The 57,671-nt window shown below is 35.4% G+C and carries 56 protein-coding genes, 3 pseudogenes, 3 riboswitches and 2 other annotated features (1 of these 64 running past the window's edge); of the genes and pseudogenes, 20 read left to right on the forward strand and 39 right to left on the reverse strand.

What is annotated here, in order from left to right; translation table 11 throughout:
- The 10 genes from ccsA to AC1DIT_RS02855 form a co-directional block, all read right to left on the reverse strand.
- Positions 1 to 663 (reverse strand): cytochrome c biogenesis protein CcsA (gene ccsA, locus AC1DIT_RS02810; protein ID WP_476998048.1); only part of this gene is annotated, 663 nt, incomplete at its 3' end.
- A gap of 14 nt (positions 664 to 677) precedes the next feature.
- A complete protein-coding gene (locus tag AC1DIT_RS02815) occupies positions 678 to 2,303 on the reverse strand; it encodes a cytochrome c biogenesis ResB family protein (protein WP_033671058.1) in 1,626 nt (541 codons plus the stop codon).
- A gap of 149 nt (positions 2,304 to 2,452) precedes the next feature.
- Positions 2,453 to 2,974 carry a thiol-disulfide oxidoreductase ResA gene (resA, locus tag AC1DIT_RS02820; protein WP_016114061.1) on the reverse strand — a complete coding sequence of 174 codons (522 nt, stop codon included), beginning with the start codon at positions 2,972 to 2,974 and terminating at the stop codon, positions 2,453 to 2,455.
- 186 nt (positions 2,975 to 3,160) lie between these two features.
- Positions 3,161 to 3,889, reverse strand: a complete 729-nt coding sequence (rluB, locus tag AC1DIT_RS02825) for a 23S rRNA pseudouridine(2605) synthase RluB (protein WP_016114060.1) — start codon at positions 3,887 to 3,889, stop codon at positions 3,161 to 3,163.
- Between the two features lie 288 nt (positions 3,890 to 4,177).
- Positions 4,178 to 4,708 (reverse strand): spore maturation protein SpmB, encoded by a 531-nt coding sequence (gene spmB / locus AC1DIT_RS02830; RefSeq protein ID WP_476998049.1) that lies wholly within the window; start codon positions 4,706 to 4,708, stop codon positions 4,178 to 4,180.
- Positions 4,705 to 5,301, reverse strand: a complete 597-nt coding sequence (gene spmA / locus AC1DIT_RS02835; RefSeq protein ID WP_016114058.1) for a spore maturation protein SpmA — start codon at positions 5,299 to 5,301, stop codon at positions 4,705 to 4,707. The genes spmB and spmA overlap by 4 nt, the downstream gene beginning before the upstream one ends.
- Positions 5,294 to 6,415, reverse strand: coding sequence for a D-alanyl-D-alanine carboxypeptidase family protein (locus AC1DIT_RS02840; protein ID WP_016114057.1), 1,122 nt, complete (start codon positions 6,413 to 6,415; stop codon positions 5,294 to 5,296). The genes spmA and AC1DIT_RS02840 overlap by 8 nt, the downstream gene beginning before the upstream one ends.
- Before the next feature lie 109 nt (positions 6,416 to 6,524).
- Positions 6,525 to 7,439: a superoxide dismutase gene (locus AC1DIT_RS02845; protein WP_003206588.1), complete on the reverse strand. Its 915-nt coding sequence runs from the start codon at positions 7,437 to 7,439 to the stop codon at positions 6,525 to 6,527.
- A 350-nt stretch (positions 7,440 to 7,789) separates the two neighbouring features.
- A complete protein-coding gene (locus tag AC1DIT_RS02850) occupies positions 7,790 to 8,281 on the reverse strand; it encodes a DUF3907 family protein (protein ID WP_016114056.1) in 492 nt (163 codons plus the stop codon).
- Positions 8,282 to 8,304: 23 nt separating this feature from the next.
- A complete protein-coding gene (locus AC1DIT_RS02855; protein ID WP_016132640.1) occupies positions 8,305 to 8,694 on the reverse strand; it encodes a hypothetical protein in 390 nt (129 codons plus the stop codon).
- 218 nt (positions 8,695 to 8,912) lie between these two features.
- Here AC1DIT_RS02855 and mprF point away from each other — a divergent pair.
- Positions 8,913 to 11,236: pseudogene (gene mprF / locus AC1DIT_RS02860) on the forward strand (bifunctional lysylphosphatidylglycerol flippase/synthetase MprF).
- Between the two features lie 5 nt (positions 11,237 to 11,241).
- Here the strand turns inward: mprF and AC1DIT_RS02865 are convergent.
- On the reverse strand, positions 11,242 to 12,024 hold the full coding sequence (locus AC1DIT_RS02865) for a hypothetical protein (RefSeq protein ID WP_033671032.1): 783 nt from the start codon (positions 12,022 to 12,024) through the stop codon (positions 11,242 to 11,244).
- Positions 12,025 to 12,607: 583 nt separating this feature from the next.
- On the opposite strand from AC1DIT_RS02865, the gene deoD reads away from it, so the two are divergent.
- The 4 genes and pseudogenes from deoD (at position 12,608) to AC1DIT_RS02885 (ending at position 15,992) form a co-directional block, all read left to right on the forward strand.
- Positions 12,608 to 13,315, forward strand: coding sequence for a purine-nucleoside phosphorylase (gene deoD / locus AC1DIT_RS02870; RefSeq protein WP_016114052.1), 708 nt, complete (start codon positions 12,608 to 12,610; stop codon positions 13,313 to 13,315).
- 188 nt (positions 13,316 to 13,503) lie between these two features.
- On the forward strand, positions 13,504 to 15,318 hold the full coding sequence (locus AC1DIT_RS02875; protein WP_016132638.1) for a sensor histidine kinase: 1,815 nt from the start codon (positions 13,504 to 13,506) through the stop codon (positions 15,316 to 15,318).
- Between the two features lie 107 nt (positions 15,319 to 15,425).
- Positions 15,426 to 15,683 (forward strand): annotated as a pseudogene (locus AC1DIT_RS02880) (site-specific integrase); the annotation flags it as partial.
- A 114-nt stretch (positions 15,684 to 15,797) separates the two neighbouring features.
- Complete coding sequence (locus tag AC1DIT_RS02885) at positions 15,798 to 15,992, forward strand: DUF3924 family protein (RefSeq protein WP_016114049.1); 195 nt, start codon at positions 15,798 to 15,800, stop codon at positions 15,990 to 15,992.
- A 53-nt stretch (positions 15,993 to 16,045) separates the two neighbouring features.
- Here AC1DIT_RS02885 and AC1DIT_RS02890 read toward each other — a convergent pair whose 3' ends face one another.
- Positions 16,046 to 16,291 carry an oxidoreductase gene (locus AC1DIT_RS02890; protein ID WP_016114048.1) on the reverse strand — a complete coding sequence of 82 codons (246 nt, stop codon included), beginning with the start codon at positions 16,289 to 16,291 and terminating at the stop codon, positions 16,046 to 16,048.
- A 36-nt stretch (positions 16,292 to 16,327) separates the two neighbouring features.
- On the opposite strand from AC1DIT_RS02890, the pseudogene AC1DIT_RS02895 reads away from it, so the two are divergent.
- A pseudogene (locus tag AC1DIT_RS02895) lies at positions 16,328 to 16,502 on the forward strand (winged helix-turn-helix transcriptional regulator).
- Positions 16,503 to 16,883: 381 nt separating this feature from the next.
- Here the strand turns inward: AC1DIT_RS02895 and AC1DIT_RS02900 are convergent.
- A complete protein-coding gene (locus tag AC1DIT_RS02900) occupies positions 16,884 to 17,729 on the reverse strand; it encodes a DUF72 domain-containing protein (RefSeq protein ID WP_016114047.1) in 846 nt (281 codons plus the stop codon).
- A 135-nt stretch (positions 17,730 to 17,864) separates the two neighbouring features.
- On the opposite strand from AC1DIT_RS02900, the gene AC1DIT_RS02905 reads away from it, so the two are divergent.
- Together AC1DIT_RS02905 and AC1DIT_RS02910 are read left to right on the forward strand one after the other, a co-directional pair.
- Entirely contained in the window at positions 17,865 to 19,118 is a 1,254-nt protein-coding gene (locus AC1DIT_RS02905; protein ID WP_016114046.1) for an ATP-binding protein, read from the forward strand.
- A 406-nt stretch (positions 19,119 to 19,524) separates the two neighbouring features.
- Positions 19,525 to 19,962 carry a hypothetical protein gene (locus tag AC1DIT_RS02910; protein ID WP_016114045.1) on the forward strand — a complete coding sequence of 146 codons (438 nt, stop codon included), beginning with the start codon at positions 19,525 to 19,527 and terminating at the stop codon, positions 19,960 to 19,962.
- 70 nt (positions 19,963 to 20,032) lie between these two features.
- On the opposite strand, the gene AC1DIT_RS02915 is transcribed toward AC1DIT_RS02910, so the two are convergent.
- A complete protein-coding gene (locus tag AC1DIT_RS02915) occupies positions 20,033 to 22,072 on the reverse strand; it encodes a transglycosylase domain-containing protein (RefSeq protein ID WP_016114044.1) in 2,040 nt (679 codons plus the stop codon).
- A 312-nt stretch (positions 22,073 to 22,384) separates the two neighbouring features.
- Between AC1DIT_RS02915 and AC1DIT_RS02920 the strand changes: the two genes are divergently transcribed.
- From AC1DIT_RS02920 to AC1DIT_RS02930, 3 genes are all read left to right on the forward strand, one after another.
- Entirely contained in the window at positions 22,385 to 23,005 is a 621-nt protein-coding gene (locus tag AC1DIT_RS02920; RefSeq protein WP_000231447.1) for a DUF47 domain-containing protein, read from the forward strand.
- A gap of 11 nt (positions 23,006 to 23,016) precedes the next feature.
- The gene (locus AC1DIT_RS02925) at positions 23,017 to 24,015 is read left to right on the forward strand and encodes an inorganic phosphate transporter (RefSeq protein WP_003196261.1); all 999 of its coding nucleotides are present in this window, start codon (positions 23,017 to 23,019) and stop codon (positions 24,013 to 24,015) included.
- Between the two features lie 117 nt (positions 24,016 to 24,132).
- Positions 24,133 to 24,933 (forward strand): sulfite exporter TauE/SafE family protein, encoded by an 801-nt coding sequence (locus AC1DIT_RS02930; RefSeq protein WP_016114043.1) that lies wholly within the window; start codon positions 24,133 to 24,135, stop codon positions 24,931 to 24,933.
- A gap of 291 nt (positions 24,934 to 25,224) precedes the next feature.
- Here the strand turns inward: AC1DIT_RS02930 and AC1DIT_RS02935 are convergent, their stop codons facing one another.
- On the reverse strand, positions 25,225 to 25,449 hold the full coding sequence (locus tag AC1DIT_RS02935; RefSeq protein WP_003196257.1) for a hypothetical protein: 225 nt from the start codon (positions 25,447 to 25,449) through the stop codon (positions 25,225 to 25,227).
- A 374-nt stretch (positions 25,450 to 25,823) separates the two neighbouring features.
- Between AC1DIT_RS02935 and AC1DIT_RS02940 the strand changes: the two genes are divergently transcribed.
- Positions 25,824 to 26,336, forward strand: a complete 513-nt coding sequence (locus tag AC1DIT_RS02940) for a Crp/Fnr family transcriptional regulator (RefSeq protein ID WP_033671031.1) — start codon at positions 25,824 to 25,826, stop codon at positions 26,334 to 26,336.
- Between the two features lie 21 nt (positions 26,337 to 26,357).
- On the opposite strand, the gene hmpA is transcribed toward AC1DIT_RS02940, so the two are convergent.
- A complete protein-coding gene (hmpA, locus tag AC1DIT_RS02945) occupies positions 26,358 to 27,566 on the reverse strand; it encodes an NO-inducible flavohemoprotein (protein WP_016131283.1) in 1,209 nt (402 codons plus the stop codon).
- 308 nt (positions 27,567 to 27,874) lie between these two features.
- On the opposite strand from hmpA, the gene AC1DIT_RS02950 reads away from it, so the two are divergent.
- A complete protein-coding gene (locus AC1DIT_RS02950) occupies positions 27,875 to 28,072 on the forward strand; it encodes a hypothetical protein (protein WP_016131282.1) in 198 nt (65 codons plus the stop codon).
- Positions 28,073 to 28,125: 53 nt separating this feature from the next.
- Here the strand turns inward: AC1DIT_RS02950 and AC1DIT_RS02955 are convergent, their stop codons facing one another.
- Positions 28,126 to 28,977: a YhfM domain-containing protein gene (locus AC1DIT_RS02955; protein WP_016131281.1), complete on the reverse strand. Its 852-nt coding sequence runs from the start codon at positions 28,975 to 28,977 to the stop codon at positions 28,126 to 28,128.
- Between the two features lie 111 nt (positions 28,978 to 29,088).
- Between AC1DIT_RS02955 and AC1DIT_RS02960 the strand changes: the two genes are divergently transcribed.
- Positions 29,089 to 29,865, forward strand: coding sequence for a class I SAM-dependent methyltransferase (locus AC1DIT_RS02960; protein ID WP_016114038.1), 777 nt, complete (start codon positions 29,089 to 29,091; stop codon positions 29,863 to 29,865).
- Positions 29,866 to 29,900: 35 nt separating this feature from the next.
- On the opposite strand, the gene AC1DIT_RS02965 is transcribed toward AC1DIT_RS02960, so the two are convergent.
- Positions 29,901 to 30,110 carry a hypothetical protein gene (locus tag AC1DIT_RS02965; RefSeq protein ID WP_016114037.1) on the reverse strand — a complete coding sequence of 70 codons (210 nt, stop codon included), beginning with the start codon at positions 30,108 to 30,110 and terminating at the stop codon, positions 29,901 to 29,903.
- 307 nt (positions 30,111 to 30,417) lie between these two features.
- On the opposite strand from AC1DIT_RS02965, the gene AC1DIT_RS02970 reads away from it, so the two are divergent.
- Positions 30,418 to 31,956, forward strand: a complete 1,539-nt coding sequence (locus AC1DIT_RS02970) for a bifunctional metallophosphatase/5'-nucleotidase (RefSeq protein ID WP_016131280.1) — start codon at positions 30,418 to 30,420, stop codon at positions 31,954 to 31,956.
- A 43-nt stretch (positions 31,957 to 31,999) separates the two neighbouring features.
- Positions 32,000 to 32,260 (forward strand) — a binding site (T-box leader).
- A 57-nt stretch (positions 32,261 to 32,317) separates the two neighbouring features.
- Positions 32,318 to 33,673, forward strand: a complete 1,356-nt coding sequence (brnQ3, locus tag AC1DIT_RS02975; RefSeq protein WP_016132636.1) for a branched-chain amino acid transport system II carrier protein BrnQ3 — start codon at positions 32,318 to 32,320, stop codon at positions 33,671 to 33,673.
- 27 nt (positions 33,674 to 33,700) lie between these two features.
- On the opposite strand, the gene AC1DIT_RS02980 is transcribed toward brnQ3, so the two are convergent.
- From AC1DIT_RS02980 to gltP, 9 genes are all read right to left on the reverse strand, one after another.
- The gene (locus AC1DIT_RS02980; RefSeq protein WP_016114034.1) at positions 33,701 to 33,964 is read right to left on the reverse strand and encodes a DUF3992 domain-containing protein; all 264 of its coding nucleotides are present in this window, start codon (positions 33,962 to 33,964) and stop codon (positions 33,701 to 33,703) included.
- Positions 33,965 to 34,237: 273 nt separating this feature from the next.
- Entirely contained in the window at positions 34,238 to 34,870 is a 633-nt protein-coding gene (locus AC1DIT_RS02985) for a response regulator (protein WP_016114033.1), read from the reverse strand.
- A gap of 1 nt (position 34,871) precedes the next feature.
- Entirely contained in the window at positions 34,872 to 35,924 is a 1,053-nt protein-coding gene (locus AC1DIT_RS02990; RefSeq protein WP_016114032.1) for a sensor histidine kinase, read from the reverse strand.
- Positions 35,924 to 36,664 carry a cell wall-active antibiotics response protein LiaF gene (liaF, locus tag AC1DIT_RS02995; RefSeq protein WP_016114031.1) on the reverse strand — a complete coding sequence of 247 codons (741 nt, stop codon included), beginning with the start codon at positions 36,662 to 36,664 and terminating at the stop codon, positions 35,924 to 35,926. The genes AC1DIT_RS02990 and liaF overlap by 1 nt, the downstream gene beginning before the upstream one ends.
- Before the next feature lie 108 nt (positions 36,665 to 36,772).
- Complete coding sequence (locus tag AC1DIT_RS03000; protein WP_016114030.1) at positions 36,773 to 37,435, reverse strand: PspA/IM30 family protein; 663 nt, start codon at positions 37,433 to 37,435, stop codon at positions 36,773 to 36,775.
- Positions 37,436 to 37,479: 44 nt separating this feature from the next.
- Positions 37,480 to 37,836, reverse strand: coding sequence for a lmo0954 family membrane protein (locus AC1DIT_RS03005; protein WP_016114029.1), 357 nt, complete (start codon positions 37,834 to 37,836; stop codon positions 37,480 to 37,482).
- A gap of 215 nt (positions 37,837 to 38,051) precedes the next feature.
- Positions 38,052 to 39,368: a Na+/H+ antiporter NhaC family protein gene (locus tag AC1DIT_RS03010; protein ID WP_033671057.1), complete on the reverse strand. Its 1,317-nt coding sequence runs from the start codon at positions 39,366 to 39,368 to the stop codon at positions 38,052 to 38,054.
- A gap of 94 nt (positions 39,369 to 39,462) precedes the next feature.
- Positions 39,463 to 39,567, reverse strand: a riboswitch (SAM riboswitch).
- Between the two features lie 149 nt (positions 39,568 to 39,716).
- Positions 39,717 to 40,235 (reverse strand): ribonuclease FAU-1 family protein, encoded by a 519-nt coding sequence (locus AC1DIT_RS03015; RefSeq protein WP_016114027.1) that lies wholly within the window; start codon positions 40,233 to 40,235, stop codon positions 39,717 to 39,719.
- A 65-nt stretch (positions 40,236 to 40,300) separates the two neighbouring features.
- Positions 40,301 to 41,572 carry a glutamate/aspartate:proton symporter GltP gene (gene gltP, locus AC1DIT_RS03020; protein WP_016114026.1) on the reverse strand — a complete coding sequence of 424 codons (1,272 nt, stop codon included), beginning with the start codon at positions 41,570 to 41,572 and terminating at the stop codon, positions 40,301 to 40,303.
- A gap of 497 nt (positions 41,573 to 42,069) precedes the next feature.
- Here gltP and AC1DIT_RS03025 point away from each other — a divergent pair, with 497 nt between their 5' ends.
- Both AC1DIT_RS03025 and AC1DIT_RS03030 read left to right on the forward strand, forming a co-directional pair.
- Positions 42,070 to 43,311, forward strand: a complete 1,242-nt coding sequence (locus tag AC1DIT_RS03025) for a murein hydrolase activator EnvC family protein (protein WP_016114024.1) — start codon at positions 42,070 to 42,072, stop codon at positions 43,309 to 43,311.
- A 226-nt stretch (positions 43,312 to 43,537) separates the two neighbouring features.
- Positions 43,538 to 43,702: a hypothetical protein gene (locus AC1DIT_RS03030; protein WP_016114023.1), complete on the forward strand. Its 165-nt coding sequence runs from the start codon at positions 43,538 to 43,540 to the stop codon at positions 43,700 to 43,702.
- A gap of 82 nt (positions 43,703 to 43,784) precedes the next feature.
- Here the strand turns inward: AC1DIT_RS03030 and AC1DIT_RS03035 are convergent, their stop codons facing one another.
- The 12 genes from AC1DIT_RS03035 to AC1DIT_RS03090 all read right to left on the reverse strand — a co-directional run bounded on the left by AC1DIT_RS03035 (position 43,785) and on the right by AC1DIT_RS03090 (position 55,226).
- Complete coding sequence (locus AC1DIT_RS03035; RefSeq protein WP_476998050.1) at positions 43,785 to 45,143, reverse strand: sodium-dependent transporter; 1,359 nt, start codon at positions 45,141 to 45,143, stop codon at positions 43,785 to 43,787.
- A gap of 111 nt (positions 45,144 to 45,254) precedes the next feature.
- Positions 45,255 to 45,502 (reverse strand) — a binding site (T-box leader).
- 176 nt (positions 45,503 to 45,678) lie between these two features.
- Positions 45,679 to 46,296, reverse strand: coding sequence for an NAD(P)-binding protein (locus AC1DIT_RS03040; RefSeq protein WP_016114021.1), 618 nt, complete (start codon positions 46,294 to 46,296; stop codon positions 45,679 to 45,681).
- Positions 46,271 to 47,023 (reverse strand): sirohydrochlorin chelatase, encoded by a 753-nt coding sequence (locus AC1DIT_RS03045; protein ID WP_033671030.1) that lies wholly within the window; start codon positions 47,021 to 47,023, stop codon positions 46,271 to 46,273. Before AC1DIT_RS03045 ends, AC1DIT_RS03040 begins: the two co-directional genes overlap by 26 nt.
- Position 47,024: 1 nt before the next feature.
- On the reverse strand, positions 47,025 to 47,801 hold the full coding sequence (gene cobA, locus AC1DIT_RS03050) for a uroporphyrinogen-III C-methyltransferase (protein ID WP_016114019.1): 777 nt from the start codon (positions 47,799 to 47,801) through the stop codon (positions 47,025 to 47,027).
- 249 nt (positions 47,802 to 48,050) lie between these two features.
- A complete protein-coding gene (locus AC1DIT_RS03055; protein WP_016114018.1) occupies positions 48,051 to 48,263 on the reverse strand; it encodes a DUF3906 family protein in 213 nt (70 codons plus the stop codon).
- Positions 48,264 to 48,274: 11 nt separating this feature from the next.
- Positions 48,275 to 49,897: a nitrite/sulfite reductase gene (locus AC1DIT_RS03060; RefSeq protein WP_016114017.1), complete on the reverse strand. Its 1,623-nt coding sequence runs from the start codon at positions 49,895 to 49,897 to the stop codon at positions 48,275 to 48,277.
- A gap of 11 nt (positions 49,898 to 49,908) precedes the next feature.
- A complete protein-coding gene (gene cysC / locus AC1DIT_RS03065; RefSeq protein WP_016114016.1) occupies positions 49,909 to 50,502 on the reverse strand; it encodes an adenylyl-sulfate kinase in 594 nt (197 codons plus the stop codon).
- A gap of 12 nt (positions 50,503 to 50,514) precedes the next feature.
- Entirely contained in the window at positions 50,515 to 51,651 is a 1,137-nt protein-coding gene (gene sat, locus AC1DIT_RS03070) for a sulfate adenylyltransferase (protein ID WP_016114015.1), read from the reverse strand.
- A 45-nt stretch (positions 51,652 to 51,696) separates the two neighbouring features.
- Positions 51,697 to 52,401, reverse strand: coding sequence for a phosphoadenylyl-sulfate reductase (locus tag AC1DIT_RS03075; protein ID WP_016114014.1), 705 nt, complete (start codon positions 52,399 to 52,401; stop codon positions 51,697 to 51,699).
- A gap of 86 nt (positions 52,402 to 52,487) precedes the next feature.
- Positions 52,488 to 52,631 (reverse strand): YezD family protein, encoded by a 144-nt coding sequence (locus AC1DIT_RS03080; RefSeq protein ID WP_003196202.1) that lies wholly within the window; start codon positions 52,629 to 52,631, stop codon positions 52,488 to 52,490.
- Between the two features lie 69 nt (positions 52,632 to 52,700).
- Positions 52,701 to 52,809: riboswitch (SAM riboswitch) on the reverse strand.
- 105 nt (positions 52,810 to 52,914) lie between these two features.
- Complete coding sequence (gene lysA / locus AC1DIT_RS03085; RefSeq protein WP_016114013.1) at positions 52,915 to 54,231, reverse strand: diaminopimelate decarboxylase; 1,317 nt, start codon at positions 54,229 to 54,231, stop codon at positions 52,915 to 52,917.
- Positions 54,232 to 54,562: 331 nt separating this feature from the next.
- Positions 54,563 to 54,745: riboswitch (Lysine riboswitch) on the reverse strand.
- Positions 54,746 to 54,833: 88 nt separating this feature from the next.
- Positions 54,834 to 55,226, reverse strand: a complete 393-nt coding sequence (locus tag AC1DIT_RS03090; protein WP_476998051.1) for a DUF3888 domain-containing protein — start codon at positions 55,224 to 55,226, stop codon at positions 54,834 to 54,836.
- Positions 55,227 to 55,433: 207 nt separating this feature from the next.
- Between AC1DIT_RS03090 and AC1DIT_RS03095 the strand changes: the two genes are divergently transcribed.
- Entirely contained in the window at positions 55,434 to 57,320 is a 1,887-nt protein-coding gene (locus AC1DIT_RS03095) for an LTA synthase family protein (protein WP_476998052.1), read from the forward strand.
- A gap of 324 nt (positions 57,321 to 57,644) precedes the next feature.
- Positions 57,645 to 57,671, forward strand: the start of a protein-coding gene (gene pssA / locus AC1DIT_RS03100; RefSeq protein ID WP_026008425.1) for a CDP-diacylglycerol--serine O-phosphatidyltransferase. It continues 681 nt past the right edge of the window; the window shows 27 of its 708 coding nt (coding positions 1–27); its start codon is at positions 57,645 to 57,647; its stop codon lies off the right edge, out of view.

Consider the following 57,671-nt stretch of genomic DNA (forward strand, 5'->3'; position numbering starts at 1 on the left):
GGGTCCAACTAGTGCAGGCAGATTATATTTCATCTCGACTTTTTGTTCATTTTTATCCACCCATTGAAACTTTGCTTCATATTTCGTTGCCGAATAAACTGTTGTTACCGCTATGAATCCGACAGCGCAAACGAGTGTAAACACAACTGTTTCTAACCAAAATGTCCGTTTCGTCCTTTTTGACTGATCTACATTTTTAAGCAAATATATGACACCTGTAATAAAACTAATTGCTAAAATAGCTTGTCCAGCTGCCGCCGTTGTTACATGAATATGTAGCCAATTACTTTTCAACGATGGAATAAGCGGTGAAATTTCTCTCGGAAACATACTTGCATATGCAATTAATAAAAGGGCTACTGGTAAAGCGAATAGTCCGACTATACTTACACGATACATGAAATACATAACAATAAAAGCACCAACAAGCATCATGCCGAAGAATGTACCAAACTCAAAGAAATTACTTACTGGTGCATGCCCTGAAGCGATCCACCTTGTTACAAAGTATACAGTTTGAGCGACAAATCCTAAAATCGTTATAGTTATACCTACATTCGCCCACTTCCGCCCTTTTTCTTTAATTGCTCCTCCAAAGAACAGTGTTGCAATTAAATATAAGATGAAAGCCGCAAATAGAAAATTACTACTTATTTGCACCATATATTCTCCCCGCCTTAACTATTTTTTTGATCATTCACTTTGTCATATGGCTGTGGAATTGTTGTTCCTTCAAGTACTTTCTCAATATCTTTCCGCAAACCAAACCAGTTTTTATTTGTATGGCCAGCAATCCACCATTCATCTTTAACACGTTGTATCCAGATACGACGATGATTCCAATACATCCCTTGAATCACACCAACCATGAAAATAAATCCTCCGATTCCAAGAATCCACAGTGTCAAATCTTTTCTTACAATAAGCCCTGTTGCATTTCGCATTTCTACTCCTGCAAAGGTCATTTTATATTGATTGTTTCCTTCAGGTTCTATGTTTTGTTGTATACCTACAAAACTCACTTCCCCTTCTGGCGTCTCTGGTGTAAACATTTTAAAAACAAAAGCTGGGTTATTTGGAATCTTTGTTTTTGTATTCGGCTGACCATTCTCATCAAAATAAAAATCAGGAAAATAACTTAATAATTTTATAGAATACCCATCTCCTAAATCGTATGTTTCTTTTGGATTTTCCAAGTTAACTTTAATGGGGTTCCATTTTTGCTGATTGTCTTTTTTCTGTAAAGAAAAAGACATACTACCAAATTCATTTTCTTTAAAATCTAGTTGATATAGAGCAAACTGATCAAATTTTAACGGTTCATTCACCTTAATTTTAGATTCCTTTACCTTTTCTAACTTTGGTTTTTGTCCAGCTAAATTTTCGCCTACAGCTTTATACAACACAGCATTCGTTTGGTAATTTTTAGCGATCATTTTGTCGCCTACACGCTCAATCGCATCATTAAATACTTTATCATCTTTGCTCTTGTCATAAACTTCTTTTATAAATTTCTCGTTCTTCAAATAATATTTCCCATCAGTTCCTGGGATCTCTTTTGTTTCCCCATCACGTAGCCACAGCGCTTCATCCACATACATACTTGGAAGAAAACGTAGCATTGCTCCGAATAGAAAAATGATAAGACCGATATGATTCACATATGGACCCCAGCGAGAGAATCTTCCTTTTTCCGCTAAAATATTTTCGCCTTCGACTCTTACATTGTAATTTTTTTTCTTTAAATTGGCTTGAATCTGTTCTAGATCCCCCTCTTTCGGAGAGCCTGTCCCATACAATCGTTGTCTCTTTAAAAAACTTGGGTGTCTTTTTACACCCTGCTTTTTTAAAGCTTTATAAAGCGGAATTACACGATCTAAACTACATATCACAAGTGACACACCAATCGACGCAATTAAAATTATATACCACCATGAGCTATATAATTTATTAAAACCCAATTGGTAATATAGTTGTCCAAGAAAACCATATTCCTGTTCATAATATTCACTTGGTGTAACACCTGGAGGTATATACATTTCTTGCGGAAATATGGTTCCAACTGCTGATGTTAATAGAGTGATAACAATGAGCCATATCCCCACCTTTACGGAAGAAAAAAAACTCCACACTTTATCTACTATCGTTCTCGTATGAGTAAGAGAGCGCCGGGCACTCCCCTCATATCGCATATCTAATAACCTCGTATCTTCCTTGTTTTCAAAAGGTTTCCCGCAAGCTTCACAAAAAATTGTGCCTATTGGATTTACATGTCCACATTCACACTTTATCTGTTCCAATATTCTCACCGCCTCTTGTTTCTATTTATCATTGTATCTTCCAAGTGTAAGTTACCGCAATACTCAGAATTTTCAAGAGAGGTACTAAGACGAAGCAAAGCACCTTCATCTATCAAACTCTTTTACTATTCGTTATGTAAAGGCTTTCTTTACTAAGGAGTAATTTTCTTTAAATATTCCTCCATTTGTTCCTTTGTTTGTGTACCAGTAATTTTCTCGATTACATTTCCTTCTTTATCAATTAAAAATGTTGTTGGCAGTGGACCAACGCCATATGTACCAATTATTTCTTGCCCTTTATCAATTGCAACAGGGAACTTTAATCCATATTGATTCACAAAATTTTTCACCGCAATATTCGTTTCATCTGCATCTAATGCGATGATTTCAACGCCTTTTTCTTTATATTTAGGATATAATTCATTCATATAAGGCATCTCTTTTTCACATGGTTTGCACCACGTTCCCCAAAAATTTAAAAATACACCTTTTCCTTTCAGGTCATTTAGCTCGATTTTTTTTCCTTCTAAATCTGAAACAACAAAGTTAGGTGCTTTTTTCCCGATTTGCATTTTTTCCTTATCAACAAAAAAACCTTGATAAAGTGTGAATCCTACTGCCACGCTTAAAATAAGCAAAATGAGAATGCGAAATAGTAAGCGATTCTTCTTCATACTCTCTCCCCTCTCTTTGATGAATTTATATGTAAAAAATTTCTGTAACTACTAACTTGTCCTTTACTTCAAGCATTTGTTTATTTTAATATATATGCCTCCATAATCACTCACCAAAACGATCGGTTCAACTAATCATCCATAGGGGATAAAATCCCCCCACGGATGGAAGTTTCACTTTACCACTTATCTCGGTTTTGTAGAAGCAAGCGCACGTAATTGTTTTACTTCATGAGGTGATAACTCTCTTGCATCACCAGGGCGTAGACTTCCTGCTTCTAAGAAAGCATAACGTTCACGTTTTAATTTCATTACTTTACAGCCAAGCGCTTCAAACATACGACGAACTTGACGATTACGTCCTTCATGGATCGTTAATTGTACAATAGCCATCTCTTTACGCTTATCCCAAGAAAGGATTTTCACACGTGCTGGTGCTGTCTTTCCATCTTCTAATACAACACCTTTTTCTAACATGCGAATTTTCTCTCCTGTTAATGGGCCTTTTACTTTTGCAACATATGTTTTCTCAACTTTATATTTTGGATGCATCAATATGTTTGCAAAATCACCATCGTTTGTCATAAGGAGTACGCCAGACGTATCATAGTCTAAACGACCAATTGGGAATAGGCGCTGTCTGATTTCAGGGAAAAAGTCTGTAACAACTTTTCTTCCTTTGTCATCTGATACGCTCGAAATTACGCCAGTTGGTTTATATAGTAAGAAATAAATTGGTTCTTCTTTTTCAAGAGGGATATTATTTACTTCTACTTTATCTTGAGGAGTTACCTTCGTCCCTAACTCAGTCACTACTTTACCGTTAACTTTAACTTTTCCTTGCTGAATAAGTTCTTCAGCTTTTCTTCTTGATGCAATTCCTGCTTGCGCAATCACTTTTTGTAATCGTTCCATTTCCACTATTCACCTCAAATTTATCTTACCTTCATTAGAAGGAGTTGGCAACCGCCAGAACATATAGCAGCCAGCCTAACATATCGTAAACAACATAGCTATGTTTCTAAACTTATAAAGGCCGAATTCGGTTTCAATTCTTTATTATTGTTTACCCTCATATAGTTGTTCACAACAAAAGTTCATTATTTTGTCAAAAATATTCCACAAAAAAACCACTATTAAGCCTACCCTTAATAGTGGTCGTATACGTATTATAAGCGAATTGACTCAAAAAATGAATACCGATTACTGAAACAATAAAGAAACAAACACAATAGAACAAATAATCCCAATTAAATCTGCAAACAACCCTACCTTTAAAGCATCACCCATTCTACGAATACCAACAGCTCCAAAGTACACTGTTAAAATATAAAACGTTGTATCTGTACTTCCTTGCATTGTAGAAGCGAGCCTACCAATAAATGAATCTGGTCCATATGTAGCAATTAAATCTGTAGTAATACTTAATCCTGCCGAACCAGAAATGGGGCGTATGAGCGCAAGTGGTACAATTTCTGCTGGCACGTGAATCATATCCAACATTGGCTTCATTACAGAAATCATGGCATCTAAAGCCCCAKATGCCCTGAAAATAGAAATGGATACGAGCATCCCCACCATAAATGGTAAAATAGAAATAGCAATTTGGATTCCTTCTTTCCCACCTTCTACAAATGATTCGTACGTTGGAACTTTTTTTATCGTGCCATATAATAGAATAAAACCAATCACACAAGGTATCACCCATAATGAAATTGTATTAACAATACTCATTTTTTCCGCCCCTTTCTACTCCGTCTGCGGTAAAAATAGCGGTCAATCCAAATAGCCCCAATCATCGATAGTACTTGTGCAATAAACGTGACACCAACAATTTCAGTCGGATTCGCCGATTCATACGTCATTCGGATTGAAATCACAGTAGTCGGTATCAATGTAATTGCGGATGTATTCAAAGCTAAAAATGTCACCATAGAACGACTTGCTGAATCCTTTCCTCCATTCAGTTCCTTAAGTTGTTCCATCGCTTTAATACCAAGTGGCGTCGCTGCATTTCCTAACCCAAAAAAGTTTGCCATCATATTTGACAAAATAAATCCCATCGAAGGATGATCCTTTGGTACTTCTGGAAACAATCTTTTTACAACTGGCATAAAAAATGAGACTAATTTCTTTAATAAGCCCGCTTCTTCAGCAATCTTCATTAACCCTAGCCAAAAGACTAAAACACTAATCAGCCCAATACAAATGGTTACTGCATCTTTTGACCCTTCAAAGACTGCTTTATTCACTTCCTCCATCGTTCCGTTTATCATCGCATATACAATCCCAATAACCGCCATCGCCACCCATACGAGGTTAACCATCTGTTCCAACACCTAACATATGAGAGAAGATTTCTATCACATCATTCCAATATACTCCAGTTGTAGCAACCAACTTTCGCTTACTATAAAACAAATTACGTTCCCCTACTTTTTCTTCATTAATATAAACTATTGTCTTACCGACTTTCTCTCCATCTACTAATTTTGCACTCCTATCAAGTTCAACCTTTAGCATAACCTGTTTCTTCTCATCTTTCGTTAGCGGTATAGCGAAATCATTTTTTATATAAACATGATTTGTATACTTCTTTTCCTGCAGGCCAGAGAGCGCTCCTTGCCCTAGAACCTTCGTTAACTCATATTGCTTAAACCCTTGATCAAACAAATACATATGGTCGTCCCAATCATTAGACGCATTAAGTGTTACTACAATTAAATCTAATCCATCTTTCGAAGCTGTTGTAACAAGTGTACGCCCTGCTTTTTTTGTAAATCCCGTCTTGCCTCCTGTTGCAAATTCATAATAAGAAGTTACAAGTTTATGCTTGTTTTTCCATGGATAATCCCACATTTTCGATTGATATGTTTTTGTTCCGAAAATTTTTCGAAACGTTTCATTTCCCATTGCATAACGTGTTAAAAGTGCCATATCATATGCAGACGAATAGTGCGTTCCATCCCCATCTAGACCATGTGGATTTGAAAAATGTGTATCTTTCATTCCTATTTGTTTCGCCTTTTCGTTCATCAAATAAACAAACCCCTCTATGCTTCCCCCAACATTTTCAGCAATTGCTTGTGCTGCATCATTACCGGAACGAAGCATTAAACCATAAACTAAATCCTCTAGCGGTACTTTTTTTCCAGGTTGTAAATAAATTGCCGACCCCTCTACTCGAACAGCCTTATCGCTAATAGGTACAGCTTCTTTCATTTTCCCTGATTCGGCAGCGAGTAAGGCAGTCATAATTTTCGTGATGCTAGCAATTTTTTGTGATTCATGTTCTAACTTTCCATATAACACACGTCCTGAATGTTCTTCCATCAATATGGCATTATGGGCGCTTACATCATTCATTTGTGCATATGTATGAATCGGTATAACACTTGCACACATTATAATAAGKGCAATGACAATCCAAGTTCGTCTCATATTTCCCCACGTCCTTTTGGCACTTTTTGTACAAGTGTATGCTTGGCCCCTTAAAATATGAACGAAATATTCTTTTCTATACCAGCAAAAAAGACGCACAAATATGCGTCTAATACGGTGTCCACTCAAGCTGTTTCGCACTTTCAAATCGCTTTTCCACATCGGACCAATTTACAACATTCCACCAATTTTTAATGTACTCATCTTTCCGATTTTGGTATTGCAAATAATATGCATGTTCCCATACATCAAGCACAAGTAACGGTATCGTATCCCACTGTGTGAATAATTGATGAAGGGTACTTTGTAAAATTTCTAATCTTCCCGAACGAGGTACCCACACAAGAATAGCCCAGCCAGATCCTTCTACCTTCGATGCAGCTTCTGTAAAATGCTTTTGAAAACGTAAAAAACCCCCAAAATCTTTCTCGATTTCTCGAGATAATGCACCTCTTGGACTTCCCCCTCCATCTTTTTTCATGTTATTCCAAAATATCGTGTGCAAATAATGACCTGAACCGTGAAAAGCCGCTTCTCTTTCCCAATGCTTGATTAAATCAAACTTATTTGTTTTCCTTGCTTCTTCCATCATTTTTTCTGCTTTATTCAGCCCTTCCACATAACTCCGATGATGTTTATCATGATGTAGCATCATAATCTCTCGAGAAATATATGGTTCCAGCGCATTATATGGATAGGGTAACGGAGGAAGCGTGTGACCCCCAATTGGAACAGATCGCTCAGTATACGTTCTTTCATATAACTCATATTGCTCATTTTCTTGCATAAATACTTCTTGTAAATGATTCTGAATGTGTTCCACATCATCACTTATCTCATACAGGAATTCAGCATCTGTTTCATACTCATTTTCTTTCATACGGTCTAATAGCATTTGAATTTTATAAGCAAGCATATGGACGTCATAAACTTCAGTTGCACGACTATCTAATACGTGAAGAACGCTTTCACACCAATTTTCTACTTCATGAAAATAATCCGTAAATACACCTTGCTGATTCATACGACACCTCCTCTATGCTATCCACTTTAACTATATTCAGCGCCCGCATCGTATATACCGTACAAAACAGCAAAAGAAGCTAGTCTTTCTCTAGCTTCTTTGAGTATTCTCTAATACTTATATAAAACATATACTAGAGCTATTTATCCCTACAATCAAAGACAGTAATTCCCTCATCTTATTATATACATTCATTTTAATTCCCCAACATATAAGTCGCGGCTATGAAAATAAAAAGGAACCCCTACTTACTTTCTCCTTTTGTTCTCACTTCGCATGGGGCTGAAAAAGGATCTGACCACTTCTATCCATGGCCGGATCCCCTCTCACACCTAAAGAAAATGGTTTTATTAATACTTGTGTAACATCTTTGTTTGATAGTCCGTTTCGTAATATTCCAGCTCCTCACGCATTGTTTGAAACTTCCCTTCTAATTCTTGCATTACTTTTTCAATTGAGCTAGGCGGTATTTGTTGAAAAGCAATGGAATTTTTCCCTGTATATGCCGAGCGACTATTTTCATACCACTGATCACTTTTTGGCGAAAAGAATTCAGCAATTACTTGATGATAGATCTTATATAATGTTCTCTCAGCAGCCGTTTTTCGAAATGGTTGACTACTCAATAAAACAAGGCACGCATCCAAGCCTTCTTCACAAAATACAAGGAGTCGTCTTAATGATGATAATAAACCTTCATAATAATGTTTATTCCCTTCTGGTGACTCTTCTAATAAAGAAGGTAATGTATGATAATTAACAAAATCAGTCATTAAAGTAATCACTTCTTCTAAAAATTCAGAAACTTGATGCGTTTGATTTTCAACCATTGAGTTAGACATATCCTTTTCTCTCCTTTTCCATTTTACGCTATTTCTACCTTTTTATTTTTATGTAACTCAGCCATTATGTCTTGTACTTTTACCACTGTTTTATCATCAAAATATTTTTGAAAATCTTCTATCCTGTTAATATATACACGCTTTTGCCCACGAAATTCTTTATTTTTAATAAAACAAGCTAGAGCAACAATATCTCGTAAATATATGTCTTGTTCTTCTATTTTAAAAACTGGATTTCCTTCAAACGGAGTAATTTCTTGTAAAATTTCTTCAAAATAACGGACATATAATACAGAAAATGTTTTTTCTTGTTCACCCAAAATATAAGTTACTTCGGATCGATTAAAGAAATCTTCTGATGTATTAGGTTGTGCTTTTTCTAGCTCATGGCCTGCGTAACCTACTATAACCATCCGCTTTCCCTCTCTTCCTTATTTCGTTCTATTTTAACTCAGTTTTCTGAATAAATAAAATTTTAATTTATTATTAATTCTTATCAAAAAATCTATAATATTTCTATATTTATATAAAAAATAGTTTTTATATCCTGCAATTTACCTTTTTATTTTTCATGAAGTTTGTCATAATAAGAATATTGTCTCAGTTTTCTTATGCAAGGAGAGTTGTATTTATGTCGTTTTCGTGGAAACGTTTCTTACAAATTGGAAAAATTATTTTCCCATTTGTTGTCTTGACCATTGTATTCTTTCAAGCTCGGAAAGAATTGTCAGGTATTTCATTTCGAGAAGCAATTGAAACAATTAAAAACATTCCGACTGGAGGAGTCTTTTTAGCTATTACGCTCGGTGCGTTTGCTGTTTCAACAATGTTCTTTTATGACTTTGTTATGCTTCGCTATTTAAAAGCAGATGTACCTGTTCAAAAGATTTTCCGTGTTTCTTGGATTGCTAACACCTTAAATGGATTTATCGGTTTTGGTGGACTTGTTGGAGCAGGTATACGGACAATGTTATATCGGCCCCACGTAAAAGAGAATGGTAAACTTATCAAAAGCATCGCTTGGATGACAACTGCTTTTATAAATGGATTATCCCTTCTCTCATTCCTCGGTCTTATAGGAATACTAGATACAAGTTTTATTTTACATGAAAAACCTTGGCTATGGCCTGTCCTCATCTTTTTTGCTCTTTTTGTACCGCTATATATTGGATTTTCCAAAATTAAAAATCGAAAAAAGCAATACATAGAAGGACAAGAAGAAACCAAAGAGAAGAACCCAACCGTTCTATATTCACTTGTTTCATTAGTGGAATGGCTTTCTGCCGGCATCGTCATGTATGTTATTTTAATATTATTTGGAATTGACATCGATTTCCGGAAATTTTTAGGGGTTTATGTTATTGCAGCATTAGCAGGGGTTGTTAGTCTTGTACCCGGTGGTCTTGGTTCCTTTGACCTTGTCTTTTTAACTGGATTAGGACAATACGGTATCGATACAGGCGTATTATTACCTGCCATGTTATTATACCGCCTCGTATACTATATTTTACCATTTTGTCTGGGGTTAATTTTTGCCGCTTTTGAAATGACCGGAGCTGCCCTAAAAAAGATTGAAGATAAACCATTTATTGCACCTGCCTTAGAAACAACAGGTGTCATTTGGACATTACAACGTGATTTTTTAGGAAAGCTAGGTCCATGGGCATCAGCTGCTTTAACAGTCTTTACCGGCCTAATGGTCATCTTATCGACCATTTTACCGACGAGTATAAATCGTTCTCACGCATTACACATTTTAGCTCCAAAACATCTTATTCAATTTTCTTTTAGCTTATCATTAACATTTGGAATTCTGCTCCTTATTCTATCAAGAGGTATTTATTATGGAACAAAACGTTCCTACTATATGACTATTGTTTCTTTAATTGGAGCAGCCATTTTTAATACACTGAAAGGAATCGATATTGAAGAAACCTTTATTTTACTAATCGTGCTAGCCGTATTATATATGCTTCGCAAAAGATTTGTACGTGAAAAAATGGAAATTTCGCTTTCCGATGTAGTAAAAGTATTTATATTTTCACTACTAACATTATACTTGTATAAAAACTTAGGCATCCTATTCGCAGGAGCAAAAGAAGCTTTCAAGCCAGATTTTGTCGTTCGTAATATTACACAAGTAAAGAGAAGTGCACTTGCAGCTGCTTTCTTTGTTCCAACCTTTTTACTCATCGGTTCTCTTATCGCGAATCGCTATCGTAGTGTATTCCCTGAGCAATCAGCAAACGATAAACGTCTGCAAAACTTCTTAGATGAATATGGCGGAAATGTACTAAGTCATTTAGGTTTTTTAGGAGATAAACAATTCTTCTTCAGTAGTGATGGAAAAGCACTTCTTTTATTTTCAACAACAGGAAAACGACTTGTTGTACTCGGCGATCCAATTGGGGATCCGTCTTCTTTTCGTAACGTACTGCAAGAATTTTTAGCTGAAGCGGATCGATTTGGATATATTTGCGTTTTCTATCAAATTGAAAGCAAATGGATGAGTTTATACCATGATTTTGGCTATAACTTCTTTAAACTTGGTGAAGAAGCTGTTGTTGATTTAAATACATTTACTATATCAGGGAAAAAGCGTGCTGGATTACGTGCAACTTTTAACCGTTTTGAACGTGAAGGTTATACCTTTTCCATTCATCAACCACCATTTTCAGACGAGTTATATGAAGAATTTAAAAATGTTTCAGACGCTTGGCTTGGGGGAAAAAAAGAAAAAGGCTTTTCTCTTGGATACTTTGATCGTGAGTATATAAGTCGCGCCCCTATTGCAACTACGTTCGTTATACATATAGTTTTAGTGGTTTACGGCATTTTAAAGAAAAATATAAACCGGCGTGGAGTGGAAAATATTTAGCATTCCGGAAAAATCATTCCTTGCCAATTACAATGCTTGCCGTAACAAAATTAATAGGAAAACGAAAAAGCAGCTAGTATCACTAGCTGCTTTTTCGTTTCTGAACTTGGAGTATAAACTCTTTTTCATACTTTTTTCCGTTTATATAAAATGTTCCCCATATTTTATAYGTCCCTTCCTCTGGGAATGTAATACGATATTGCAATTGCTCTTCTTCATTTACAGGGACTGCATATAAAAAATGTTCTCGTTTTTCATCGATTATATAAAGCGTCGCTTGTTCTCCAGTATTGGAATTAAATTTCACACTTTCTCCTTTTTTTATTTGCAGCTGAAATGTCAATGTAGCTGCTTCATTTGGATGTAGCGCTCCAAATAAAAGCGACATTTGGTAATCACCAAGTTTTTTGGTGAGCACTGTATCTTCTATTAAATTCTTTTGTTTCTTCTCTTTTTCCTCTTCCCCAAAATTCTTCCTAGAAAAGAACTGTTCTGTTTTACCATGATCCTCATATAAGAAAATCGTATATGCTTTATCTTTCGTTTCGCCTGAGGATAGCTTATATGAACCATTTCCAGCAAATGCAGGAGTGATTCGCTGAATTCCCTTTAACTGCTCGTCCACGATAATAGCTCTAATACGATCATTAACTCCACGAATTTCGTTGTTATTTTTATTAAACAGTTGAAATGTAATATCTATTTTTTCATTTCCCTTTCTATTTTTTATATCCCATTTTACCTCTCGAATGTCCCCTGCTGTTTCTGTCGTTCCTTTATACTTCTGCATGTAAAATCCACCAGCCACAATAAATAGTAACGCAATTAGCCCAATGACAAGATTTTTCAAACAATCACCTGCCATACTTTTTTTATAAATTGTAACATAATTCTGACTATTACACCTATAAAAAGAACATCGCTACATCTTCTTTCTACATATGTCCAGTTTGATTTTCCAACATATAAGTAGTTGCTATGAAGAATAAAAGGTGACCGCTACTTATTTTCTCTCTTTGTTTTCACTTGGCATGGGGCAGGAAGAGGGTCTGACCGCTTCTATGCATGGTCGAATGCTCTCTCCTACCTAAAAAGAAAGGGTTTATATCGGTTTTTCAACTTGTTTTTATATATTTCTTTTTTACAAAAACCCGCTATGTAATAAAGTGAAACTTTAATCAGTGGGGGTTTTCTTCATCCCCCACTGATTATTAGCCTTCACCAATCGGGCTTTTACGGGCAGTTGATCCCCCACCCACCTTCCTTGTTTCTCTCTGAATCTTGAGGTGGGGGTCTTACTGCCCGTTAATGCGGGATAAATAACAAACTATTGAAAACGTTGTATTTTGTATATACTACAAATAAGAAAAAGATTTTAATTGGCAGGATTCCTAGTGTATAATGCAGATGATGTTAATTTATATCTATACATAACGAGGAGGATTTTTATGAGCGTTCATATTGAAGCAAAACAAGGTGAAATTGCTGAATCTATTTTACTACCTGGCGATCCACTACGTGCAAAATATATTGCAGAAACATTTTTAGAGGATGTAACTTGCTATAACAATGTACGTGGTATGTTAGGATTCACTGGAACTTATAAAGGAAAACGTGTCTCTGTTCAAGGGACAGGCATGGGTGTTCCTTCTATTTCTATTTATGTTAACGAATTAATCCAAAGCTATGGAGTGAAAAATTTAATTCGCGTAGGTACATGTGGAGCGATTCAAAAAGATGTAAAAGTACGTGACGTAATTATCGCAATGACGGCTTGCACAGACTCTAACATGAACCGTTTAACATTCCCTGGATTTGATTTTGCGCCAGCTGCGAACTTTGATCTTTTAAAGAAAGCATATGATGCAGGAACAGAAAAAGGACTACACATTCGTGTTGGTAATGTATTAACGGCAGATGTATTCTATCGTGAAAGCATGGACATGGTGAAAAAACTTGGTGAATACGGTGTATTAGCTGTAGAAATGGAAACAACTGCTCTTTATACATTAGCAGCGAAGTACGGTGTAAATGCATTATCTGTATTAACAGTAAGTGATCACATCTTTACTGGAGAAGAAACAACATCTGAAGAGCGTCAAACTACATTTAATGAAATGATTGAAATCGCTTTAGACGCGGCAATTCAATCATAATGTACAAAAGAACTTGTCATACGTCTGGCGAGTTCTTTTTTATTGTTTTCTAAATTAAATAATTACTTTATATGACTTTTTATAAAAAACAACTCCAGATAGAAAAAGATTTTCGGTCCCTACTTTCTTTTATCGTTTGTTATAATAAAGAAAATATTTATGCGAATATTCTTTTATGAGGTGAAGAAGTGAAAAAAAGAAGTATTGTCTTTAAACTATTTTTATTAACATCAACATTATTTACTGTTACCTTCCTCCTTTTTTTCATTGGGCAATCATTGTTTTTAGAAACATTTTATATTAATAAGAAGGTTCAAACTGTCCAAACTGCCTTTGAAAAGTTTTTATCAAGTTATGAAAAGAGTGGGGGAACATTTGAGGAAATAAGAAAGCTCAAACAAGAATTTCACGAAAAAACAAACGCTGACGTCGTTTTATTAGATCCAAATGGAATTATAAAAGATGAAAATAATTACTATATTGAGATTGTAGATAAATCAAATAAATCGTATTCCATTCCACTCAACAATATTTTAACAATCGATGAATATACGAAGTTTATGAATTTACAGTTAAAAAGTGATGATTTTATTCAGATAGAAGGAATTTTAAAAAAAGATGTAATTATACCTGTTACGATTACGACTCGTTATAATACATGGCAAAATGATAACATCATGTCTGACTTTAAATTATTCAATATTGATTGGACAAACGCTAAGAAAAATAGATATGCAAAAGACACAAGACTTGGCGACCATACATTTCAAGGGATTGTATCCAAAATACACCTTCCTTCCAAAAACGACCTTCGTCTTGCAAATAATTTAGAGACATTACGAGGAATTCAGCATTGGGAACTATCTGTAATGCTAGGTAAAACAAATTCAAATGAATTGACAACATTTACAATCGGAGAAGAGGAGAATGGAAAAAGTCAAATTTTTGTAAAGCCAGTTATCGAAAAAGGTGAAATTAAAGAATTTGCTTTTACGATGACCTCCTTACAGCCTGTTAATGAAGCAATGCTCGTTTTAAAAGATTATTACGTTTATGCCTTAATTGTCGTATTTCTCGTCATTATTTTATTATCCTTTTATTATTCAAAAATCATTGTTAAACCGCTTATTAAAATGAACCGCGTCACAAAAAAAATGGCTAATTTTGATTTCACCGAAAAGTTACCCGTTTCAGTAGATGACGAAATTGGCGGTTTATCTAGTAGTATTAATACATTATCAGTAAACTTAAAAGATCGAATAGATCGATTAAACGTTGCGAATACAAAATTACAGCAAGATATCGAACGAGAACGCCAATTAGAAAAAACTAGAAAAGAATTTATTTCTGGCGTATCTCATGAATTAAAAACACCACTGAGTGTTATTAGAAGCTTTGCAGAAGGTATTAAAGATGGCGTCAGCAAAGATAACACATACTATACGGATGTTATTTTAGAAGAAACAGAAAACATGAATCGACTCATCGTAGAAATGCTAGAATTAGCAAAACTAGAATCTGGCACGTATAAACTAGAAATGAATACTTTTTCACTTGGTGAACTTGTCCAACAAGTGTATACGAAGCTATTATTTAGTGTGGAAGAAAAACAATTACAAGTAGAAATCGATGCAAATCCCTCTATATATGTTGAAGCAAATCGCAATCGCATTGAGCAAGTTGTTGTGAATTTACTCAGCAATGCAATTCGCTATACACCTGATGGTAAAGAAATTCGTATTCGTGTCATAGAAAATGAAGAAAAAGTAAAAGTGGAAATTGAGAACACCGGTAATCCAATCCCAGAGAAAAGTTTACAAAAAATATGGGATCGCTTCTATCGTCTAGACGCTTCCCGTAGCCGCCATACTGGAGGAACTGGACTTGGTTTATCAATTGTAAAAAACATTTTGGAACTTCACCATGCCAAATATGGTGTATATAACACCAATGATAGTGTCGTCTTTTATTTTGATTTACAAAAAATAAAAGAAGTCAAATAATTTGTCTTAATTTCACGAGGAGTTCACATGAAATTCACACTCTCCCTTTATAGTAGTAAACAAGTTAATCCTTTCCTTTACACATATAAAAGAGGAGAGTGCGTGAAATGAAACAAGTAGGACAACCTATTCAAAACGAAAAACAATTAGAAAAAATCAAAAATATACTTTTACAATCTTCGAAACGCGATGGCTTATTATTCGTATTAGCTGTAAATTCCGGTCTAAAAGTAAGCGAGATTTTACAATTAAAAGTCGGTGATGTCATCGATGAAAACGAAAATGTTCGTCACTCCATTTTATTTTACAATGAAAAAGTAAAAAAACATAAATGGTTCGCTGTAAACGAAGACCTACAACAGTCTTATACATAAAAAAGGTTACCAGCTTTAAACTTGGTAACCTTTTTTATGTTTCATTTTCTCTTTTCTTGTTTCTCCTATTTTGTAGTGGTACTCTAGTAATAAGGGGGAGAAATTATGAACACACTAACAATTGAATTACCAAAAGAAACAGCAGAAAAACTCGGCTTATTAAAACAAGCGTATCAAAAGAAAACAGGTGCTACAATCTCAGAAAGCACTCTTGTTCAATCACTTATCTCAAGGGAGTTTATTCAAGAAATAACTCCATTTGATTTACAACAATATGTAAATAAAAAAGAACAGCGCTAAGCGCTGTTCTTTTTTATAAACCATACAACTTTAAGCTTTGTTTTAAATACACATTAAGCGTACCAATACTTCTTATATACACCAGGACCATCTATTTCAACTTTTAAACTTTTCGATGCGTTGACGCTCCAAAATGGATTTACTAATAAAGGCCTTCCGATCGCTATTAAGTCTGCACGTTGATTCCTTAATATTTCTTCAGCTTGTTTACCACTTTCAATTAAACCAACAGCTGTCGTCTTACTATTTACTTCATGACGAATTTTATCTACGAAAGGTACTTGATAGCCTGGATACACATTAGGTGCTTCTAACAAAGTCCCTTTGATTACACAATGTCCATTATCGGCGGGAAGTGGAAAATAAAATGTTAAGTTCTCAACTAAGTGAATTAGAATGCAGTGGTATCGTGAAAAGGAAAGAATATCCTCAATCCCTTCAAAAGTTGAATATTCTTTAACCGCAAAAGGAATGACACTAATGCCAATTTTAGCGGCAATGTGTAACTGAGGAATCGTGAATCGATAGGACGGCTCACTTTGAAACGACTGTTAGCAATCGTTTCAATATGTTTAACTTATTTATTCCACTATGTTAGCTTAATAAGAAAAGAAAAAACCTGCATATTTACCATAAAGTTTGATGCATTTTTTTAATAACAATCAAACTTTATTCAAAACCCACATCAGGCTATTTCCACATAAAAATCAAGTTTTTTATTTTATTTACGAAAAAAACGTTGACAATGATAATGATAACCATTATCATTTATTATGAAGCCAACAATTGATGAATCAACCAAACGCTCAGTAACATTGTTACCCCTCTTTTTCATATAGAAAAACACTGTACATTCCCCCTGTTTGTACAGTGTTTTTCTTTTTTTTGCGTTTATTCAAATAAATTGAGTTGTTCTGGTTTTGGTTCGCCGTATGTAATATGCATCATCTCCATGAGTTGTTTTGCATTATCAGCAGCATCCCCGCCTGAATTATTATTAAATAGTACATATATGTTTTTTGTCTTTTTCTGCAATGTATGTAATCGCTCTGTCCATTCTTCTAGCTCTTGTTTATTATAACGATATAAGCAGCGAACTGCTCGCCAATTTTCTCCTTTATCAAGCCATCCATGAATATTACGACCATGAAAGCGTATCAGTGCCATTTCAGGATGAGTTGCTTCTAATACAAGTGGAACAGAACCAATTCCAGCTTGTGGTTCATCACAAATCGTATGAATCCACTTTTCCTGTTCTAAAAATTGTAATGTCTTATCATGCATATTTGGATTAAACCATGTTTGATTTCGAAACTCTATGGCACACGGTAATCCTTCCATTTTTTCTTTTGTATAACGAAGTAAATCTACATTTTTCTTCTGACAATCAAACCAAGGTGGATATTGAAATAATATCGCCTTTAATTTATTTGCCTCTTGAAGTGGAATAATCGATTGTTTAAATATTTCAAACATCTCATCGAAATTGGAAAATGGAATCTCTCCCTGTATATGTCCCGTCATCCCTTGATACGCTTTAACAACAAATGAAAAATCTTTTGGTGTTTCTCCGGCCCATTTCATATAATTCCGAACTGGTTGCATCGCATAAAACGAACTATCTACTTCAACAATAGGAAAATACTCACTATATGTTCGCAATTTATTTCTATTTTCATAGGAATCCATATATAAAGAATCGTGATCTCCCCATCCTGTTAATCCAATAGAAATCACCCTTATCCCTCCTTATCCTATTTTTATCAATCAGTACACACCTAATTAACAAAGTTTCAATCTTCTTCAAGAGCATCCTTATAAAAATATGATATACTAGATGGAAGAATTTTTAAATTGAGGAGTTATTTATTTATGATTCAAGAGGATACTACTTTATCTCATGAAAATCAAATAAAAGAATTAGAAAAGAAAGTACAGTTTTATGAACAGTTGGTGAACCAATTACCACATCATTTTACATACGAAAATTCACAACTAGGTTTACAATTACATAAAAAAGGGACTTCTCATTACATTAATCGCATACCAAAAGAAGATATAGAATCAAACTTTGTACTAACTTGCGATTCCTTATTTCTATTTGAGCAACTTGAAAAACACTTTGTTCATATTTTTGATGCATTTTCGCATCATGTCACCTTTATTGACAATAAAGGCATCATTACATTATGCAATCAATCTGCAGCAGATGATTTGGGAATATCACGAAACGATATAATTGGTCAACCAATTCAAAAGCTATTAAACTTACCTGAAGAAAAAATTAAAGCTTTAGAAACATTAAGGAGCGGAAAAGAGATTTACAACGAAGAGGTGTTAGATACAAATTATGGTATTTCTGACAATCGAATTATCCGTGACTATAATGGAGAAATCTTCCGTGTGATTAGTGTCTTTCATTATTTAAATACCGAACGTGATGCCGAAAAACTTGCATTAGCGGGTCGAATTGCAGCTGGAATTGCACATGAAGTTCGTAATCCACTTACAACAGTACGCGGTTATTTACAATTTTTACAAGAAAGTGTTTCACCTTCTAATAAAGAGCTTTTTCAAAATTTACTCATTCCTGAATTAGATCGTGCCAATAGTATCATCACTAAATTTTTATCTATTTCAAAAGCACACGAATTTAAAAGAGAACCATTTCCCATTAATACTTTTTTACGTGAATATATCCAACAGCTACTAGCTAGTGAAGTATTTTTGCATAACATTTCTATTGAATATAATTTATCCTCCGATTTAGAAGACATATTAGTGAATATTGATCGACATGAGCTCGTTCAAGTTTTCCTAAACTTATTTCAAAATGCTGTGGATGCAAAAAGTGATAAATCTTTGTCCATTCAAATCACTAGTCATCGTTTGGATAATTTTGCTCGCATTACTTTCCAAGACAATGGAACTGGTATTCCTCCAGCGATTCAAGACTATATATTTGATCCATTCTTCTCTACAAAAGATGCAGGAACTGGACTCGGATTATCAGTAACAAGAAAAATCATTCAAAATCACAATGGAACTTTAAAAGTTTCTAGTAATGAAAATGGAACAACATTTATCATCTCAATTCCATTAGCACAAAAAGGGGCGGGCTTATAGCATATCCCTAAAAATAATCAGTGGGGATGAAGCCCCACTGATATAATTAAATAAATATATTGAAAATATACGATTTATAAACTTTCAGCACACGTCCTTAGTTCTCCGCCAATCCATTCCCCTAATCAATATGTATTATCTATTCCTTTTCCTCTTTCATGAGAAATGCCACAAAGCTTAATTCGTTCGATGTCTATTCCTGTTTCTTTTTTCACTTTTCTAACTGCTGTCTCTTCCTCCATTCCAAATCTAACACACATACACAGTAAGAAATAACTAGATGCTATTCATCTCATCTTAAATATTTGATTTCCTTCTTTACGTTTCTTTACTTCAAATTTACTCTAGCTTAACGCTTATTTTGTATGATAGATAAAGAAGACAATGATATGAAAGAGGGATGAAAATGAAAGTCTTATTGTCAATACGCTTTTGGATTTCCCTTATGTCATGTATATTTTTATGCTCAGCATTCTTTTTAACTTTAGAATATACTGCTACATCAAAAGCAGCAGAAAACAGCAATATAGCTCCATATGAGCTACTATATGCAAAACAAAATACAGTCCCTCTATCCTCTTCCTCATCTAAAGAAAAAAAAGTTATCAAAGGAATGATTATTACAGAAGCTGCTTCCCATCATGACCTGAATCAGATTGCTAAAAAAATTAAAGAACAATATAAAAATCAGAAAATCGATGAAATCACATTATCCATTCACAATAAAAATATTGGAAAATACGAAGAAGACCTACCTTATGAGCCAATTAGCAAAGGAACAATTTCCATTATTTACACTTCACAATCCCATTCCAACGTAATCATTCGCCTCAATGAACAGTAATACACTTGCTAAAAATTTTTTCACTTCATATAAAAAAGAGACGAATATAATCATTCGTCTCTTTTTATTTTTACAAAAATGGAATCCACTCTTTTACTTTATCAATCCATTCTTTTTGTTGTTCTCTTCTCTGTTTTTCTTCTTCTTGACGCTTTTTCTCTTCTTCTTTTCTTCTCTTTTCTTCTTCAATTGTCTTTAATTGTTTCGAATAGTCAGCTTCTGATATAAGCGATAATTGAAATGCTTTTTGACTAGGGTTTTCATCAGCTTTTTTCATAATATCTCGAAACATTGTCGTTGTAATTTGACTACCACCTGGCACATAATGCTCACTGTCTGTTTTATCATATCCTATCCAAATAGCCCCCACTAAATCCGGTGTATAGCCAACAAACCAAGAATCTTTCGCTCCGCTGCTTGGACCATCCACAAGCTGAGTGGTTCCCGTTTTTCCAGCAGTATCAATATTTTTCACCTTTGCTTTTTCACCCGTTCCTTTTTCAACAACACCCTTTAATAAGTACGTCATTTTTTGAGCAACTTTCTCACTCGTTACACGGGTTTCTTTTTTATACCATTTCCCAACTGTTTCTCCCTCAGCATTCTGTATTTCCCGGATTGCATGCCCTTCAACTTGTACACCATCGTTAGCAAAAGTAGCGTAAGCTTGAGCCATTACAAATGGAGAAGTTCCAGTATGCATTCCCCCTAAAGCAATAGGAAGAGTACGGTCTTCTGCTTGTAGTGGGATACCAAAACGCTCTAATGACTTCAAACCTTTTTCCAATCCAATTTGTTCTAACAACCAAACAGCTGGTACATTATAGGACTTAGCAATCGCTTCATACATTGTAACATCACCATGAAAAGCATGATCACTATTTTGGGGCGCATAATCTTTTATATTAAGCGGCTCATCTTTTAAAACATCATATACTTCATATCCTTGTTCTAATGCTGGTACATATACGGCAAAAGGCTTTAGGGTTGAACCAGGTTGCCTTTTTAATTGCGTTGCATGGTTAAATTGCAAAAATTGATACGTCCCCCTCCCGCCGACTAGTGCGGGTACACCACCAGTTTTCGGGTCCATCAAAACAACGCCCGTTTGCATAGGCTGATCAGCGTTACTCCCTTGGAAATAATTATCATTATTCACAACATCTTCTACTGCTTGTTGTTTTTTCGGATCAAGCTCTGTATAAATACGATATCCACCAGCTAAAATTTCATTTTGCGTCAATTCATATTTCTCCATTGCCTCACGTACAATATAATCCACATACTGCGAATATTTTCCTTTATACTTATCATCAACACCTCGTCGTAATGCAAGGCCTGTCTCTTGCTCTTTCTTGTATTGATTTTCTGTAATATACCCTTGCTCTTTCATTAGTGCTAAAACAACATTCCGTCTTTCAATTGACTTATTAAAATTTTTATATGGTGAATAGGTTGACGGTGCCTTAATTAATCCTGCTATTGTCGCAGCTTCTGCTATTGTTAAATCTTTTACTTCTTTATCGAAATATGATTTCGCTGCTTTTTTTATCCCCCAAGCTCCTTCACCAAAATAAATTTGATTCATATACATTTCAATAATTTCATCTTTTGTATACGTACGCTCTATCTTCTTCGTCAAAAAATACTCTTTAAACTTACGTGAAAATGTACGTTCTTGTGTTAAAAATACATTTTTCGCAAGCTGTTGTGTAATTGTACTGCCACCAGCAACTACTTCTCCCGCCGTAATATTTTTTAATATGGCACTCATAATCCCACTATAGTCAATACCATGATGGCTAAAAAACTCTTTGTCCTCTACTGCTACAACCGCTTGAATCATAATATCGGGAATATCTTTTCTTTTAATACCTTCCGCCTTGGAAGAAGATAGCTTTGCTGCCACTTCTTTATTGGCATCGTAAATAAGTGTTGGCTGCGGAACAGCCTGTTTTAATGCAGATATGTCTTGAATGGAGATCATTATATTTACCGCAATAAATAGGGTAACGAAAAAACCGCCAAAAATTAATAATATATTGCGCAATTTCTTCCTCTTGTTGAACCACTCAAGCATTTTTTTGAAATGAGTGTTGTTCAATTTCATTTATTCACTTCCTTCATTTATTTACACTTTCATCAGAAAAAGGAAGAAACTCCCTCCTTTTAAATTTATTATAATAACGTAATAGTTCTTCAAGTGTAAAGTATTTCTTTCTCATTCATACTTTTTGCAAGAAAAGGACATTCTACAAGTAAGATATTCATTAGTCGTTATTAATATTATTAATGCATCAATATGTATTATGTTAAGTTTTTGTAAACTTTTCGATAAAATGTTTTAAAAACCGACAGTTTTTTGTTAGAATTGACTAGCCAATATATTTTACATATATTACTTTTCGTGGGGGTAACAATAATGGTATTTAAATCTAAAAAAGATAAATTTTCTGAAATGTTAATGAATGTTTCTGAAAATTTAAAAGAAGGCGCGCAATTTTTCGTGGAGTATAAAATTAAAAATGCTAGCGATTTAAAAGAATTTTCTATGCGCATGAAAGAATATGAGTCAAAAGGTGACTCATTTATTCACGAAATCATTATGGAGCTAAACAAAGCGTTTATTACTCCTATTGAACGTGAAGACATCCTGCAACTTGCAATGAGCATGGATGATGTACTAGACGGATTAGACCACAGTGCAGGTTTATTCGAAATGTATTCTATTACAGAGGCAGATGAATACATGATTAAATTTGTGGAGGCAATTAATCAATGTGCGATTGAAATTGCAAACTCCGTTGAACTTATGTCGAATAAGAAATTAGTGGACATTCGCACAAATGCAATTAAAATTAAGGATTACGAATCACAGTGTGATGATATTCGTCGTCACGCCATTAAACATTTATTCTCTCGTGAAAAAGATCCGATCAAGATCATTCAATTCAAAGAAATTTATGAAGAGCTAGAAGAAGTTGCTGATAGCTGTCAAAGCGTTGCAAACGTATTAGAAACAATTATTATGAAGAACGCATAAGGAGTTTGATCATGGATACAGTCTTGATTTTAACTGTTTTAATAGTCATTTGTGCTTTAGCTTTCGACTTTATTAATGGATTCCATGACACAGCGAACGCCATTGCGACAGCTGTTTCTACCAAAGCTTTAAAGCCACGACAAGCCATTATCATGGCAGCTATTATGAACTTTTTAGGTGCAATGACATTTACAGGTGTAGCAAAAACAATTACAAAAGACATTGTTGATCCTTTTGCTTTAGAACATGGATCATATGTTATTTTAGCCGCTCTGCTTGCTGCAATTGTTTGGAACTTAATTACTTGGTACTATGGAATCCCAAGTAGTTCTTCGCATGCAATTATTGGTGCAATCGCAGGTGCTGCAATTGCTGCTGCTGGTCTAAGTGCAATTAATTTCAAAGGATTTATTAAAATTATTGAAGCTTTAATTATTTCACCAATCGTTGCATTTGTTATTGGTTTTATCGTGTATAGTATTTTTAAAGTTGTCTTTAAAAACTTTAATTTAACGAAAACGAATCAAAACTTCCGTTTATTCCAAGTGTTTACCGCAGCACTACAAGCTTATACACATGGTACAAACGATGCTCAAAAAGCAATGGGTATTATTACAATGGCATTAATGACAAATGGCCTTCATAATTCTGGAGATATTCCTTTATGGGTTCAATTCTCATGTGCTCTTGCAATGGGTCTTGGTACTTCTGTCGGTGGATGGAAAATTATTAAAACTGTTGGGGGACAAATTATGAAAATTCGTCCTGTAAACGGTGTAGCTGCTGATTTATCATCATCTCTTGTCATTTTCGGAGCAACATTTATTCATTTACCAGTTAGTACAACGCACGTTATCTCTTCTTCTATTTTAGGGGTAGGTGCTTCACATCGTGTAAAAGGTGTAAAATGGGGAACTGCAAAGCGCATGTTAATTACATGGGTGATTACACTTCCAATTTCAGCTTCATTAGCTGCTCTATTCTATTGCCTATTACATTTAATTTTCTAATCAAAAGTCGTCTTCCTTATTTTTCTAGGAAGACGACTTTTTTGTGAACAATCTTATTTCTTTTCAAAAAGTGTGTATAATGAATGTTGGATTAGTTATACAGAGGAGTTGGCAATTTTGGAATATATCATGTTACTTTTCATTGGATTAATCGCAGGAACAGTCGGAAGCCTAGTAGGGCTTGGCGGAGGAATTATCATCGTCCCTTTACTAATTGGACTGCATAGTTTATCACCACAACTCGCAGTTGGAACATCAATTGTGACCGTAGTTTTCACTGGTCTCTCCTCTACTCTTACTTATATGAAACATAAGCGAGTAGATTATAAAAGTGGACTTATTTTATTTATAGGGAGCGGTCCTGGAGGGATTATTGGATCGTGGGCAAACAAATTTTTGAATCAGGATTCTTTCTCTTTATACTTTGGAATTTTCCTTATTTTTGTATCTATCCTTCTCTTGTTACGTGATAAATTGAAACCTCTTTCCCTCTCAGATGCAACTGTTATTAAACGTTCTTTCACGGATTCTGAAGGTAAAACCGTTTATTATCAATTCCCACCGTTTCTTTCGATTATTATCGCATTTGTAGTTGGTTTCATATCTGGATTATTTGGAATTGGTGGCGGTGTATTGCTCGTTCCAGCAATGATGCTTCTTTTTGCATTTCCTGCACAAATTGCTGTTGCAACTTCAATGTTTATTGTCTTTTTATCAGCAATTGTAAGTTCTTTGACTCATATTTCTCTTGGCAATGTAAGCTGGATTTATGCATTGATTCTTATTCCAGGTGCTTGGATTGGCGGAAAAATCGGAGCTTACATTAATACAAAATTAAGCGGTAATGCGATTATCAATTTATTGCGTATCACATTACTTATTCTTGGAACTAAACTGATTATCAGTTCTTTCCTCTAACGCGTTCTTTTTAGAATGCGTTTTTTCATACGCAGGAATACAAAAACATCCCTAAAATAAAACATAATACTGTACACACACACAACAACATCAAATTTGAAATATATAATTTGTCCATGGTGATCACACTCCTATAGCTGGGCTGTTACCTCTATGATAGCGAAAAAAAGGACACTTTGCCTTTACAATATGCTAACAATGCAAAATCAATTATTACAAATTTTATCTATTTATTACATAAATTCGTATAATCAATCGATTCAACAAAAAAAGATGTCATATTGACATCTTTTAGTGAAGGAGTGACCACCCCATAAAATCTTCATGTACTTGACGTGCTCGTTTATCATTTCTATCATACAATTCAGCGTAGCTATCCGTTTCTTCGTCATAAGCCATTGTATAAATAATTTGACCATCTATTTCAACTGATAGAACGACTCCACCTTTCATCTCTTCCACATGTATGACAGCATTAGCTGGAATTTTCATATCAGTCATTTTCGCATCTAACAATATACTAAACCCCCTACAGCGTATTCATTGCTAGTACTATTACACACTAAATAGTATACTACTGTAATAGCATACGTTTCGTCAATAAAATTGCTGTTTATAACAATATAAGTGCAAATTGAAACACTGACATAAAACCTTTCTTTGTAAGTGAGAGAGATCATCCGGCTATGCATAGAAGCAATCAGCCCCTCTTCCTGTCCCTATACCAAGTGAAAGCAAAGAGAAAAACGAGTGCGGTCACATTTTGTTCTTCATAGCAACGATTTATATGCTGGAAAATCAAAATGGATATATACATCACCTTTTGTATTTGAATTTATATGTATATCACTTACAATAAACTAATAGAACTAAATAATGGGGTGCTAACATTGATTCTACATAAAGGGGGTATACTATTTCGTCAAGGTGAAGAAGGACCTTTATATTTTATTAAAACTGGTCTATTAAAGGTCGTTCGGTTACAAGAAGACGGAACACCATTTTTATTTAATATTATCGTTCCTGGTGAGACAATTCCTCACCATTCTTTAATTTCACCGAAAGAATATCATGGTACAGCCATCGCTTTAATTAAGACAGAGGTCCAACCCATTGTATGTAATACATGGTACGAAAAACTACAGGAGAATCCAGAATTATATGCTGACATCGCCATGCAACTACAAACGAAATTGCGAATGATGCAGCAACGAATCGATCAATTAACAACTGTTTCTCCAAAAGAACGTCTCCACCGTTTACAAGAGTGGTTCGCACTCTATTTAGGAGGAATTCCCATTTATGAAATATTAACACAAACAGAAATCGGACAACTTATCGGTGTACGTCGTGAAACAGTAAATCGCTTGTTACGAGAACAAACAAAAAACGAGGTAAACTAACACCTCGTTTTTTTGTTTTCCTTATGATAAGCTTGCTGCCGGTCCGAAAAATTCATAATGAATGTGTTCAGGTGAAACTCCCCATTCTACTAAAGCCGCATTAATATGCTTCATAAATGGTACCGGGCCACAGAAGTAAAATTCTGCTTCAGACGTAGGAATGATAGATTGCAGCCAATCTAAATCAATGAAACCTTCTTTATCAAAGTTTTTCATTTGTAGGTCTTGTTCTGTTGGCGAAGAGTAACAAGTGTATGCTTCTACTTGTTCATAGTCGCTCTCTACTTGCTGTACATACTCTTTCATCGCATGCACATTGCTATTTAATGCTGCGTGAATAAAGTATACCTTACGATTTGAAGCTTGCTCAATTAATGTATTTAGCATACTCATCATCGGCGTAATACCAACACCGCCACTGATTAACACAATCGGTAAGTTTGAATCCATATTTAATACGAAATCTCCTGCTGGTGCACTTAATGGAAGAATATCTCCTTCTTGGATGTGATCATGTAAATAATTAGATATCTTTCCATCCGGTGTCTCTGTAGCTGTTTCTCGTTTTACACTAATTCGATAATAGTCTTTACCAGAAGCATCTGATAAGCTGTATTGTCGATTATGTGTATATGTTTCACCCTCTATATTTAATTGGATCGTTACATATTGACCAGGTAAGAATGAAGATAGCTTCCCTCCATCTTCTGGTTTTAAATAAAATGATGTGATTACGTCGCTCTCTTTCTCTTTTTTTACAATGATAAAGTTACGGAAATCTTTCCATCCTCCTTCTTTTTCCGCTGCCTCTTCATACATTCCTGCTTCGACACTAATAAATGCATCAGCAATTACACCATACGCTTCTCCCCAAGCATCTAACACTTCTTGTGGTGCCTCCGCAACCTCTTTAATTGCTTGTAGTAAACATTTCCCTACAATTGGATAGTGTTCAGCTTTAATTCCTAAACTTCTATGCTTATGAGCAATTTGTTTTACAACAGGAATAATAACTTCTAAATTATCAATATACGTTGCTGCTGCATACACTGCACCTGCTAACGCTTGTTGCTGTCTTCCTTTTTTCTGATTTGTATGGTTAAAAATATTTAATAATTCCGGATGTTCCGAGAACATAATTTGATAAAAGCGTGTCGTAATTTCAACACCTTTTTCTTGTAATAATGGTACTGTTGATTTTACTATTTCAATTGTTTTTGCACTTAACATTGTATCCCACTCCTCTATTTCCTTGTATATTGTTATTGTAAACGAAGCCAAAATGGAAGGTTGTGATTTTAATCACTATAAACACGGTGTTTTTGTGAAAAATATATGAACGATTTAGATTTATCCCGCTATTTGTTACTAAACTAACGAATTAAATATACACCTTCATATTTTTCCCAAAAAGAAATAAGCTAACCAAAATTTTGGATAGCTTATTTCTTTTTTTGTAGAGCGTGTTCAATTATTAAAAATGACGTTTATTTCATCCAATTTTAGCCAAAACTAATAACGAAAGGAGGTAGACAAAAATGAGATTACAATCTTTCATGATTAGTGCCCTTTCTTTTTTAGCTTCGGCATTAATCTTTTATACAGTTGGCTATGTCTTACTATTAGATTTGTTACCAAAGCATCTCTTTATTATTCTTATAATTCTTTCTGCTCTTATGATTTCCTATCTTATTACACGAAAATCGTTAAATGAGCCGTCTACCAAAACAAAATAATAGAGTGAACCTTTTAGGTTCACTCTATTATCATTTCCTAGGAAAGTTTTTGACTATCTTTGCAAATTCATTTTTTCACCATACTCTTTTACAATTTGAATAATATTTTGAAACGTACCTACTTTTTCTTTTTTATGATTCAATACTTGTAAATCATAATGATCATAATAAGTTTCTAATGCTTTTAACTGGGAAGTTGATGCACCCTCTATAGGTACAGTAAGATTCACTTCATATTGTTTATATCCTTCTCTAACTTTTTCTCCTGCAATAGTTTCACTCATTTTCTTTCCGACTACCTGTTGCATTTTTTCAGGAAAAATCAATTGAAAATAATACTCCCCTTCTTTTTCTAAAGTTTTATATAAAGAATCCGAGATTGTATAAAATACTGTGTATTTTATTTTTTTCTCATCTGTTTTAATATGAAAAGCAGTAATTTGCATGTCCTTTTTTGTCACTTCTATTAAAGCGTTCACTTTTGTATCATCATTTTGTTGCTCAGTAGCACCTGGAAGTATAGATAAAAGTTGCTCTGTCTCAGATTTTGTAAGCATATACGTCTCTTTTTCATCCTGTAGCCACCCTTGACGAGATTCCCCTCTTAGCCATGCACGATATATTTTCTTCTTTCCGTTTTTCTCAATTTGGATTTCGTACTCTGGTTCTCCAAAACCCCCTGTTATTTGTTGTTTCTCAGCTTTATTAATAATATCCACCACTTTCTTTGCTTCCTCTTGCTTTAAAACCTTTTCAAGCTTTCCTTTTTGTATAATTGTTACTTGTATACTTTCCTGCATAGGATTCACCGTCTCTTCTACTTGTTTTTTCTCCTTTTTTTGTTCAACTTGACTACACGATGCTAATAAAAAAAATAGTAAGAAAAACACCCATTTTCTTTTCAATTTTTTCTCTCCTATCTAGAACAATAAGAAAAGCTTATTGTCCTTGAAAATGAAACAAAAACGTTATGTATGATGAAATAAGATATACTAAATACGAAGGGAGGTTTTCACATGTCCATTAATTTTCATGATGCTAATAATAAGTACACCTACGCCACGCGAAAAGCAGATTCCTCTTGGTGTGAGATGATTCAAAATATAATTGATGTAAGTGGTAAAAACATAATTGATATCGGCTGCGGTGGTGGTATTTATACGAAAAAACTGGCTCTTATGAGAGCTAGCAAAGTCATCGGCTTCGATTTCTCAAAAAAAATGTTGCAAGCGGCAACAGAGAATTGCGCTTCCGTCCCAAACATCTCATTTATTCATGGTGATGCCCACCATATGCCGTTTGCTAATGAAACTTTTGATATTGTGATTTCTCGTGCTGTTATCCATCATTTACAAGACATCCCGAAATTTTTACAAGAGGCCTCACGTATCTTAAAGAAAAATGGAAGGCTCATTCTTCAAGATCGTACCATTGAAGATTGTACAATTCCAGGAAGCCCAGAACATATTCGTGGGTATTTCTTCTCCATCTATCCTAAGCTCATTCAAATAGAGGAAAAGCGAAGACCGAAAGCAACGCACATACAACAACTCATCGCACAAAACGGCATGTATCCACTTCCCCTTCAAACAATGTGGGAAGTGCGAAAAATCCATGATTCGATTGAAACATTATTACAAGATTTATCACCACGAACAGGCCGATCCATTTTATACGAATTAACAGACAATGAACTTTCTCAATTACTCCATCACATTCACTCTAAACTAAACAATATAGCTCCGATTATTGAACAAGATCGCTGGACTATTTGGAGTGCTACAAAATTTTAAGAAAGCCTCACATAATTTTGTGAGGCTTTCTCCTTTCATAACCTAATTTTGCAACATTCTTGATACCCTCCACTTCTGGCCTGTGCACTTCCACACTTTGGACATACTAAATATCTGGACTGACTTGTCAACAAACTTCCTTTTTGAAAAAGTAACACTTCTGCTTGTTTAAATGAACGCGAATAATATAACCATATAAAACCACAAATCACTATAATTCCGAACAATACACCCATCGCAAGCATTTCCGTCACCTCTTTTTAGTTTGTTCTTTCCAGCAAGTGGATTGTAGTATTATTCTCTATTAATAAAAAAGATTCCTGCCTTCTTGTTTTAATTGTCATATTTCTCAAAAAAAATTTTACATCACCTCTACACTTTTACGTACTTTTTACAAAAGATTCCCTTCCACTCCTCATACAATAAAGTGAAACGTCCATCAGTAAGGCTTTTCTTCATCCCTCACTGATTATCAACTCTCACCAATCGGGTCTTTACGAGCAGTACATAAAAATCCACATCCTAAAATATTTTTAATTGAGGAGTGTCAATATGAATTATTTCTTATTACTCCCTTTTCTTATCAAACTAATTTTTTCTTTTCTATTCCCTTCTTCTCCACCTACCGACATATCCGTGCAAATTCTCGGCCTCAATGATTTTCACGGCCAATTAAATACGACTTCAGCGTTGCACGATAAAGCTGTAGGGCGTGCTGATTACATATCTGCTTACATTCAATCCTACCGCGATAAAAACCCTAACACCTTACTTGTTCATACAGGAGATATGATTGGTGGGAGTCCTCCGATTTCAGCACTTTTTCATGATGAACCAACGATGGAGTTTTTAAATAATCTTCAATTTGATGTTGGTACAATAGGAAACCATGAGTTCGATAGGGGGCCCATTGCTCTGCAACAACTAATTAATGGCGAATCCGTTACACAAACAAGCTCGTTTTCAGGTAGCTCCTTTCCTTATATATCCGCAAATATTGTATACAGTGAAACGAATCAACCACTCTTCTCCCCATATATAATTAAATGGATTGATGGAATTCCAATCGCATTCATCGGCGTTTCTACAAGCGATACTCCTTTTCTAACAATGTACAACGATATGTCTTCTATTCGTTTTTTAGATGAAGCTTCTTCGATTAATCTTTATGTGTATCAACTACAAAAGAAAGGCATTCATGCATTTGTTATTCTTGCCCACCTAGGTGGTAATACGACAGAAAGTAATACAAATGGACCTTTAGCTGATTTAGCTAATCAAATAGATCCTGATGTTGATATTATTTTTGGTGGTCATACCCACTCCTATATAAATGGAAATGTGAACGGCAAATTGCTTGTTCAAGCCTACTCATACGGAAAAGCATTTTCAAACGTCACCTTTACATTAAATCGTAAAACGAAAGATATTACGAAAAAAGCTGCAACAATTATCCCTGTCTATCAAAATGTAATTTCTCCTGATTTACACACAAGAAACTGGATAGATTCTTACGCCTCAAAAATCCAATCTAAAGTAGAGGAACAACTCGGAATAACGGACCATGAGTTAACTCGTAATCAAAATGGACACGGCGAATCAAATTTAGGAACTGTTCTCGCAATAGCCCAGCGCCAAACTATGCAGGCGGATATTGCTTTTGTAAATCCTGGAAGCATCCGGCATAATTTAAAAAAAGGAACAATTACATGGGAAGATACCTTCCTCATACAACCATTCGGCAACAAATTAATTAAAATGTATTTGTCTGGAAAAGAAATTCGAAATGTCTTGCAAGAGCAATGGAAAGAAGAAACTCGCATGCTACAAATTTCAGGGATTCGTTATAGTTGGAAAAATAGCATCGTCCAAACAATTTCATTAGATGACGGAACACCATTACGCGATGATCAAATATACTCTGTAGTAGTCAATTCTTTCTTAGCAAATGGAGGAGATAAATTTTTGACATTTAAAGAGGGCAGAAATCGCTCCGAAGGCCCGACAGATCAGGAAGCTTTTGCAAATTTTATTCGTTCTATTTCTCATATAGATACACTCCCTCAAAATTTTATTCAAAAAATCTATTGACTTTATGAAAAAAACATGTGAAAATACTGTCAGAATACTTGAACAAAATTCATTGACGAGAACGAGTACGTTATATAAAGCTGTTCCCCAGAGAGTTGGCATCTTGCTGAAAGCCAACGTTCAGCTCATAACCGAAAATCATCTCCGAGAAGTAGAACCGAAGGATGTAGTAAGTTCTTACCGGTCGTCCCCCGTTACAAGGAACACGTATCATGTTGTACGTTGCAAAGCCGCATACATATAGATGTATTTCTACGTGTATGAACTAGGGTGGTATCGCGGGTAAATATAACTCGTCCCTTTTTAAGGGGCGAGTTTTTTGTGTTCTTACGAATGAATTTTTATAAAAGGAGGAAACACAATGAACACTGTATCAAAAAAACATATTTTTTTCACAGGTCTTATGCTATTTTCTTTATTTTTTGGAGCAGGTAATTTAATTTTCCCTCCAATGCTTGGACAAAACGCTGGTGAAAACTTCTGGCCAGCAATGCTCGGGTTTTTACTAACAGGAGTTGGCTTACCGTTATTAACTGTTATTGCAATCTCTCTTTCAGGAAATGGAATGCAACAACTTGCAAGTCATGTTCACCCTTTATTTGGAATTTCATTTACAGTAGTTGTATATATTGCAATTGGCCCTTCCATGGGAATTCCACGTGTCGCTAACGTCGCTTACGAAATGGGTGTTAGTTCTTTCTTACCAGAAACAATTCGTACTAGTAGCTTATCCTTATTTATATATACGGTCATTTTTTTCACTATCGTATTTTGGCTTAGCTTAAATCCTTCTAAACTCGTTGATCGTATCGGAAATGTGCTAACGCCTATTTTACTATTCTCTATTTTCTTATTGTTTGTAAAAAGTGTTTTCACACCACTCGGAAATTCAGGTCCATCGATGCAGGAGTATCAAACTTCTCCTATTTTCAAAGGATTTATGGAAGGATATTTAACAATGGATACGATCTCGGCACTTGCATTTGGGATTATCGTCGTGAATGCAATTCGCTCAAAAGGTGTAGAAGATCGTAAAGCTGTTGCAATTGCAACGACAAAAGCAGGACTTATTGCAGCTGCAGGGCTCGTACTCGTATATGGAGCACTTGGCTGGCTAGGTGTAACTAGTGTTTCACTTGGATATGCAAAAAATGGCGGTCAATTACTTACAGTTATTGTACAACAGTTATTCGGCCCATATGGCCTTGCCTTATTAGCGGTTATCGTTACACTGGCTTGTTTAACAACATGCGTTGGACTTGTATCAGCATGTAGCCAATATTTCTCAACATTATTTGCAAAATTTTCTTACAAAGAGCTTGCAGGTATCATTTGTGTATTAGGACTTCTAGTAGCAAACCTAGGCTTAACAAAAATCATTGCAATCTCTGTTCCAATTTTACTAGTTGTATATCCAATTGCTATCGTACTCGTACTATTATCATTACTCCATAAGTACTTTGGTGGTTACCGTTCTGTTTATGTTGGTGCTTTAATCGGGGCTGCAGTAATAAGTATGTTTGATGGACTAAAGCAAGGAAATGTATCTGTTACATTCATTACCTCTTACTTTGAATTTATTCCATTTTATAATGAAGGAATTGGTTGGTTATTACCAGCGCTTGCTGGAGCAACAATCGGTCTTGTAGTCGCAAAATTAAAGGGCACAAAACCAATACCACTAACGGAAACTCCTTCTGAACCTAAAGCATCTTAGTAAAAAACTCCCGATTAAGGGAGTTTTTTACACTCGGTAGGAAGTATGACTGAAACTACTTATTTTATACGCTTTCGTATAATACTCAAGGTTTGTATCAACTGTTTCTACTTTCACAACATCATAGCAATCTGTTTGTTTTACTAGAAATAAATAATATTCTTCTGTCGCTTCAATTATCGCAATACAATCTGTTTCAATATCGTATTGCTCCTTAAGTGCTTGCAATGCATTCACGTAGTTTTCTAACTTTTTATTTTTACCCATTTCAAATACTGTTTGAACTAACATACACAATCTCCCCCTTTGTATGTACTATTTCCAATCAGATGATAACGCTTACAAATAAATGCGTCAATAACGTAAAACTTTAATCAACGGGGTTTTCTTCATCCCCCACTGATTATTAACCCTCACCAATCAAGCTTTTACGGGCAGTTGCTCCACCCCCCCTAACCTCTTTGCTTTCACTGAATTTTGAGATGGAGATCTTACTGCCCGTAAATAGCGGGATAAAGACAACGTCCACCAATGAAACAAGTCATATACAGTGGAAGCCACATTTTATTTCGTTAATTGATGTCGAAATGCATAAATAACAGCCTGTGTACGATCACTTACATTCAACTTGTTTAATATATTACTTACATGTGTCTTTACGGTTTTTAATGCAATAAATAAATCATCCGCAATTTCTTGATTACTCTTTCCCTCTGCAATTAATAATAAGATTTCAAACTCTCGTTCTGTTAAATCTTCATGAAGTGGCTGTTCTTTCTTTTGACGCATACGGGACATCATTTTCCCAGTAACTTTCGGCTCAAGTACTGTTTCCCCATCATAAGTCGCTCGTACTGCATCTGCGATATCGCTCGCTCTTGATGTTTTTAATAAATAGCTCGTTGCACCTGCTTCAATAACAGGATATAGTTTTTCATCGTCTAAAAAACTTGTCACGACAACTATTTTTGCTTCCGGCCATTCTTGAATAATGGCACGCGTTGCCTCAACACCATCCATTTCATCCATAACAAGATCCATTAAAATAATATCTGGCTTTAATGCTAATGCTAATTCTGAACCTTTTCTTCCATTTTCAGCTTCGCCAACCACTTCGATATCCGGCTGAGTTGATAAATACGCTGATACACCCATCCGCACCATTTCATGATCATCTACAAGCAGTACTTTAATCATGCTACTCCCCCTCTCTCTCTATTATAATTGGTACTTTCACTTCAATTTGTGTACCTTTATTCGGAAAACTTAGTACCTTTAGTGTTCCACCAATTTCATGAACACGCTCTTGAATAGACCTCAGACCATATGATCCAGCTTTATTGACACCTACTTCAAACCCAACACCATCATCAATGATTTTTAAAATTGCATATTGATCGATTTGACGAAGACGAACTTCCGTTTTCTTTGCCTTCGCATGCCGTAACGTATTGGATAAAGCTTCTTGCACAATACGGAATAAATGATCTTCCACACCTTTTTTCAATTGAATTGGCTCAATCAACCATTCAATTTTCATATGCTGTTTTCTTGAAAGCTCTGTTAGTAACTCTTCTATACCTTCTGTTAATTTTTTACCTTCAAGTTGTACAGGACGTAAATGAAGCAGCAATGCTCTCATTTCTGATTGTGCATTTACGACCATATTTTCCACAAGCTGCAATTGCTTTTTTGTTGTTTCTGGAATTTGAGCTACCTGTTCATTAATAGCTGACATCATCATAGACATTGCAAAAAGCTGCTGACTCACTGAATCATGCAGTTCTCTAGCTAATCGATGCCTTTCTTGAGAAATAGCTTCTTGTCTCATCTCTTCATTCCAATGAGCTCGTTCATTCGTTACTTTTTGAAATAATCCGGCTTGTTCCTCTAATCGCTTAGCAAGCGCAATTACTTTTCTCTCTACTTCATGAAATTCATCCTCTGCAGTAAACGAAACGTCTTTTGGAAAATTACCTCGCTCTACTTCAAATAAAAAAGTATTTAAACCTTGAATACGCTGCTGCATATAGTAACCAATTGCATATCCAACAATTCCCCCAATAAGAAGACTTGTGCTCATAATGAACAAGCTAATTGGAACAGAAGCAATGGATTCTTTCCACAATAAATCGTATACATCTTCTCTACTTCTCCATACATATACAATCGTACAAATAATTGCAATACTAACAGAAGATAACATAGAGTACCGAATATACATCCATGAAATATTCTTTTGCTTTTTCATTATACTTTCCTCACTTCCGTATCGCCTACGACAAGCGAAGAAATTATTTTAATACGCCGAGGAGCTTCCCTATACTGTTCTGTTTTGAATGTAACATTCCGATTAAATCCTGTCTCTTCATGTCCTGGAAGTAGTACTCTACCAACAATAACAGAATGATTTAAAGATAATTCAATATCGTACGGAACATACAAACGAATGTTACCAATAACGCCACGAATAACGATAACCGTTTCTCCTTCAGGAATCATCGCCGTCGTCAAGTCAATTTCAACATCACCGACTCCGTACTGGACATTAATATCCTCTAATTCATAAATATGATCCATCATTCTTACGTTACCTACCATCATATTTTTAAGATATGGTTCTGTACGATAGATTTGTTTTTCTTCATCTATATATCCTTTTTCCTTAATTTCTACCTGTACAGTTTTTGGCTTYTGCTGTCCTTGTATAAGCTGATAACCGATGAAAGCTAAGCAAGTAACTACAACAAGCACGAAGGCTGCTGATGAAAACAGGAAGAATAAAAAAATAAGTCCTCCGACAAATAAAAACACATTACCTCTCACATAGCGATTCTTTTTCCGATAATGTCTTCCGAACATAATCATAATAAATGCAAAAATAAGAGCACCCGGTTCAAAATGTCCGAGAATCATATCAAGAAAAAGACCAAATCCAAATATGATGAGGAGCATCCCCACTAGTTGTGATTTTGAAAATTGTTTCTTCATTTCAGCTCCCCTCCTTCTTGTCACATATAAATAGAAGAAAAAGGTATTGCTTTCCAACACCTTTTCTTCTATCACTATATCATAAGCTCGTTTTATAATGTACTACAATTATTTTGTTACTTCTTTTGTTAAGGATACTCCATCCTTTTCTTTCATTTCACGCTCAAGCTTTGCAATTTTCATATCAAATGAATCACGCTCATGATCTTCATTCATGCGAAGTTCTAAATCACGAATGTGATCTTCAATTTCTTCAAATCGTAAGAATGGGTTGTTCTCATCCATTTTATGAAGAGCTGTATTCATGCGACGGTTCGCATGAGCCATGTTTTCACGTGCCATTAATTCCATACGCTTTGCATTCATTTCTTTTAGTTTATTTTTCATTTCAGAAAGACGGCGTTCTAACTCATCAATTTGCTCCACTACACCTGCATACATTTCTTCTAGTCGAGCTACTTGCCCTTCATAATATGCTACTTCTTCTACTGCACGTTCATGCAATTGCATTTCCCCTGCTTCTTGTGCAATTATCGCCTGTTTTGATCGCTTATTTACGAAATACCGAGCCTGCTCAAGTTCACGAGCAAAATTAGATTTTAGTGTTTTATGACGCTGAATTAACTTTTCAATTTTTGTTACTTCACGCTCGCTATCGCGTAAATATTGATTTAACATAGCGATTGGATTTTTTCTTTCTTTCTCATCTAAAACATTATGAAAATCTGCTAAAATTGCATCGCGTACACGTCCGAATAAAGATTGTTTCATTATAATCTTCCTCTCTTCTACTTTATGATTTAAATTGCTTTATATTAGTTTTTCATTAACTTGTTCCACTCATCTTCAAAGTTGCTATATCGTTTAGAGCCTTCTGAAGCAGAATCAACTACTACATCTTTTTCTTTTTTCCACTCACGGTATCCATAGTATAAAACTACTAATGCTACGATACCGATTAATGCTGGGGAATGGGAAAGGGCAATTGACAAGCCGATTAAACCGACAATACCCCAAGCTAACTTTCCAAAAAATGATTGTGCTCGCACAAATGATTTATAGCTCCAGTACACAATCCCTGCTCCAATTACGAATCCTACAATACCAGCAAGACTACCAAGAGCAATCAAAGCCAAAATACCGGCCGCGATAAACGCTAAAAATTGTTTCATCTTGTGCTTGCCTCCCTTCGATTTGATACTCCTATCTTAACTATTTTTTTGACTTTCCATAACGAGCTTAAGAACCGTTTTCGAATCAGACTTAAGACCTATTCCGGGTCAGCCCTACATTAAAATGCATATAAAGTTAAACAAAGCAGGTTGGAAGTAAGTATATACGCTTCATAAAGAAAAGAGGATGCCTTATATCAGACATCCTCTTTTCTTTATGCTGTTTTATGATATTGCTTTTTTTCCGCTACCTTTGAAAATCTTGGAAAACCTATTAAGATAGAAATGATACCGCAAACTCCAACTAAGATTGGATAAAACGCATATGGCAACAATTCAACCGGTGACAATGCCGCAAATCCTGCCGCCGTTAACATTTGAGCACCATATGGAATTAATCCTTGTATACAACATGAGAAAAGATCCAATACACTCGCTGATTTTCGTGGATCAATTTCATATTGATCKGCAATATTTTTTGCAAGCGGKCCTGTRAAAATAATWGAAATYGTRTTATTCGCTGTACACATATTCGTCATACTCACTAAACCGGCGATTCCAAACTCCGCGCCTTTTTTCGAACGAATATTACGTGTTAATATATCCATTAAATATTGAATACCACCATTATATTGAATGAGTTCAACCATTCCACCGATTAAAATTGCTAGTAATACCAACTCCATCATACCGCCAATGCCAGTCGTTACACTTTTAAAGAAACTCGCTAATGTATAACTTCCATCTATTAGGCCGATAATGCCAGATAATACAGTTCCACCTGTTAATACGATGAGCACATTCCATCCAAGCAACGCTGTAACAAGTACACCTGCGTATGGTAAAATTTTCACCCAATCAAACGTATGAGCCTTAATTTCTGTATGATTCCCTAATGTAATAACTACTAATAGTACAATCGTTATAATTGCAGCTGGCAGTACAATTAAAAAGTTCGTTTTAAACTTATCTTTCATTTCTGTTCCTTGCGAACGAACAGCTGCAATTGTCGTGTCAGAAATAAATGATAGATTGTCACCAAACATTGCCCCACCGACAACTGTTGCCATCGTTAACGCAATTGAAATATCAGTTTGCTGACTAATCCCTACAGCAATTGGTGCTAACGCTGCAATAGTCCCCATCGAAGTTCCCATCGCTAGTGAAATAAAGGCCCCTATAACAAAAATCCCAGCAACGATAAACCCTTGCGGTAAAATAGATAGTGCTAAATTAACTGTAGAGTCAACTCCACCCATTCCTTTTGCTGTTTCAGAAAACGCACCAGCAAGTACAAAAATCAACACCATAATCATAATATCCGGATTACCAGCCCCTTTGGCAAACCGTTCAACTTTCACTGTAAAGCTTTCCTTACGATTCATCGCTAACGCTGTTCCTACAGCTATTAAAATCGCAACAAGTATCGGCAATTTATAGAAATCACCTGTAATAATGCCAGAACCAATAAATAGCCCCAAAAATATTCCAAGCGGTAATAACGCCAAACCATTCCCTCTCGTTTGTTTCAAAATAACATCTCTCCCTATTTCTAAACCTTTTCTATTCAATAACAAAAGACCTCTTCCGAAAAGAAGAGGTCTTATACATCTATAAGAAACACTCTCCTCATCTTTCAAGCACATGCTTGCTGGATTTGGCACAGCACTCCATCGTGAGTCCGCTGCCGAGGCATMGTAGGGCCAGTCCCTCCGCCTCTCTTTATAAGAAGGTTTCATATTTTATTTTTAATAATAATTTCTTCCCTAACTTTACTCGCTTACAAATCAAAAGTCAATTATTATTTGTATAAAAACAGTTGGTATTTTTTGATATTTATACAAAAACACGAATAAATCAGCATAAAGAAAGGAAAATAGTCATTTTAATTTTTGAATTTCTTTTTCTAAAATTGCAATCCAAGGAAGCTTTTCTTTTTCAATTTCCTCCATAAGCCATTTGGCCGTATCCCACGCTACATTATGTTCTTCTTCAGAAATATCTCCAGCTATATACGCTTCTTCTAATTCATCTTCATCCAGTAAATATACCTCACCATTAGGTAATAACACTACATCCAAATATAAATCGTCGAAATAGGGCATACCTCGCCCATCTATTCTAAATTTTTTTGCCACATCAATATAATACTGCACTAAGTTCTTCTTTTCATCGAGCATAGCCGTAATTGCAAAGTGCTTATTATTTATAAAATACTGCACCCATGTGTATCCATCATTTACAATGCAAAGTTCTTGATTATTATATTGCTTGTAACTAGGCTCTGTCACTTTTGGCGTATGCAGTATCCCTAACATTCCTTGCTCTATAATCTTCACTTCATATGTTTTCTCTATTAGCCGTTCCCAGGACGAACCATCTCCGTATTTCCGTTTCATTATTCTCTCTCCTTTACTATGCAGAAAAGCCCCCACATCTTATGTGAGGGCTTTTCCGACAATTATTACGCTGCTTGTTTCTCTGAAATCTCTTTTAAATAGGCTTGTCCTTTTGCATCGTCATATTGACCTTCCCACTTAGACATAACAACAGCTGCTAAAGAGTTACCTACAACGTTAACTGCTGTACGAGCCATATCTAAAATACGGTCAATACCTGCGATAAATGCTAAACCTTCTGCTGGAATACCTACTGTACCAAGTGTCGCTAATAGTACAACGAATGATACCCCTGGTACACCGGCAATCCCTTTAGATGTAACCATTAATACAAGTAATAATGTAATTTGTTGTGTAATGGATAAATCAATACCGTACATTTGCGCTAAGAAAATTGCCGCAATCGCTTGGTATAGCGTCGATCCATCTAAGTTAAACGAGTAACCAGTTGGAATAACGAAAGATGTAATTGCTTTCGGACAACCGAATTTCTCCATTTTCTCCATCAGTTTCGGTAAAACCGTTTCTGAGCTCGCAGTAGAATACGCTAAAATCAGCTCATCTTTTAAAATTTTGAAGAATTGGAAAATATTAATCCTGAATAATTTTGCCGTAAGTCCTAATACAACTACGACGAAGAAAATCATGGATCCATAAACGACGATTACTAATTTCCCTAACGGAATTAGTGAAGCTAAACCAAATGTAGAAACTGTAACACCAATTAATGCGAATACACCAAATGGTGCGAACTTCATAACTTGGTTTGTTACGTAAAACATTGCATCTGCTACACCTTGGAAAAATTGAAGAACCGGTCTTCCTCTTTCACCAACCGCCGCAACTCCTAAACCAAATAGTACAGAGAAGAAAATAATGGCAAGCATATCGCCATCAACCAATGATTTCATAATATTCGTCGGAACGATATTTACAAATGTATCTGCAAACGAATGACTTTGCACTTGAGCTGTCGTTTCTGCATATTTAGAAATATCAGTCTTTGTTAACTGATCCATATTCACGCCTTTTCCTGGTTGAAAAATATTCGCTACCAGTAGGCCAACAACAATCGCAATCGTTGTAATAATTTCGAAGTAAATAATTGTCTTTCCGCCTAATCGACCTAGCTTTTTAACATCACCAACTCCTGCAACCCCAACAACGATGCTCGCTACGACGATTGGTACAACAATCATTTTAATTAATCTGATGAAAATATCACCAATTGGTTTTAAGTATCCTACAACTGTGCTATCGCCATAAAAAATTGCCCCAACTGCAATACCAAGCGCAAGACCTATTAAAATTTGCCATGCAAGTCCAAGTTTTTTCATACTTGCTGCAACCCCCTTCTTAGATGCGTTAACTCTCCCCTTCTCTCGTTCTATGAAACTAAGAAATTAAGAGTATTACATATTATTCGACAATTCACTACATTTTGTCCCTGTTAAAAATGATAAATCAAAAAAGGAAATCTGACAACTAAATAAGTTTACATGAATACAAATAATTTTCTTGACAAAAATAAAACTCATGTCAGAAAACCTCACATGAGAACGATTCCTCACTATTCACTTATAGATTTTAAAACAAAGCTTTATTGTGTAAAATGAAATCATTTTTATTCATTTTACGTGCTGCTAAAATTAAAAAATTCGATTCTTAATACCAATTTTAACTTTACAATTAGGCGACAAACTCTCCTAAAATATTCTTAATTCCGACAATACTTAGCAATTTTATAAAATTTTCTTTACAGTATGATTACAACAATAGACACCCTTCTTCTTCTTATGATATATACATTCATAGGGAAAGGAGCTAGACAACAATGAAGAAATTTGCAGCTTTCAGCGTTTTAGCAGCAGGAACTATTTTTGTTTCTCCGTTACTTTCACCAGTACACGCGGAAACAAATCAAGATAAATTATCTACAATTGAATCAGAATTAGAGGGAAAACAAAACGACTTACAAAATAAATCAGCAGAAAAAGAACAAACAGAAAAAGAAATACAAGAATTACAAAAAAAGATTGATGAACTAACTATTTCTATTAATAAAAATGAAGCTGATTTAAATGATACAAAGAAAGAAATTAGCAAGACTCAACAAGTCATTGCCGAGAAAAAGAAACATATTGAGCAATTACAAACAAACATAGATACACGTCAAGAGGTCATTAAACAACGACTGCAATCTATGCAAGAAAAACCTCGCACAAATATCATTACGGAAGTGTTAACAAATTCAAATAACATCGCAGATCTTGTTGACAATATATATTCCGTAAGTTTGATTTTAAATAATGATACCGATATTGTAAAAAAACAAACGAGTGATCAAGAGGCTGTAACAGCAGAAAAAGAGACTGTTGAGAAAAAGGAACAGCAATTAGAGGAATCCAAACAAAAATTAGAACATAAGCAACAAGAATTGCAAGCGAATCAACAGCAGCAACAAGCGCTCATTAACGATCTACATACGAAAGTATCCAAAGTAGATTCTGAGATTGAGGGATTAGAAGAATCGAAGAGCATTTTAGAAAATCAACGACAAGCGGTTCAAAAAGCAATTGAAGAAGAAAAACGAGCGGAAGAAGCTCGTAAAGCTGAAGAGGCACGCAAGGCAGAGGACGCAAAAAAACAATCTGCACCAACACCGCAAGATACGAACAAAGGTGGATTTATTAAGCCAGCCGCTGGTTCAAAAACTTCTGGATTCGGCGCTCGTTCCCTAGATAATCATAAAGGCATTGATATCGCAGCCGCTGGAACAGTTCCAATTATCGCCGCTGCAGACGGTGTTGTTATTCGTTCCGAATTATCATCCAGTTATGGAAACGTCGTTTACTTATCACATCGTATAAACGGAAAAACTTATACAACAGTATACGCTCATATGAGCAGCCGTTCTGTATCTAACGGACAAACTGTAAAACAAGGCGAGCAATTAGGATTTATGGGGAACACCGGTCAATCTTTCGGACAACATTTACATTTTGAACTTCATATTGGTGAATGGAATGTAGGTAAAACAAATGCAGTTGATCCTTCAAGTTATATCGGATTATAAAAGGAAACTTTAATCATTGTGTTTCTTACCATATTACTTCTTTGCTTTCACTGAATTTTGAGGCAGGAGTTTTACTAGCAGATAAATAAAGAAACTCGGTACATACCGAGTTTCTTTATTTATCCCGAAAGCAGGTTCTTTTTTATTCACCTCCATTATTTTTAACACTTTGTAGGCATTTTACATAGACTAAAACAAAATGCCTATTCATCTAGGGGGGATACACATGAATACAGAACAACAAGCAGAACTACAAGAAGCCAAAGAAACATATGTTGGCCGATTATTTACGCTTGGTAGTTCGATCCTATTTTTAATTGGTTCCGTTATATCAATTGCTACAGCTTATAAAACATATACTCGTTTATTAAAAACATCTACATCACAATAAAGTGAAACTTTAACCAGCGAGAGTATTACTGTCCGCGAATAGCGGGATAAAATAAAAAGGCAGGGAATTTCCCCTCGCCTTTTTATTTTGCAAACATCTTAAATATACCAATTGCATTTAAAAATACGATTACTACTGTAATTGGAATTACATAACGTAGTAAGAAAAACCAAATGTTAAATAATGTTTTTCCTTTCGTTTCTGTAACTTCTAATTCCTTCATTAGTAAATCTTTACTCATTTTATTCGGTACAAACAATGAAATCGCTAGTACTCCTAACGGCAGCAATACATTGCTTACCGCAAAATCCACTAAGTCAAAAAATGTTTTTCCAAAGACTTTTACATCACTCATAACCCCAAATGATAGAGCGCATGGAATTCCAACGGCAAAAATGAGTAATCCAATAATAAATGATGCTGAAGGACGTTTCTTCTCATTATCTTTCGCTACAGATGCAACAACAATTTCAAGCATCGAGATTGCAGAAGTTAAGGTTGCAAAGAAGAATAAAATTAAAAACATAATAAAGAAAAATTGTCCGAATGGTATTTTTGCAAATACTGCCGGGAGAACAATGAACAATAAACCTGGTCCTTCTGTTGGTTTAACCCCTAACGCGAAGATCGCCGGGAAAATCGCTAGTCCGGCAAGCACTGTAATAAAAACTGTTAAGCTCACAATTGATGTTGCTGATTTCGCTAAATGCTCTTCTTTCTTTAAATATGAGCTGTATGTTACCATTACCGAAGCTCCTACTGTTAGTGAAAAGAAAGATTGTCCCATCGCATACAAAATCGTATCTGCTGTTAACTTTGAAAAATCCGGTTTTAAGAAAAACTCTACACCAGCCCATGCACCATCAAGTGTAAGAGCACGAATAATAATAGCAATAAACAAAATAAATAATAGCGGCATCATATACTTACTTGCCTTTTCGATTCCTTTTTCTACACCTTTACTTACAACAAAAATAGTACAAAGCATAAAGATCAGCTGAGCGCCTACCGCACTAGCAGGATTCGAAATTGTTTGTTCGAACAATTTGCCATATTCAACTGCCCCGCTCCAAAAATTCCCTGTCACACTATAATATAGATATAATAAAATCCATCCACCTACGACACTATAAAAGGATAATACACTAAAGCAAGTAACAACGCCCATACGACCAATCCATGGATATAATTTACTATTTGGTACTAACAATTTATATGCAGTAACCGCTTCTTTTTGWGTACTACGRCCWATAACAAAYTCAGCTAWAAGAAGAGGCATACCAATAAAYAAAGTTAATARTAAGAAKACWAGGAARAATGCKCCTCCYCCACCATTACCTGCAACRTAYGGAAACTTCCAWATYGCWCCAAGTCCTACTGCGGCTCCGGCTGCTGCGAGTACAAAACCTATTTTCGATGTCCATTGCTGTGTTTCTTTCATTGTAAATTCTCCTTTTCTGAATATTTACACTTTTCTTAATTATACACTTTCATTTCATACTCGCACACCTCCTTTAGAAAATAAAAAAGCCCCCTAYACGCTACTATGCATGTAGAGGACGATATATGTAATAGAATACCGTGGTACCACCTCGATTGGATTAAATAATCCCACTTGTTCAGGTACAGGAAAAATTCCGATACCCTATCCTTGTAACGGCGGAACCCGGGTTGCCTACTAAATAGTTCAGCATACCTCTCGCAAACCCATTCTGTATATTTTATCGTACCGGGCTCACACCTTATCCCAGCTCTCTGAACGCATCAAATATACGTACTCTTCTTGCTCATCGATTTCATCTATTGAAGTTACTTGTGATTATAGAGTAGATTGCTATATTTGTAAAGAGGAATTTAATTTATCCGGCTATATAAAAGGATCCGACCGCTTCTACGCATGGCCGGATGCTCTCTTCCACCTAAAAAGAAAGGTTTATCTCAGTTTTTTAATTTATATTTTCAGCAATACGTGTATTCTATTCTACACATACTCTTTCAGCTAACTCTTGTAAAAACCTTTCTCTTTTTTTCTGGTTTTGAATATACTCAAGCTTCAACACTTCTTGCAATAAAATATTCTGTTGTCTTTTTTCTAGTCGTAATTGTTTCACCTTCATTCTTACTTCATATAAGAAATCAAGATAGTCTTCATATGTCTCATCATATTTCATCGCAATATCATCCCGAATTTTTTTCGCAAGTTTTGGACTTGCACCTCCAGTAGAAACGGCAACATTGAGCTTTCCTCTATGCATAGTTGCTGGAAAATGAACATTTCCACTTTCAGGATTAGTAATCACATTCACAAGCTGGTTTAATGATGCATCTTGTGCAATATGCTCATTTAATATTGCATCACTTGTAGCTGCTACTACTAAGAATGCATCTTCTAGATCACTTTTTTCATAGTCTTTTTGAAACCAGCGAATTTTCTTTGATTCTACAAGCTTCATTAAACTCTTATCTAAATCACGACTCACTACTACTATATTCGCTCCTTCTTTTAGTAAAGGCGCGATTTTATATGATGCCACTCGGCCACCACCAATGACAACAACTCGTTTATTTCTAATTCGAACTGTAAGTGGGTACACGCTCATCTCCCCTTAAAGTTTCTTCCGTTTTCTGAATCAGCATTTCTTGAAATACATGATTTTCCCCCAAATAAGGACATACATGTATACTCGAATAACTATAATTGCGAACCTCTCGTTCAATATGTTTCATTAACAATCCTGTAAATAGTAGATAAGGCAGAACAACGATGTTCTCATTAGCTCGGTTTACAACTACTTTTAACTTTTCCTCAAATCGCGGCTCCGCTGCAGCTAAATAACATACTTCTACCTTTCCAACTTTCTCTTCTTGTTCAAACAAAGAAGCAATACGCTTAATATCTTGTAACGTCTCAGGATCACTACTCCCCCTTGCAACAAGTAATAGGGTCACTTCATTTTCATACTCTTTAATGCCACTTCCCTTATACGCAGCCGATACGAGTGATTCCGAAACACCAAACGGATTCCCATAAGTCATTACAATGTGAGGATATTTATTTTTCATTTTTTTCAACTCATTTGGGATATCTTCTTTCACATGCCCTGCTGCTAATAAAAAGACCGGAACAACAACAATTTCTGTTGCGCCTCTTCTTACGCAAGCAGCAAAGCCTTCTGAAATAAAAGGCTTTGCTAACTCTAAAAAACACAGCTCTTGAATAGGAGCTGATACACGATTCATACAAGAAGAAACAAAGTCTATCGCTTCCTCTTTCGCCTCTCGCAACCTACTTCCATGGCATATATATAACACAGCTTTCATTTTATAACACTTCGCTTACTGGATACGTAATGTCAGCCTGGCGTTCAAACCAATGAATTTTTTCACGAAAACGAACAACTTCTCCAATCACAATCATACTCGGATTTTGAATCCGCTCTTTTCCAGCAATCGTTACAATTGTTCCTAACGTTCCTGTAATGGTTCGCTGAGATGATGTAGTTCCCCACTCCACAATAGCAACTGGCGTATCTTCTCCTTTTCCATGTTTCAAAAGCTGTTCACATATATAAGGAAGGTTGCTTACTCCCATATAAACAGCAAGCGTATCAACACCTTTCGCTAAGTTTTCCCACTTCACATCTTCTTCAGCACCCTCTTTCCGATGCCCTGTCACAACAGCGAAACTTGCGCTCGCGTCCCGATGTGTAACAGGAATACCAGCATATGCTGAAGCAGCAATCCCAGCTGTAATACCAGGTACAATTTCAAACGGAATACCATGCTTTACTAACGCTTCCGCTTCTTCACCACCTCTTCCGAATACAAATGGATCTCCACCTTTTAAACGCGTTACAATTTTTCCTTTTTTCGCATATTTAACAAGAAAAGCATGAATCGTTTCTTGTTTCATGGTGTGATAGTTTGGTAGCTTCCCACAATATATTAAGTCTGCATCTGGCTTTGCATAAGAAAGTAATTCCTTATTTACAAGACGATCATATAAAATGACATCCGCTCGTTCGATACACTTTACCCCTTTTACAGAAATTAACTCTGGATCTCCCGGCCCTGCACCAACGATATATACTTTTCCCATCATCTCTCCTCATTTCTACTATAAGGTGAAACTTCCATCCCTATTACGAATAGAAGTTACTATATAAATCCATTTTGATTTTCCAACATATAAGTCACTGCTATAAAGAACAAAAGGTGACCTGCACTCGTTTTCTCTCTTTGTTTTCACTCGACATGAGGCAAGAGGAGGAGCTGACCGCTGCTATGCATGGCCGAATGCTCTCTCCCACCTGAAAAGAAAGGTTTGATATCGGTTTTTCAACTTGTATTACACTGTCTCCTGCTCATGAATGACAAATGCTGCACCTGTTCGAATCTTCTTTTTTTCATAGAGAGAGATTTCTTTCACTTCTGGAAGCGGTAAAAAATACTTCTCTAATTCTACTTCCACAAGTTTAAACGCCTGTTCTTCACTTTGCGCAACAACCACTACAGGAACAACACCATTTGCCAATACTGCTTCAAAACGATACAAATCCATATTGCTCCCTCCTAAGATGCAATCACTTCTTCTAAAATATGATTTAAGGCCTCTTGTAAATCTTCTATACCAACGCGTCCTACAAACTCATAAAATGTTTCAGCTGGCAGTTTATGTTCTTTAAAATATGTTAAAAACGATACAAGAACATTGGGAAGGTCTTCTCCATCAATCTTTCCTTTTAATTTTTGGTTATAGACACCACCATCTAATAACGTACCACCTACATAAATTTCAAATGCTTCAACAATTCCTTTTTCTTTCGTTTTCAATTTCACCCCTTGCAAGCCAATGTCCGCAATTTGTCTTTGTCCACATGAATTTGGACATCCTACCATATGAATACGAACCGGAACATCTAAAGCAAGCTGTGTATCTAAATAATCTGCAATATTACGTAGTCTTTCTTTCGTTTCTACTAATGCAAGGTTACAATACTCAATACCWGTGCATGATACCGCATATCCGATGAAAGATTTTGGACTTGCAGAAATAGATTCAAATAAAGGTTCTTTTAACAGTCCTTCTATATTTCCTTTCGGAACATTCGGAATAATGAGGTTTTGTGAGTTGCATGTACGAATTTCACCATTTCCGTACTGTTTCGCAATTCTAGCAATTTCAAAGAACTCCTCAGAGTGTAAGCGACCAACCGGTACGTTAAAACCAACGTATGATAAATTCCCTTGTTTTTGCTTATGAACACCGTAGAAATATCCAGCATTCCATCCTTTTAAAGCATCCTTCCCTTTATCATGTAAATGTCCTGTATATTCTAATAATTTTTCTTTAAATTTTTCCGGTCCCCAATCCGCAACTAAGAATTTCAAACGTGCCAAATGTCGTTTTTCACGATATCCAAAATCACGGAAAACGGTAGCAATTGCAATCGCAACCGATTTCACTTGCCCAGGAAGTATGAATAAATCTAGTTCTTGTGCTAAATACGGACGGGCAGATAACCCCCCGCCTACTCGTAAATGAAATCCCTCCACCGTTTTTCCATCAATCTCTTTTGTAGCCGGAATGAAGGCAGCACAGTTAATCTCAGCATTTGCTGCATTATATACGTTTGTGCTGATCGACATTTTAAACTTTCGAGGTAAATTTGAAAATTCTTCATTATGTTGAAAGAAATCATATACCTCTTTTACAATTGGCGCTGTATCAAATAGTTCATCACCATCAATACCAGCAAGGGGGTTCCCAATAATATTTCTTGTAATATCACCACAAGCTCCCGCTGATGATAATCCTACCTTTTCTAAGCGGTTAAAAATATCTGGTATTTGACCAATTTCAAGCCAATGGAATTGAATCGCCTGTCTTGTAGTAATATCAAGAACATCACGACCATAATCTTCCGCAATTGAAGCCAATACCTCCACTTGTTCATTCGTTAAAATACCAGAAGGAATATTAACGCGCATCATAAAATACCCTGCCTCTTTTGGACGTTGTAAATATAACCCCGCCCACTTAAATGAATCCCACTCTTCTTTCGGAATAGAATCAAATCCATTTTCAGCATAATACGGAATAGCTTTAAAGATTTCTAAGCCATCTTTTTCTAATTTCTTTTTCTCTGTAGCATTTAACTTTTCATTGTTTGCCCACACTTTTTCATAACTCATTTTTATTCCCCCTATATAAAGCTACGCTCTTGTAAGTAACCGATAATTTGTTCTGCACATTGTTCAATCGAATAAAGATACGTTTCTACAACCACTTCTGCTCCAAACGGCTCTTCATACGGCGAATTAATGCCGGTAAATTGCTTAATATCGCCTTGTCTCGCTTTTTTATAGAGCCCTTTCGGATCACGTTTCTCACATTCTTCTATTGGACACTTTACAAACACTTCGAGAAATTCGTCCTTTTCAAGAATATCCCTTACTTGCTGGCGATCCACTCGAAATGGAGAAATAAATGCTGTTAATACAATTGTCCCTTGATCTACAAATAACTTTGCCACTTCACCAATACGACGAATATTTTCTGTCCGATCACTTTCGGAAAATTCTAAATCTTTATTTAAACCATGACGAATATTATCGCCATCGAGTACATAATTACCAATATTTTTTTCAAATAATTTTCGGGCAACCGCATTTGCTACTGTTGATTTTCCAGAAGCTGATAAGCCTGTGAACCAAAGGACAAAACTGTGGTGACCACTTTTCTTTCGTCTTTCCTCTTTTAAAACAGATGCTGTATGCCAAGTGATATTTGTTTCCATCCTACTCTCTCCTTATTTTGTAACGACTTCTTTTTGTAAACCACGAATTAATATTTCTATAACTTCTTTACGGCTAAATTCACTTGGTGGAATTTCTCCATTTCGCAACATTTCTCTTACTTTCGTCCCTGATAAAATAACATGTTCTTCTTTACTGTGCGGACATGTTTTCGTAGAGGCCATCGCCTCACATTTTGCACAGTAAAAACTATGTTCAAAGAAGAGTGGTGCAATCCCTAACTCTTCTACTGTAAAATTCGTAAAAATCTCTTGCGCTTCGTACGTACCGTAATAATTCCCTACCCCAGCATGATCACGCCCCACAATGAAGTGCGTACAACCAAAGTTTTTTCTAACCAGTGCGTGAAATATCGCTTCACGTGGTCCTGCATAGCGCATTGCTGCTGGAAAAACACTTAAAAAGACACGGTCACTCGGATAATAATTTTTCAAAAGCACTTCATAACTTTCCATACGTACATCAGCTGGAATATCATCTGATTTCGTTTCACCAACGAGCGGATTTAAAAATAAGCCATCTACAATTTCCAGTGCAGACTTTTGAATATATTCATGTGCACGATGAACAGGATTTCTCGTTTGAAAACCTACCACTGTTTTCCAGCCACGTTTTGCAAACTCTGCACGTGTTTCACTTGGATCTAAATGATAAGAAGCAAACTTATCATTTTCAAAACGCTTCACAAGCGTAATTGTTCCTCCAACATAAACATTTGGCCTGTCATATAACTTTTTCACACCTGGATGGGCAGTATCAGTCGTTTTATAAACAAGCAATGCTTCCTTGTCTTTATCCGGTGTAAAAATATCTTCTATTTGAATCACACCATATGTGGTCCTTTCTTTGACAAGACGAACCTCTTCACCAATTTTTAATTGCTTCGCCTTCTCTTCTGTTATTGGTAGTGTAATAGGTATACTCCATACATCACCACTTACTAAACGCATGTTTTCTATAACAGATTGATAATCTTTCTTTCCTAAAAATCCAGTAAGCGGGCTATAACCACCTATTGCAACAAGCTCTAAATCACTTAAAGCAATTTTGTCCAATTCAATTTCTTTTGTAATCCCCTTTATTTCATATGTTTCATCAATACGATTTACTAATATTTTGGTTTTACTCATTCCCCTGTCCGCCTCTTTCACATATATTTAAAATCAACCATGACCTTATTGATCATGAAGGCCACATTCCGTTTTCATCTTTCCAGCCCATCGTCCATCCCTTGAATCTCCCCTCTCTCCCACAGGCAACGTACATTTTTCACACCCTATACTTGGGTAACCCATGTCGTGCAATGGATTATAAGGCAAATCATGCTTATATACGTAACGCCACACTTCCTTCCACGTCCAATGAATAAGCGGACAAATTTTAATAGATTGGAAGCGATGATCCTGATTTATAAACCTTGTATGTTTACGCGTTTCAGATTGTTCCCTTCTTAGCCCTGATATCCACGCTTTTCCATTCGATAAGGATTCCTCAAGTGATAAAATTTTCCTTAATTTACAACAAAGATTCGGATTATGTTCCCACAAACGATCCCCATGCTTTTTCGCTTGCTCCTCAAGCGTTAGCGAGGGTTGCTTTTCAATAATTTCAAGATCCGGAAACCTTTCGCGCACCCGCTTAATTAAATCGTATGTTTCTTGAAAATGAACGTTTGTATCTAAAAATACAACTTTTGCAGATGGATTTACTTGGTTTATAAGATGTAACAACACCATCCCCTCTACACCAAAGCTACATGCGTATACAATTTCATTTTCATAATGTTTATAGGCCCACTCTAATACTTGTAACGCTCCTTTTGTTTCATCTTTCTCAAAAAAAGAAACGAAATCCTCTTTCCACGTTTCATACGTCAGCATGTTCTTTCCCCCCTGTAACGCAAAAAGACGGTTTTAACCTAATAAAATAGATTAAAACCGCCTCTAGTTTTTCTAGTCAGCGCTTTTTACTTTAAGCGTACCTTTTCACTTTTTTCAAGCTGAATCACTTTTCCATCTTGCACAACAATTGTAATAGAACCATATTTCATATCCGCAAGCATCGTTTGAATTTTCTCAGCTACTTCGTCAAAATGTCCACGCACTCCCACGAACAGCCCCCCTTTTTATTCATAAAAAAAATCTTTTCCATTTCGAAAAGACTGTTCGGTAATATATTTACCTTATCTTTCAAAATGGATGCCATTTTGCTGGACTTAGCACCTTGCTTCTTATAAGCAGGTTGCTGAGCTTCGTAGGGCCAGTTCCCTCCGCTTCTCTTGATAAGCTTTGTATTTGTATTTTATCATAATTCTGATTTTTTCAATCCTAGTTTTCCGATATATTTTATATTTTTTAAAAGGGGTTGCTCTATTTGAACAACTCCTTTTATCACTACACAAGCTCTTTTATACGTATGCGATCGTTCCCAATTATATTTTCATATGTTTCACGTTCAACAACAACTTGTGATGCCCCGCCTTTTGCAAATACTACAGCCGGTCTGCGAATCCGATTATAATTATTAGCCATAGAATATCCATATGCTCCTGTACAAGAGATCGCTAACAAATCTGCTGTAGCAACTTGCGGCAGTTCTATATCCCAAATAAGCATATCTCCACTCTCACAACACTTTCCAGCAATTGAAACAACTTCTTCAGCCTCTTCTTTCCCTCGATTTGCTAGCATCGCCTCATAACGAGCTCCATATAAAGCTGGTCTTAAATTATCTGTCATTCCCCCATCGACTGACACATATTTACGAATGCCAGGGATATCTTTTACAGCTCCTACTGTATAAATTGTTGTTCCTGCATCCCCAACAATACTACGACCTGGTTCAATCCATATTTCAGGAAGTGGATAATTATTTCTTGTAAATTGTTCTCTCACTGCATCTGTTACAGCATGCACATATGTTTCAAGGGTAAGTGGTGTATCAGCTTCTGTATAACGAATACCAAAACCTCCACCAACATTTAACACTGTTACAACATAACCAGTCTGTTCTCTTATCTCTTCTAAAAAGTTATGCAATACTTCAATCGCTCGAACAAATCCTGCTGTTTCAAAAATTTGTGATCCAATATGTGAATGAATACCTAACACATTATAATTTGATTTCTCTAGTGCTATTTGAGTCGCCTGCATTGCCTGACCAGTCGAAACTCCAAAACCAAATTTCGAATCATCTTGCCCTGTTGTAATATATTCATGTGTATGCGCCTCTACTCCAGGTGTAACTCGAATTAATATATTTACAATTTTTCCATACTGCTGTGCTAAGTCATGTAATATTTCCATTTCAAAGAAATTATCTACCACAAAGCAGCCAACATCTGCTTGCAGCGCCATGACAATCTCTTCTTCGGTCTTATTATTACCATGAAAATGAATGCGTGATGCAGGAAAACCAACTTGCAAAGCAGTATACAATTCGCCCCCAGAAACAACATCTAAAGACATATTTTCTTCACGAGCTACTCGGCACATCTCCATGCACAAGAACGCTTTACTTGCATACGCTACTTGGTAAGAGAATCCACTTTCCTGGAAAGCACGATGAAACGCGCGGCATTTTTCCCGAATAGAAGCCTCATCGTATACATAAAGTGGTGTCCCATACTGTTTGGCTAGCTGCGTTGTATCGCATCCTCCAATTTCTAAGTGTCCTTGCTCATTGATTCGGCTTGTGCCGTGTAAATACATTTGAATTCCTCCCTTATTTCCTCTAAAACTCATAACCCCAATCTTCTTCTATTCATTGCAGCGCGTTTTTAGATAAAGTGAAACTTTAATCAGTGGGAGTTTCATCCCCACTGATTATGAGCCTTCACCAATCGGGCTTTTACGGGTAGTTGATCCTCCACCTAACTTCTTTGTTTTCTCAGAATTTTAAGATATGAGATCCTACTGCCCGTTAAAGCAGGGTAAACAAAAAACGCGCGGAACAATGTTCACACGCGTTTCTTATTAGGAATAATGTATCATGAAAAAATAAACGAGTTGTTATCTTCTCAAATAAGAAACCGCATCAACATCTCCAAATAGCTCTCCATAAAATAAAATCTTATGACAGTACTACATTTATTCAATGTAGTCCCAATATATGAATGACGTGGTCACTCTTACATTTCGGCAATAGTCCCTTTCAATCTATGATCACAGATTCCACTAAATCTCCCATAGCTTACTCTTTCCTATCGCGGCCTCTACCTTTGAGAGTAGATGAGGTAAATCTATTTAATTTTCAAACATCTAATGTTGGTATTAACAATACCAAACGAATAAATTATTTGTCAAACAATTTTTCACATTGTTTTTTTACAATTTAATTTCGTATTATCTGGTAAGCGCTTTATATCTATTTTTTTCACGGTCCATTCTCCCTCATCATTATTAAACGTAATTCTTATTTTTTCAAATGGCGGAAGTACTTTCCCACCTATGGCTTCATATTTCGTCACTTCAATTACAGCTTGAAATAAATATGTACCACTATACATTTTTTTCAAACTAACAATCTTCGGGCATTCATACGGTTTTTGTTTCCCATAATGCTTCTCAATCGCTACATTTATTTGCGGAAACAAAACGGAAYAAAGAGCATCTTCTAATAATGGCGCATCATATTGTGCAGCAAAAACTGTAGGGGTAGAAAAGAATAAAAAACCACTACATATGAAACAAAATAACTTTTTCATCATAACCTCCGTATCAAAATGCGATATGGTTATTGTCTCCGTTTTCTCTTTTTCTAACCAATTCTTATAAAAATTATCCACAATTCTGCTTTGTTTTCGTATAATAGTACATAAAGATATACGACTGTTCGTATATATAAAGTGAAACTTCTATCATTAGAACTACAATCACTAGAACCGTCACTTACAGTAGGAGAGGAGTATGTTATGCTACAACATTTGTTTCCAAAATTACGATTTGCACTTGTTGCAGTCGTTTTATTATGGATAAAAACATATATAGTGTACAAGCTAGCCTTCGATATTAAAATTGATAGCTTCTTTGAAGAAATGATGCTTTTGTTTAATCCAATTGCTTCATTGCTTTTATTTTTTGGTCTAGCTTTATTAGCATCAAAGTATCGAAATCGAATTATTATTGGAATCAGCTTTTTGCTGTCATTTATTTTATTTGGAAACGCGATGTTTTACGGTTTTTATAATGACTTTGTCACATTCCCTGTTTTATTCCAAACAAATAACATGGCTGATTTAGGAACAAGTATTAAAGAACTATTTACGTACAAGACATTACTTCTATTTGCGGATGCAATTATTCTAATGTTTATTTCACGTAAGTTCCCGGAATTTTGCAATAATACGCCACTATCTCGCTCTGAAAAACAAAGCTTTTTTAGTGGTATAACAGCTCTATTAGCATTGCAAGTTATTGTTTCTGTCGTTCATAAACCGCAGTTATTTTCACACTCTTTTGATCGTCAAACCGTTGTAAAAAATCTAGGTTTATACACATATCATCTATTTGACATTACACTTCAGTCTAAATCTTCTGCAGAGCGTGTATTTGCAAGTGGAGACGGTTTTTCTGAGATTAAAAACTACGTGAATTCAAAAGATAAACAAGTTGATAAAAGTTTATTTGGAGTTGCAAAAGGAAAAAATGTCATTTTAATTTCAATGGAATCCACACAAAATTTTGTTATCAACAAAAAAATAAATGGAAAAGAAATTACTCCATTTTTAAATCAATTTATAAAAGATAGTTATTATTTCGATAACTTTTATCATCAAACTGGACAAGGAAAAACATCCGATGCCGAATTTATTGTAGAAAATTCATTATATCCATTAGACCGTGGCTCTGTATTCTTTACACATGCAAACAATGAGTACACAGCAACTCCTGAGCAGTTAAAAAAATATGGATATTATTCCGCAGTCTTCCATTCGAATGATAAAACTTTCTGGAATCGTGATGTAATGTATCCAGCACTCGGATACGATCGTTATTTTAACCTAAATGATTATACAGGAACAGAACAAATGTCTGTTGGGTGGGGACTAAAAGATAAAGAGTTCTTTGAACAATCGATCTCCAAGCTTAAATCTTTACCACAACCGTTTTATACAAAATTTATTACATTAACAAATCATTTCCCATTTCTTTTAAATCCAGAAGATCAATATATTAATGAGTATAATTCTGAGAGTGGTGTACTAAATCGTTATTTCCCAACCGTTCGCTATACAGATRAATCTCTGAAACTATTTATCAATCGATTAAAAGAAGAAGGGTTATACGATAATTCAGTTATTATTATTTACGGGGATCATTACGGTATTTCTGAAAATCATAATGCTGCTATGGCACAATTTCTCGGTAAAGAATCCATAACTCCATTTGATTCGATGCAATTGCAACGTGTACCACTTATTATTCATGTACCTGGTCAAGAAGGAAAAGTTATTTCTAAAGTATCTGGACAAATCGATATAAAACCAACATTGCTCCATTTACTTGGTGTCAAAACAAACCAATCCATTGAGTTTGGTACCGATTTATTTGCAAAAAATGAGCATCCACTTATGATTATGCGTGATGGTAGTTTCGTAACAAACGATTATGTTTATACAAAAAATATGTGCTATAAAAAAAGCACAGGTGAATCTATTGATTCAGCAATTTGCCAGCCATATATTGAAAAAGCAAAAACAGAATTAAGTTATTCTGATAAACTTATCTATGGAGATTTATTACGATTTGATCCTAACAATAAATACAAAACGGGAACAATGATAACTAAATTTGAATGACCCTAAAAGCAACCTTAAATGATAACAATTTGAGGTTGCTTATTTCTTAATTAAATTTTTACCCTTTCTTAAACATGATGATCTTATCTAACAAAATCTCTCCCCCAACTCAAAGCTCAGTAGAAATAAAAAAGTTAGACAAGGGATAAACTACTCATGAAAGCCTGCCTTAATGAACCACATCGCTGAATACGATTTCACTTAACGAAATCTTTCACAAAATGGGAATTTTTTCGTACGTGGAAAGAAATTTATGTTATGATAAAACAAGTAAACTTTCATACACTAATTAAGAATTTATTACAGAAAGCAAGGGATCAGATTTTGTATAGAGCAGCAATTCCAAACTTA

Source organism: Bacillus sp. 05T22, from assembly GCF_056396765.1.

Coding starts and splice junctions, on each gene's coding strand:
- resA (WP_016114061.1), bottom strand. CDS start 2,974: ATGAAGAAGAATCGCTTACTATTTCGCATTCTCATTTTGCTTATTTTA.
- rluB (WP_016114060.1), bottom strand. CDS start 3,889: ATGGAACGATTACAAAAAGTGATTGCGCAAGCAGGAATTGCATCAAGA.
- spmA (WP_016114058.1), bottom strand. CDS start 5,301: ATGGTTAACCTCGTATGGGTGGCGATGGCGGTTATTGGGATTGTATAT.
- AC1DIT_RS02845 (WP_003206588.1), bottom strand. CDS start 7,439: ATGAATCAGCAAGGTGTATTTACGGATTATTTTCATGAAGTAGAAAAT.
- AC1DIT_RS02850 (WP_016114056.1), bottom strand. CDS start 8,281: ATGTCTAACTCAATGGTTGAAAATCAAACGCATCAAGTTTCTGAATTT.
- AC1DIT_RS02855 (WP_016132640.1), bottom strand. CDS start 8,694: ATGGTTATAGTAGGTTACGCAGGCCATGAGCTAGAAAAAGCACAACCT.
- deoD (WP_016114052.1), top strand. CDS start 12,608: ATGAGCGTTCATATTGAAGCAAAACAAGGTGAAATTGCTGAATCTATT.
- AC1DIT_RS02885 (WP_016114049.1), top strand. CDS start 15,798: ATGAACACACTAACAATTGAATTACCAAAAGAAACAGCAGAAAAACTC.
- AC1DIT_RS02905 (WP_016114046.1), top strand. CDS start 17,865: ATGATTCAAGAGGATACTACTTTATCTCATGAAAATCAAATAAAAGAA.
- AC1DIT_RS02910 (WP_016114045.1), top strand. CDS start 19,525: ATGAAAGTCTTATTGTCAATACGCTTTTGGATTTCCCTTATGTCATGT.
- AC1DIT_RS02915 (WP_016114044.1), bottom strand. CDS start 22,072: ATGAAATTGAACAACACTCATTTCAAAAAAATGCTTGAGTGGTTCAAC.
- AC1DIT_RS02920 (WP_000231447.1), top strand. CDS start 22,385: ATGGTATTTAAATCTAAAAAAGATAAATTTTCTGAAATGTTAATGAAT.
- AC1DIT_RS02925 (WP_003196261.1), top strand. CDS start 23,017: ATGGATACAGTCTTGATTTTAACTGTTTTAATAGTCATTTGTGCTTTA.
- hmpA (WP_016131283.1), bottom strand. CDS start 27,566: ATGTTAAGTGCAAAAACAATTGAAATAGTAAAATCAACAGTACCATTA.
- AC1DIT_RS02950 (WP_016131282.1), top strand. CDS start 27,875: ATGAGATTACAATCTTTCATGATTAGTGCCCTTTCTTTTTTAGCTTCG.
- AC1DIT_RS02960 (WP_016114038.1), top strand. CDS start 29,089: ATGTCCATTAATTTTCATGATGCTAATAATAAGTACACCTACGCCACG.
- AC1DIT_RS02965 (WP_016114037.1), bottom strand. CDS start 30,110: ATGCTTGCGATGGGTGTATTGTTCGGAATTATAGTGATTTGTGGTTTT.
- AC1DIT_RS02970 (WP_016131280.1), top strand. CDS start 30,418: ATGAATTATTTCTTATTACTCCCTTTTCTTATCAAACTAATTTTTTCT.
- brnQ3 (WP_016132636.1), top strand. CDS start 32,318: ATGAACACTGTATCAAAAAAACATATTTTTTTCACAGGTCTTATGCTA.
- AC1DIT_RS02980 (WP_016114034.1), bottom strand. CDS start 33,964: ATGTTAGTTCAAACAGTATTTGAAATGGGTAAAAATAAAAAGTTAGAA.
- AC1DIT_RS02985 (WP_016114033.1), bottom strand. CDS start 34,870: ATGATTAAAGTACTGCTTGTAGATGATCATGAAATGGTGCGGATGGGT.
- AC1DIT_RS02990 (WP_016114032.1), bottom strand. CDS start 35,924: ATGAAAAAGCAAAAGAATATTTCATGGATGTATATTCGGTACTCTATG.
- AC1DIT_RS03000 (WP_016114030.1), bottom strand. CDS start 37,435: ATGAAACAATCTTTATTCGGACGTGTACGCGATGCAATTTTAGCAGAT.
- AC1DIT_RS03005 (WP_016114029.1), bottom strand. CDS start 37,836: ATGAAACAATTTTTAGCGTTTATCGCGGCCGGTATTTTGGCTTTGATT.
- AC1DIT_RS03015 (WP_016114027.1), bottom strand. CDS start 40,235: ATGAAACGGAAATACGGAGATGGTTCGTCCTGGGAACGGCTAATAGAG.
- gltP (WP_016114026.1), bottom strand. CDS start 41,572: ATGAAAAAACTTGGACTTGCATGGCAAATTTTAATAGGTCTTGCGCTT.
- AC1DIT_RS03025 (WP_016114024.1), top strand. CDS start 42,070: ATGAAGAAATTTGCAGCTTTCAGCGTTTTAGCAGCAGGAACTATTTTT.
- AC1DIT_RS03030 (WP_016114023.1), top strand. CDS start 43,538: ATGAATACAGAACAACAAGCAGAACTACAAGAAGCCAAAGAAACATAT.
- AC1DIT_RS03045 (WP_033671030.1), bottom strand. CDS start 47,023: ATGAAAGCTGTGTTATATATATGCCATGGAAGTAGGTTGCGAGAGGCG.
- cobA (WP_016114019.1), bottom strand. CDS start 47,801: ATGGGAAAAGTATATATCGTTGGTGCAGGGCCGGGAGATCCAGAGTTA.
- AC1DIT_RS03055 (WP_016114018.1), bottom strand. CDS start 48,263: ATGGATTTGTATCGTTTTGAAGCAGTATTGGCAAATGGTGTTGTTCCT.
- cysC (WP_016114016.1), bottom strand. CDS start 50,502: ATGGAAACAAATATCACTTGGCATACAGCATCTGTTTTAAAAGAGGAA.
- sat (WP_016114015.1), bottom strand. CDS start 51,651: ATGAGTAAAACCAAAATATTAGTAAATCGTATTGATGAAACATATGAA.
- AC1DIT_RS03075 (WP_016114014.1), bottom strand. CDS start 52,401: ATGCTGACGTATGAAACGTGGAAAGAGGATTTCGTTTCTTTTTTTGAG.
- lysA (WP_016114013.1), bottom strand. CDS start 54,231: ATGTATTTACACGGCACAAGCCGAATCAATGAGCAAGGACACTTAGAA.